This is a genomic window from Acidimicrobiia bacterium (genome assembly GCA_035948415.1).
In the GTDB taxonomy this organism is placed as follows: Bacteria; Actinomycetota; Acidimicrobiia; order IMCC26256; family PALSA-555; genus PALSA-555.
Map to the genome: position 1 here is coordinate 1 of DASZJD010000015.1, position 44,937 is coordinate 44,937.

The window sequence follows — 44,937 nt, forward strand, 5'->3', positions numbered from 1 at the left end:
GGGCGCCTGATGAGCGAGCACGGCTACGACGAGCAGGCGGCGTGGCGGTTCATCCAGACCCGGGCCATGAACGAGCGGGTGAAGATCGCCGAGATCGCCCGCCGGGTGATCGACGGGGAGCTCGCCCCCGACTGACCCGGCCCCGTCGGCCTCCGAAACGTCGGGCCTACGATCGCCGCGGATGCCGAAGCTCCTCCTCGTCGACGGACACTCGGTGGCCTACCGCGCCTTCTACGCCCTGCCCACCGACCTGGCCACGAAGGCGGGGACGGTCACCAACGCGGTCTACGGGTTCACCTCGATGCTCGTGAAGGTCCTCGGCGACGAGCGGCCCGACTACCTGGCCGTGGCCTTCGACGCCGGCCGCCCGACCTTCCGCGACGCCATGGACGCCGAGTACAAGGCCGGGCGGAAGGAGACCCCGGCCGTGTTCTCGGCCCAGCTGCCGCTCGTCCGGGAGGTGCTCGACACCCTGCGGATCCCGGTCCTCACCGTGGAGGGGGTCGAGGCCGACGACGTCATCGCCACCCTCGCCGCCCAGGCCGACGAGGCCGGCCTTGACGTGGTCGTGGTCACCGGCGACCGGGACACGTTCCAGCTCGTGCACGACCCCCACGTGAAGGTCCTCTACAACAAGCGGGGGGTCTCCGAGTACGCCCTCTACGACGAGGCCGGGATCGTCGAGCGCACGGGCGGGGTCACCCCGGCGCAGTACCCCGACTACGCCGCCCTGCGCGGCGACACCAGCGACAACCTGCCCGGCGTGCCGGGGATCGGGGAGAAGACCGCAGCGAAGCTCGTCACCACCTACCGGTCGGTGGAGGGGATCCTCGAGCACCTCGACGAGCTGCCGCCGAAGCAGCGCCAGAGCCTCGACGAGATGCGAGCTCGCATCCTCCTGAACCGGGACATGTCGGTGCTGCGACGGGACGTCGACGTCGAGGTCGGGCCGGCCGACCTTCGCCTCGTCCCCTTCGACCGCGAGCAGGCCCGGGTCCTCTTCGACCAGCTCGAGTTCCGCACCCTCTGGCCCCGGCTACTCGAGGCGGTGGGCGAGGTCGCGGCCGAGCCCGTGGCCGAGACCCTCGAGGCCGACGTCGAGGTGCTCGGCGAGCCCGGCGCCGCCGCGGCGCGGCTCGCGGCCCTGGCGTCGGCGGACCGGGTGGCGGTCGAGCCCCGGTGGGCGGCCGACCCGGGCGGCCCGCTGGCGGGCGTGGCCGTCGCCGCCGACACCCGGGCCGCCTACATCCCGGTCGACGTCCTCCGCCACCCCGACGTGGTCGCCGCCGCCCGCGCCCTCGTGGGCGAGGAGGGGCCGCCGCTCGTCGTGCACCGGGCCAAGGAGCTCATGCACGGCCTCGGCGACCACCTGGCCGCGCTGCGCGACGACACCGCGCTCATGGCCTACCTCCTCGACCCGGCCGAGGGGAAGTACCGGCTCGAGGACCTGGCCCTGCGCTACCTCACCCTCGAGGTCCGCTCGCCCGACGAGGAGGAGGGCCGCCTCGACCTCGACGGCCACGCCGCCGTCGACGAGTGCGGCCGCCGCGCCGTCGTCCTGCTCCGGCTGGCCGACGTGCTGCGCGAGGCCCTCGAGGCCCGGCAGCTCACCGACCTGTACGAGCGCATCGAGCGGCCCCTCGTGCCGGTCCTCGCCAAGATGGAGGCGGCGGGCATCCTCGTGGACCGCCGCTTCCTCGACGAGATCCGGGCCGACCTGGCCACCGAGTGCGACCGGCTCGTCCGCCGGCTGTGGGCGCACGCCGGCGCCGAGTTCAACGTGAACTCGACGCCGCAGCTCCGCACCATCCTCTTCGACCAGCTCGGCCTCACGCCGGTCAAGAAGACGAAGACGGGACCGTCCACCGACGCCGACTCGCTCCAGAAGATGGTCGACGAGCACCCGATCATCGAGGACCTGCTCCGCTACCGGGAGGTCGAGAAGCTGCGGGGCACCTACGCCGAGGCGCTGCCCCCGCTCATCGCCCCCGACGGCCGCATCCACGCCACGTTCAAGCAGACCGACACCACCACCGGCCGCATCTCGAGCGAGGCGCCGAACCTCCAGAACGTCCCCGTCCGCACGGCCGACGGGCGCGAGTTCCGCCGCGTCTTCGTCGCCGCGCCCGGCTGCGGGCTGCTCACCGCCGACTACTCCCAGATCGAGCTGCGGGTGCTCGCGCACCTCGCCGAGGACCCGGGGCTCGCCGACGCCTTCGCGCGCGGCGCCGACATCCACACCGCCACCGCCGCCGCCGTGTTCCACCTGGACGAGGCCGACGTCGACGCCTCCCAGCGCCGATTCGCGAAGGTCGTGAACTACGGGCTCGCCTACGGGATGGAGGCCTACGGGCTCGGGACGCGGCTCGGCATCCCGACCGAGGAGGCCCGCGAGATCCTCGACGCGTACTTCGAGGGCTTCCCGAAGGTGGCCGAGTTCATGCGGCGGACCGTCCGGGAGGCCAAGGAGCGCGGCTACACCACGACGATCTTCGGTCGGCGGCGCCAGATCACCGAGCTGGCCTCCGACAACTTCCGCATCCGCCAGATGGGGGAGCGGATGGCCCAGAACGCGCCCGTGCAGGGCTCCGCCGCCGACATCTTCAAGCTGGCGATGATCGACGTCGACCGGGCGATCACCGCCGCCGGGCTCGCCACCCGCATGCTGCTCACCGTCCACGACGAGCTCGTCTTCGAGGTGCCGGTCGAGGAGCGGGCCGACGTCGAGGCCCTCGTGCGCACCACCATGGAGGCGGTCACGGAGCTCTCGGTGCCGCTCGTCGTCGACCTCGGCTTCGGTCCCAACTGGGCCGAAGCCAAGTGAGCCGGCCCGCCGCGGCCGACCCCGGGTCGGGCGCCGGCCCGGTGCCACCGGTGCCGACGGGGCCGTGGTTCAACGAGGTGGCCGCGTTCCTCGGCGCCGCCTACTGGGCCCCCGGGACGGGCCGGGTGGCGGCCTTCACCCGCGGGACCGACCAGGAGGTCGCGTTCCTGGTCGAGGCCTTGGCGCTGGCGCCGGGCCAGCGCGTGCTCGACGTCGGCTGCGGGCCCGGGCGGCACGCCCTGGCCCTGGCGGCTCGGGGCCTGCGGGTCACCGGCGTCGACGCCTCCCCGGAGTTCGTCGCCCTCGCCGCCGCGGCGGCGGCGAGGGAGGGGCGGTCGGCGCGCTTCGAGGTCCTCGACGTGCGGGGCCTCGCCGCCGACGCCGAGTTCGACGCCGCCGTGTGCCTCTGCCAGGGCGGCTTCGGGCTGCTCGGCGGCCGGGACGACCTCGACGTCTTCGGGCGGATCGTCCGGGCCGTGCGACCCGGTGGCTCCCTCGCGGTGTCGGCGTGCTCGCTCGTGTTCGCCGCCCGTCACCTCGAGCCGGGGGAGACCCTCGACGCCGCCACCGGCGTGGTCCACGAGCGGACGACGTTGCGGAACGAGGCCGGCGACGAGCGGACCGCCGACCTGTGGACGACGTGCTTCACCGCGCGCGAGCTCGAGCTCCTCGCCGAGCGGTGCGGCGTCGAGGTGCTCGCGGTGCACGGCGTGACACCGGGCCGCTACCGCGCCGCGCCGCCCGATCTCGAGCAGCCCGAGCTGCTGCTGCTGGCACGACGACGCGCGTGAACCTGTAGCCTGGGTCGGCGACCTCACCGAGGTCGCGGCGCTCGCGTCCCGGGACGCGGGCAGCCAGGGTCCAGAGGAGTCAGGTTGTCGGAGCAGGAGGCGACGGGCGGCGTCAGCGCCCCCGTCCTCGAGGACGTCCCCGCGGGAAGCGACAGCGCCCGCGACGACACCCCCGTCGTCCTCGACGATCTCGGGGGCCAGTCGTTCTCCGACGCCGTGGACGCCACCATCGTCGAGTTCGACGACGGCGACATTGTCACCGGCAAGGTCGTCAAGATCGACAGCGACGAGGTCCTCCTCGACATCGGCGACAAGTCCGAGGGCGTCATCCCGTCGCGGGAGCTCTCGATCCGCAACGACATCGACCCGAGCGAGGTCGTCTCGCTCGACGAGGAGCTCGAGGCCCTCGTCCTCACCAAGGAGGACAAGGACGGCCGGCTCATCCTCTCGAAGAAGCGGGCCCAGTACGAGCGGGCCTGGGGCACGATCGAGGAGATCAAGGAGAAGGACGGCATCGTCGCCGGCCCCGTCATCGAGGTCGTGAAGGGCGGGCTGATCCTCGACATCGGGCTCCGCGGCTTCCTCCCCGCGTCGCTCGTCGACCTGCGACGGGTCCGCGACCTCCAGCCGTACGTAGGGCGCACCCTCGAGTGCAAGATCATCGAGCTCGACAAGAACCGCAACAACGTCGTGCTGTCCCGCCGCGCCTACCTCGAGGAGACCCAGCGCGAGCAGCGCGACGAGTTCCTCGCCAACCTGAAGCCGGGCGAGATCCGCCAGGGCGTCGTGTCGTCGGTCGTGAACTTCGGGGCCTTCGTCGACCTCGGCGGCATGGACGGCCTCGTCCACGTGTCGGAGCTGTCGTGGAAGCACGTGGACCACCCCAGCTCGGTGGTCCAGGTCGGCGACGAGGTGACGGTCCAGGTCCTCGACGTCGACCTGTCGCGCGAGCGCATCTCGCTGTCGCTGAAGGCCACCCAGCAGGACCCGTGGCAGGAGTTCGCGGACGGCCACCAGGTCGGCGAGCTCGTGTACGGCCGGGTCACGAAGCTCGTCCCCTTCGGCGCCTTCGTGCAGGTCGGCGAGGGCATCGAGGGCCTGGTCCACATCTCCGAGATGGCCGGCCACCACGTCGAGGCGCCCGAGCAGGTCGTCACCCCGGGCGAGGAGCTGTGGGTGAAGATCATCGACATCGACCTCGAGCGGCGCCGCATCTCGCTGTCGATCAAGCAGGCCGCCGAGGGCGGCGTCGTCGCCGCCGAGTACCAGGACCAGTTCGGCGAGCACGCCTACGACGAGCAGGGCAACTACATCGGGCCGGCCGTCGGCGAGCCGGCCGCGGCGGGAACGGCCGAGGGCGAGGGGGCGGGCGACACCGCCGCCAGCCTCGAGACCGCCGCCGACGCCGACGCCCCTGCGGCCGTCACCACCGACGACGCCTGAGCCGCCGCGGGCCCGCCGGCGCGGGCGCTGCCACTTGAGCCTCAAGGTGGGTGAGGCGCGGGCCGACGATGAGGGTCGGGATCACCTTGGGGCGCAAGGGGGGCCCGACTGAGGGAGCGAGCCCGTGGGCAATCGCCGCACCCTGATCGCGGCCGCGGCAGTCATCCTCGCCGCCGTCTCCGGGATCGGCGTCTACTTCTACGTCTCGTCCGCCGACCAGCGCGCCCAGCGCAACGTCGCCGTCGTCGAGGCCTTCGTGGCCTCCGCCGACATCGCCAAGGGCACGACCGGCGACACCGCGGTCGGCAACGGGCTCATCACGACCGCGAAGGTCCTCCGGGGCAGCATCCCCCCCGGGGCCGTCACCGACAGCAGCACCCTGAAGGGCAAGGTCGCCGCGGCCACGATCGCGGCGAAGCAGTTCATCACCGCGGCCAGCTTCGTGTCGCCGGCCCAGGGCGGGGGCGGCTCCCTCGCCGCGGCGCTCGGCAGCAACCCGAACCTCGTCGCGGTCACGGTCTCGGTCGACTCCGCGCACGCGGTCGCCAACACGATCGCCCCCGGTGACCACGTCGACATCGCCGTCGTCAACGACGCCGGCGCCCAGTACCTGCTCCAGGACGTCCGGGTGCTCGCCGTCGGGCAGGAGACCGCCGCCAACGCCGGGTCGAACGGGCAGCCGACCACCTCGGCGGCCTCGAGCGGTCTCATCACCTTCCAGGTCTCGGCGGCCGACGCGCTGCGCGTCGAATCGTCGGCGCACGCCGGGACGCTCTACCTGAGCCTGCGGTCCCTCGGCGCCAGCGGCAGCGGGGGCGCGACCGTCCCGGCCAGCGGGCGGTAGCCGGATGGCCATCGAGCCTGGTGGCGCGCCCAGCGTGCAGTGGAACGCCGGCGCGCCCGCGCCCTACGACATCGCGATCGTCGAGCCCGACGGGCGCTGGCGGCTGCGGCTCGGCACCGCGCTGGCGACGGCGGCGCAGTTCGAGGCCGTCGAGCAGCTCGTGCAGGCCCTCCGCCCCGGCCGGCCGCTCGTCGCCGTCTTCGGCCCGGGGCTCGCCACCGCCTACGGCTTCGAGCAGGTGCACCGGCTCATCACCAACCACCCGGAGCTCGGCGCCATCTTCGCCGTCGACCAGGTCTCGAGCGAGGTCCTCCAGGCCGCGTTCCGGGCCGGCGCCCGCGACACCGTGGCCGCCGCCGACCCCGCCGCCCTCGGCCCGGCCGTCGACCGGGTCGGCGGGCTCCTCGCCGGCGGGCCGAGCCGGGTGCCGGCCGTCGCCGCGACCCGCAGCGTGCCCGGTCGCCTCGTCGTCGTGTACTCGCCGAAGGGCGGGACCGGCAAGAGCACGGTGGCGATCAACGTCGCGGTCGCGCTCGCGCACCGCACCGACCAGAAGGTCGCGCTCGTCGACGCCGACGTGAACTTCGGTGACGTGGCCGTGCTGCTCGGCCTCCCGCCGCAGCAGACCGTGCTCGACGCCGTCGCCGCGGCCCAGTACGGCGACGTCGAGCTCGTGCGCAGCATGCTGAGCCGGCACCGGTCGAGCGGGCTGCTCGTGCTCCCGGCCCCCACCGAGCCGATGCTGGCGGGCGGGGTCCTGCCCGCCGAGCTGGTGGCGGTGTGCGAGGCGCTGCAGAGCTGGTGCGGGTTCGTCATCGCCGACCTCCCGGCGCAGCTCGACGACGTCGCGTCGGCGCTCATCGACGCCGCCGACGAGGTGCTGCTGGTCGGCGGGATGGACATCCCGAGCGTCAAGAACCTGAAGATCGGCATGCAGGTCCTCGACCTCCTCGCGGTCGCGGGCCCGAAGACGCACCTGATCCTGAACCGGGCCAACACCCAGGTGAAGCTCGACGTCAACGAGGTGGAGCAGGTGCTGGGCCTCCCGGCCCAGTTCCCGATCCCCTCCGACATCGCGGTGCCGATCTCGGTGAACGCGGGCGTGCCGGTGGTCGAGCACGCGCCCGGCTCGCCGGCCAGCCGGGCCATCGACCGCATCGCCCTCTCGCTCCTCGGTCCGGAGATGGCCAGCACCGGGGCCAAGGGCCGGCGGGCCCGACGGGCGCTGCGGGCATGACCGTCACCGGCCAGTGGCCGCCGGCCGGGGCGCCGACGCCCGCGACGGCGCCGCGCGTGACCGCGCGCGCCCACGCCCTCGAGGACCTCCGCCACAAGATGCACCAGTTCGTGGTGGCCGAGCTCGGCCCGATCCTCTACGACCGGGGGGTCTCGGAGGCCGAGCTGCGCAAGCAGGTCGGCGACACCCTCCAGCGGGCCCTGGCCCAGGAGCACCTGGCCCTCGGGTCGGCCGAGCGCCAGGCCCTGCTCCAGTCGGTCTTCGACGACATCCTCGGCTACGGACCGATCGACGGGCTCCTCCGCGACCCGAACATCAGCGAGGTCATGGTCAACGGACCCCAGCAGGTGTTCGTGGAGCGCGACGGCAAGATCACCCGCACCGACGTCCGGTTCGTCGACGAGCAGCACCTCCGGCGGATCATCGACAAGATCGTGAGCCAGGTCGGCCGGCGCGTGGACGAGGCCACCCCGATGGTCGACGCCCGCCTGCCCGACGGGTCCCGCGTCAACTGCATCGTCCACCCGCTGGCCATCGGGGGGCCGTTCCTCACCATCCGGCGCTTCCGGGCCGACCCGTTCACCGTCAAGGACCTCATCGCGATCGGCACCATGTCGGAGCAGCTGGCGCACTTCGTCGACTGCTGCGTGCGCGGCCGGCTCAACGTGATCGTGAGCGGCGGCACCGGCACCGGCAAGACGACGCTGCTGAACGTGCTGTCGTCGTTCATCCCGCCCGACGAGCGCATCATCACCATCGAGGACGCGAAGGAGCTCCAGCTCCAGCAGCCGCACGTCCTGTGCACCGAGGCCCGGCCGCCGAACATCGAGGGCAAGGGCGAGATCCGGATCCGTGACCTGGTCCGCAACGCGCTGCGCATGCGGCCCGACCGCATCGTCGTCGGCGAGGCCCGTGGCGCCGAGGCCCTCGACATGCTGCAGGCCATGAACACCGGCCACGACGGGTCGCTGACGACGGTGCACTCGAACGCCCCTCGCGACACGCTCTCGCGGGTCGAGACGATGGCGCTCATGGCCGGCATGGACCTGCCGGTGCGCGTCATCCGGGAGCAGATGGCCTCGGCCCTCGACCTCATCGTCCACCTGTCCCGGCTGCGCGACGGGACCCGTCGGGTCACCCACGTCAGCGAGGTGATGGGGATGGAGGGCGACGTCGTCGTGCTCCAGGACATCTACCTGTTCGACTACTCGATGGGGATCGACGCCAACGGGCAGTTCCTCGGGCACCTGAAGAGCACCGGCATCCGCCCGGGCTTCTCCGAGCGGCTCGCCAACTTCGGCGTCAACCTTGATCAGTCGCTCTTCAGCGGCGAGCAGCTGTCGCGCCGGGGGGGCATGCGACGATGAGCGGCGTCGTCGCGGCGGTCGACTCGACCTGGCGGCTGGCGCTCCCGGCCATCATGGCCGGGGCGGTGCTGGCGTTCGCGATGGCGGTGATGCTGATCACGGGCGACCACCGCGGCGCCCTCGAGCGCCGGCTCACCGGCTACGGCGAGGAGCCCGAGCCGGAGCGCCCCCTGGGCCGCGGGGACGGGGCCCTGGCCGAGACCCGCCTGGTCCAGGACATGGCCGACTTCACCGGGCGGATCGCCGAGCGGGTCGGGCTCCTGAACCGCGTCGAGGAGAAGCTGGAGCAGGCCGACCTGCCGGTGCGCCCGACCGAGGCCATCTTCTTCTACGGCGCGGCCACGTTCGTCGTCGTCGTCGGCGCGCTGCTCCTCCTCGGCCCCCCACCGGCGCTCATCTTGGCGATCGTCGCCGGGATCGGGCCCCCGGTGTACCTCGAGCTGCGCCGCCACCGGCGGCTCCGGAAGTTCGAGGTCCAGCTCCCCGACGTCCTGAACCTCTTCGCGGGCTCGATGCGGGCCGGGTTCTCGTTCGCCCAGGCCCTCGAGGCCGTCGCCGAGGAGGCGCCCGAGCCGTCGCGGCGTGAGCTGCAGCGGTGCTTCACCGAGAGCCGCCTCGGCCGGCCCATCGAGGACGCGCTCGAGGACTCGGCCCAGCGGATGCACAGCGTCGACCTGATGTGGGCGGTCATGGCGATCCGGATCCAGCGCGAGGTCGGCGGCAACCTCGCCGAGCTCCTCGACACGGTCTCGAACACGATGACCGAGCGGGAGCGCCTGAAGCGCGAGATCCTGGCCCTCACGGCCGAGGGAAGGCTCTCGGCGTGGATCCTCGGCGTCTTCCCACCCGGGTTCGCGATCGTCCTCTACGCGATCCAGCCCACCTACATGAAGGTGCTGTTCGAGAACGGCATCGGCGTCATCGCCGTCATCGCGTCGGGGGTGATGGCGGTGATCGGGTTCTTCTGGCTCCGCAAGCTCATGGCGATCGAGGTCTGACGTGTCCCCGCTCGTGATCGCGGCCGCCCTCGCCGGCGCCGTCCTGCTCATCGGGCTGCTGACCACGGGCGTCGTCGTCGAGCGGGCCGAGGTGCGCGAGTCGCTGCGCCGCCTCGAGGGCTACCAGATCCAGGACGTGCGCGACCAGGAGATGCTGGCGCCGATCAGCGAGCGGGTGTTCAACCCGCTGGCGGAGGCGGCGGCGGGCGTCGTCCAGCGGTTCACGCCGCAGGGGTACCGGGACGAGGTGGCCCGCAAGCTCGTGCACGGCGGGCTGGCCTCCCGGATCAGCGTCGACCAGGTGCTGGTCTGGAAGCTGCTCGGGCTCATGAGCGGCCTCGTGTGGCTGCCGCTCTTCCTCTTCGGGCTCCACACCTCCGCGATCGTCACCTTCGCGTTCGTCATCGTGTGCTGGGGCGTCTCGTTCCTCCTGCCGGACGTCTACCTGGCCCGGGCCATCGACCGTCGCCGCCACGACATCGCCGTGCAGCTGCCCGACATCCTCGACCTGCTCGTGATCTCGGTCGAGGCGGGCCTCGGGTTCGACCAGGCCCTCGACCGGACCACGTCGGCGATCCCGGGCCCGCTGTCCGACGAGTTCCGGCGGATGCTGCAGGAGACCCGTTTCGGCTCGAGCCGGGCCGACGCCCTGCGGGCGATGGACCAGCGCTGCGACGTCCCCGAGCTGCGCACCTTCATCCTCGCCATGCTCCAGGCCGACACCTTCGGCGTGTCGATCTCCCGGATCCTGCGCGCGCAGGCCGACGAGATGCGGATCGCTCGTCGCCAGCGGGCCCAGGCGCAGGCCCAGAAGGCGCCCGTGAAGATGCTGTTCCCGATGGTGTTCTGCATCTTCCCCTCGATCTTCGTCGTGATCCTCGGCCCGGCGATGCTCCAGATCGCCCACACGCTGTAAGCGCGACCGGTGTCGCTCGCCACCGCCACCCGCGAGGCGCCCGCGACGCCGACGACGCCCCCCACCGCCGCCCCGACCCGCCGCGGGCCGAGCCTCGACACGCTCTTCACCGCCGTGTTCGGCCTCTTCGGCTGGGCCATCGGCGTCGAGCGGCTCACCGACAACTCGTTCTTCTGGCACCTCCGGGCGGGCCAGCTGATCCTGGACCGCGGCTTCCCCCGGACTGACCCGTTCTCGTTCGCGGCGCACGGCACCCCGTGGGTGCTGCAGTCCTGGCTGGCCGAGCTCGGCTACGCCGCGATCAACCGGGAGGTGGGGGCGTTCGGGATCCGGCTGCTCATCGGCCTGACCGGCGTCGCCATCGCGGTGCTCGCGTTCCGTCTCGCGCTGCGGCTCAGCGGCGACCGGGTCCGCGCCGCGCTCCTCACCGCCGTCGCGCTCGGGAGCCTCGAGACCCTCTGGTCGGAGCGGCCGCTCGTGTTCGGCGTGCTGGCCCTCGTGGTCCTCCTCTGGGTCGTCGAGGTGCCCGAGAGCCGGGTCGGGCGACGGCCGGTCCTCGCGCTCCCGATCCTCCTGTGGTGCTGGGCCAACGTGCACGGCAGCTTCGCCCTCGGGTTCGCCTACCTCGGCCTCCACCTCCTCGGCCGCGGGCTCGACGGGCACCCCCCGTGGCGGGGACGCGAGCGCCAGCTGCTCACCGGCACCGCCATCGGGGCGGCGGCGTGCTTCGTGAACCCGTACGGCGTCGGGCTGGTGACGTTCCCGGTGGCGCTGCTCGCCCGCTCCGACATCCTCCGCCACGTCGTCGAGTGGCAGTCACCCGACTTCCACTCCGCCCGGAGCCTCCCGTTCGCGGTGTGGATCGTCGTGTTCGCGGCGCTGCTCGCCCGCGCCCCGGGACGGACGTCGCGACGGGACCTGCTGGTGTCGCTGCCGTTCCTCCTGCTCGGGCTGTGGGCGCTCCGCAACATCGCCCTGGCCCCGCTCGTGGGCCTGCCGATCGCGGCGCGGGCGGTGGCCCGGCCCGCCGGCCGACGGGCGGTCGACCGCACCGCCGCCGTCGGCTGGGCCCTCGCCGCCGTCCTCGTCGTCGTCGTGGCCGTCTTCACCGCCCGGGCCGCCGAGCAGCCGAGCTTCGCCTTCGACCGCTACCCGGTCCGCGCCCTCCGGACCCTCCAGCGCGACGGGCTCCTCGGGAAGCGGCTCCTCGCCACCGACGCCGACGCCGGCTACGTCATCCTGCGGGACTGGCCCCGCCAGCAGGTCTTCATCGACGACCGCTACGACATGTACCCGCGGGCGGTCATCGACGACTACTTCACGCTCGCCCGCGCCCGCCCGGGGTGGGCGGCGGTGCTGGCGCGCCGGGACATCCAGGTCATCGTGTGGCCGCGCGGCGACCCGCTCGTGAGCCTCGTGGAGGGCAGCGGCCACTGGCGGCGGCTCGCCCAGGACCCCGACCGGGTGGTCCTGGTGCGCGACGACGTGCGCTGAGCGGCGGCGCCGGCCGGGTCAGGACCCGGTGCTGAGGTGGCTGCCGGCCTGGCTGAACGTCGGGCTGATCTGCGAGCCGAGGAAGATGACGGCGGCCATCACGGCGATGGCGATGAGGCCGACCAGCAGGAGGTACTCGACCAGGTTCGCCCCCCGCTCGTCGCGAGCGAGGCGGGCCTGGATCCAGGTCCTGAGCACGAAGAGGTCCATGCGCCGTCCCGTCGTCTCCGCCGCCCCCCCGGTGTCCAGGCCTACCGCGTTATCGGCGAGTTAAGGGCCGGTGCTTGAGCGGCAAAGGCCCGGCCGCCGGCCCCTACCATCCGCCGCGTGCTGGTCGTCGCCCTCACCGGGGGCATGGGGTCGGGCAAGTCGACCGTCGCCGAGCTGCTCGTGCGCCGGGGCGCCGTCCTCGTCGACGCCGACGCCATCGCCCGCGAGGTCGTCGAGCCGGGCCGTCCGGCGCTCGCCGCCCTCGTCGAGCGGTTCGGGCCCGGCATCCTCGACGGCGACGGGCGGCTCGACCGGGCCGCGCTCGCCCGCGTCGCCTTCGCCGACGACGCCGCCCGTGCCGACCTCGAGGCGATCACCCACCCGGCGATCGCCGAGGAGTTCGCGCGCCGCACCCGCGACGCGCCTCCCGACGCCGTCGTGGTCTGCGACGTGCCGCTGCTCGCCGAGTCGCCGGCGGCGCGGGCGCGGGGCTACGAGCGCGTCATCGTGGTCGAGGCGCCGGCGGCGGTGCGGCGGGCCCGCCTCGAGCGGCGGGGCGTGTCCGGGGTCGACGCCGACCGGCGCATGGCCGCCCAGGCCAGCGACGCCGACCGCCGGGCCCTGGCGACCTACGTGATCGACAACTCCGGCGACCTCGACGCGCTCGAGCGGCGCGTGGAGGAGGTGTGGCGGGACCTCGAGGCCCGGCGCGCCGCCGGCGACGCGGCCCCCGACGGGTCGTCGCCCCGAGCCGACCCGTCGTAGGACCCCGGTACGATCGACCGGTGCCGAAGCTCGAGCTGGTCTCGGAGTTCAACGCCGCCGGGGACCAGCCCGCCGCGATCGACGGCCTCGTCGCCGGCCTCGAGCGGGGGGACCGCTACCAGACGCTCCTTGGCATCACCGGCTCCGGGAAGTCCTTCACCGTCGCGGGGATGATCGCCCGGGTCCAGCGCCCCACGCTCGTGCTCGCCCCGAACAAGAGCCTCGCCGCCCAGCTGGCGTCCGAGTACCGGGAGTTCTTCCCGGCCAACCGGGTCGAGTACTTCGTCTCCTACTACGACTACTACCAGCCCGAGGCCTACCTCCCGTCGAGCGACACCTACATCGAGAAGGACTCGTCGATCAACGACGAGATCGACCGGCTCCGGCACTCGGCCACCAGCGCCCTCATGGCCCGGCGCGACGTGATCATCGTGGCCTCGGTGTCCGCCATCTACGGGCTGGGCGCCCCCGACGAGTACGAGCGGCAGAGCCTCATCCTCGACCGGGGCGAGGAGCGCGACCAGCGCGCCGTGCTCCGCCGGCTCGTGGAGCTGCGGTACGAGCGGAACGACTTCGCGTTCGCCCGCAACAAGTTCCGGGTGCGCGGCGACACCATCGAGGTGTTCCCCGCCTACGAGGAGCGGGCGGTCCGGATCCAGCTTTTCGGCGACGAGGTCGAGCGCATCGCGTCGGTGGACCCGCTAACCGGCGAGGTGGTGGAGGACCTGGACCGGCTGGTGCTGTTCCCGGCCACCCACTACGCGACCTCCGACGTGCGGATGCGCACCGCGATCGCCGGCATCGAGGCCGAGCTGAAGGAGCGCCTGGCCTGGCTCGAGGAGCACGACAAGCTGCTCGAGGCCCAGCGGCTCCGGATGCGCACGACCTACGACCTCGAGATGCTCCGCGAGGTGGGCTCGTGCGCCGGCATCGAGAACTACTCGCGGCACCTCGACGGCCGGGCGCCGGGCGAGGCCCCGTACACGCTGCTCGACTACTTCCCCGACGACTTCGTCGTGATCCTCGACGAGTCCCACGTCACCGTCCCCCAGCTGCACGGGCAGTACGAGGGCGACCGCTCCCGGAAGGAGACCCTCGTCGAGCACGGCTTCCGCCTCCCGTCCGCGCTCGACAACCGGCCGCTGCGCTTCGACGAGTTCAACGCCAAGGTCCACCAGGTCGTGTTCCTCTCGGCGACGCCGAGCCCCTACGAGCTCCAGGTGTCGACCCAGGTCGTGGAGCAGATCGTCCGGCCCACCGGGCTCGTGGACCCGGAGGTCATCGTGCGCCCGACGAAGGGCCAGATCGACGACCTCGTGGCCGAGATCCGGGAGCGCGAGGCCCGCGCCCAGCGGGTGCTCGTCACCACGCTGACGAAGAAGATGGCCGAGGACCTGACCGACTACCTCATCGAGCTGGGGGTCCGGGTCCGGTACCTGCACAGCGAGGTCGACACCCTCGAGCGGGTCGAGATCCTGCGGGCGCTGCGCCTCGGCGAGTTCGACGTGCTCGTCGGCATCAACCTGCTCCGCGAGGGCCTCGACCTCCCCGAGGTGTCGCTGGTGTCGATCCTCGACGCCGACAAGGAGGGCTTCCTGCGCTCGGAGACGTCGCTGATCCAGATGATCGGCCGGGCGGCCCGCAACGTCGACGGCGAGGTCGTCATGTACGCGGACCAGGTCACGGACTCGATGCGGAAGGCGATCTCGGAGACGAACCGGCGACGCCAGAAGCAGCTCGTCTACAACACCGAGCACGGCATCGACCCCCAGACCGTGCGCAAGAAGGTCACCGACATCCTGGAGATGGTCCGGGCCCGAGACGACGGCGAGGCCACGCCGGCGCGAGGGCGGGGACGGGGCCGCGCGCCGGCCCGCTCGGCGGTGTTCGACCTCGCCGGCGTGGCCCCCGACGACCTCGGGCGCCTGATCCAGACGCTCCAGGACGAGATGCACGACGCCGCGAAGGACCTCCGGTTCGAGGAGGCGGCCCGCCTGCGCGACGAGATCGCCGAGCTCCGCCGCGAGCTCCGGGCGGTGGGCTAGGGAGGCTCGCGCCTCGGGCTCGGCGGCCCCGCCACTCGGTGGACGGTCGGTCAGGGGTCGGGCGGTCAGGTCGGGCCCCGGACCCGCCGATCTAGGTGGGGATGGTGGCGGCCCCGACGACCCTGTCACCGCGTCGCCGCGTCGACGGGTCGGATCCGCCGCCGCGTGCCGGCCGGCGCCCGTGGCTCGGCCTCGTCGTGGCCGCGGCCCCGCCGGTGATCCTCGGCGTGATGGCGTGGCAGCGACGCTGGATCGCCGACGACGGGTTCATCAACCTCCGGGTCGTCGACCAGCTGCTGCACGGGCACGGGCTCGTGTTCAACGCCGGGGCGCGCGTCGAGGCGTCGACGAGCCCGGCCTGGGTGCTGCTGCTCGCGGCGACGCGAGGCGTCGTTCGGGTCGTCCCGCTCGAGTGGATCGCGGTGGGCTGGGGCCTGCTCCTGTCGGTCGGGGCCCTCGCCATGGGCGAGCGCGGCGCGTGGCTCCTGGCGCGCCGCTCGTCGAGCGGCCCAGAGCGGCCGCGCCGGCTCGTGCCCGTCGGCGCGCTCGTCGTCGCCGCGCTGCCCCCGTTCTGGGAGTTCGCGACGTCGGGGCTCGAGACCGCCCTGGCCCTGGCCTGGCTGGCCGGCTGCTTCTGGGCCCTCGCCGCCCTGCTGGCGCGCGCCCCGCGCCGGCCGTGTCGCGCGGGGGTCGGGGCGGCGGTCCTCGCCGGCGTGGGCCCGCTCATCCGACCCGACCTCGCCATCTTCACCGTCGCGTTCCTCGCCGCCCTCCTCGTCGTCGACCCGACCCGGGGCTGGCGCCGTCGCGCCGCCCTCGTCGCGGCCGGGCTGGCGCTGCCCGTCGCGTACGAGGCGTTCCGGGTCAGCTACTACGCCGCGCTCGTCCCGAATACCGCCATCGCCAAGGAGCCGACGATGGCGGAGTGGGGGAGGGGCGTCCACTACGTGTGGGACACGGTCGGGCCCTACCGGCTGTGGCTGCCGATCGCGGTGGTCGTGACCGTCGGCCTGGCGCCAACGATCCGCGGCTGGTGCCGGGCCCGGTCGTGGGACCGGCTGGCGGTGACCCTCGCACCGGTCGTCGGCGCCGCGCTGTCCACGCTCTACGTGGTGCGACTCGGCGGCGACTTCATGCACGCGCGGTTCCTCCTCGTCCCGCTGTTCGCGCTCGTGCTGCCGGTGGCGGTGGTGCCGATCCGGTCGGGCCCGAGGCGCGACCCGCGCGCCGCGATGGCCGTGATCGTCGCGGGCTGGGCCGTGCTCTGCGCGACGTCCTTCCGGGTCCCGTACGCGGTGAACGGGCCGGGGCCGATCAGCAACGAGCGGGAGGGAACCGTGCTGCTCACCCGGCACCGCAACCCGGTGTCGATCGCCGACTACACCCGGTACGGGTGGGCGCGCTACGGGGCCGAGGCGCGTCGGCTTGCCGCTCGCGGCCGGCGCGTGTTCTGGGTGGTGCCGAGCCGCGGCTACCGCCACGAGCTCCGATTGCCGCTGGGCCGGCGCGTCGGCGCGCCGGTGGTCGTCGCCTACCCCTTCGTCGGCCAGCTCTCGTACGCCGCCGGGCCGGACGTCGACGTGCTCGACCTGCTCGGGCTCGGCGACGCCGAGGGCAGCCACGTCCGGGTCGCTCGCTTCGCCCAGCCCGGGCACAACAAGTTCCTCGACCCCGCCTGGGGCATCGCCCGGTTCGTCGACGCGTCGACCCCGATCCCGGACCGGGGCCTGGCCGCGCGCGCCGCCGACGCCCGCGCCGCCCTCCGCTGCGGGCGCCTCGCCGAGCTCGCCCGCGACACCGGGGGCTCGCCGACCCTGGCCGGGCTCGCCCGTGACGTCGCCGACAGCTGGGCGCTGACCCGCTTCCGCTACGCGCCCGACCCCCACGCGGCGCGGCGCGAGCTCTGCGGCTCGGCGGCCGCCGCCCCGGTCACCCGCCGCGCGACGGCCCCGCACGCCCGCCCCTGATCGGCGGTCGGGGCGCCCCGCGACGCCCGCGCCGGGGGCGAACATCCGTTCGGAACGCGACACCGACCGGTACGCTGGGTCGGTGGCGGAGCGCACCGCGGGCACGCATCTCACGATCCGGGGGGCTCGAGAGCACAACCTGAAGAACGTCGACGTCCGGCTGCCCCGGGACCGGCTCATCGTCTTCACGGGCCTGTCGGGGTCGGGGAAGTCGTCCCTCGCCTTCGACACCATCTACGCCGAGGGTCAGCGCCGCTACGTGGAGTCCCTCTCGGCCTACGCCCGGCAGTTCCTCGGCCAGATGGACAAGCCCGACGTCGACTTCATCGAGGGGCTCTCGCCGGCCATCTCGATCGACCAGAAGTCGGCCGGGCGCAACCCGCGCTCGACCGTCGGCACGATCACCGAGGTCTACGACTACCTGCGGCTGCTGTACGCCCGGATCGGCGTGCCGCACTGCCCGAACTGCGGGCGGGTCATCACCCGGCAGACGCCCCAGCAGATCGTGGACCGGGTCCTCGAGCTCCCGGAGGGCACCCGGTTCCAGGTGCTGGCCCCGGTCGTGCGGGGCCGGAAGGGCGAGTACGACGCCCTCCTGAAGGAGCTGGCCACGCAGGGCTTCACCCGGGCGCGCGTCGACGGCGAGGTCCACGAGCTCGGCCGCGGGGCGCCGGCCCGGCTCGCCCGCTACGAGCAGCACACGATCGAGGTGGTCGTCGACCGGCTCGTCCGCCGCGCCGGCATCGAGCGCCGCCTCACCGACTCCCTCGAGACCGCGCTGCGGCTCGCCGAGGGCGTGGCCGAGGTCGAGGTCGTGCCGCGCGACGACCAGCCGCACGAGGACGTGGAGACGCTTACCTTCTCGGAGCACCTGGCCTGCAGCCACTGCGGCCTGTCCTTCGACGAGCTGGCGCCCCGGAACTTCTCCTTCAACTCGCCCTACGGGGCGTGCGAGCGCTGCGACGGGCTCGGGACCCGGTTCGAGGTGGACCCCGAGCTCGTGGTGCCCGACGACGACCTGAGCCTCTCCGAGGGCGCGATCGCGCCGTGGTCCGGGTTCCGCAGCCGGTACTTCGACCGGGTGCTCGAGGCGGTCGCCGACGAGTACGGCTTCGACGTGGACACCCCGTGGAAGCGGCTCCGCAAGCGCGACCGCAACCCCGTGCTCTACGGGACCGGCAACCGCGAGGTGCACGTCCAGTACCGGAACCGCTACGGGCGTCGCCGCTCGTACCACACGCCGTTCGAGGGCGTGGTCCCGTGGCTGGAGCGCCGCCACTCCGAGGCCGAGTCCGACCGGTCACGGGAGCAGATCGAGGGCTACATGCGACAGGTGCCGTGCCCCCAGTGCGGGGGCGCCCGCCTGCGCCCGGCGTCGCTGGCGGTCACGGTCGGCGGCCAGAACATCTTCGAGCTCGGCGAGCTCTCGATCACGAAGGCGGCGCGGTTCCTCGGCGACCTCGAGCTCTCGGAGCGGGACCGGCTCATCGCCGAGCAGGTGCTGAAGGAGGTCAACGAGCGCCTGCGGTTCCTCCTCGACGTCGGGCTCGACTACCTGTCGCTGAACCGCTCCTCGGGGACCCTCGCCGGGGGTGAGGCCCAGCGGATCCGCCTCGCCTCCCAGATCGGCAGCGGCCTCGTCGGCGTCCTCTACGTGCTCGACGAGCCGTCGGTGGGCCTGCACCAGCGAGACAACCAGCGCCTCGTCGACACGCTGCTCCGGCTGCGGGACCTCGGCAACACCGTGATCGTCGTCGAGCACGACGAGGAGACGATCCGGGTCGCCGACCACGTGGTCGACATCGGCCCCGGGGCGGGCGAGCACGGCGGCGAGATCGTCGTGTCCGGGCCGCTGGCGGCCGTGACGGCCGAGCCCCGCTCGATCACCGGCAAGTACCTGACCGGGGAGCGGTCGATCCCGGTGCCGGAGCGCCGGCGCGAGCCGGGGGACGCCTGGCTCGTGGTGCGCGGCGCCCGGGAGCACAACCTGCACGACATCGACGTCGGGTTCCCGCTCGGCTGCTTCGTCGTGGTCTCGGGGGTGAGCGGCAGCGGCAAGTCGACGCTCGTGAACGACATCCTGTTCCACGCCCTCATGCAGCGCGTCTACCGCTCCCGGATCGCACCCGGCCGTCACAAGACCCTCGAGGGCGCGCAGCACCTCGACAAGGTGATCAACATCGACCAGTCGCCGATCGGTCGCACCCCGCGGTCGAACCCGGCGACGTACACCGGCGTCTTCGACAAGATCCGGGCCCTGTTCGCGGCGACCCAGGAGGCGAAGGTCCGCGGCTACCTGCCGGGCCGGTTCTCGTTCAACGTGAAGGGGGGCCGGTGCGAGGCCTGCGCCGGCGACGGGACGATCAAGATCGAGATGCACTTCCTGCCGGACGTGTACGTGCCGTGCGAGGTCTGCAAGGGCGCCCGCTACAACCGGGACACGCTCGACATCACGTTCAAGGGCAAGAACATCGCCGAGGTCCTGGACCTGTCGATCGAGGACGCGCTCGGGTTCTTCGCCAACCAGCCGACGATCGCCCGCCACCTCCAGACCCTCGTCGACGTCGGCCTCGGGTACGTGCGGCTCGGCCAGCCGGCGCCGACGCTGTCGGGCGGCGAGGCGCAGCGGGTGAAGCTCTCCTCCGAGCTCGGCAAGCGCGCCACCGGGCGCACCATCTACATCCTCGACGAGCCCACCACCGGGCTGCACTTCGAGGACGTCCGGCGGCTGCTCGGCGTGCTCGACCGCCTCGTGCAGGCCGGGAACACGGTGCTCGTCATCGAGCACAACCTCGACGTGGTCAAGTCCGCCGACTGGATCGTCGACCTCGGCCCCGAGGGCGGCGACGCCGGCGGGCAGGTGGTCGCGGAGGGCCCGCCCGAGCACGTGGCGAAGACGCCCGGGAGCCACACCGGTCGCTACCTGGCCCCCCGCCTCGGCCTGACGTAGCGAGCGCGGCGTCCGGCCCGCCTCCCGTCGCCCCGTAGCGTGCCGCCGGTGAGCTGGGAGACGCACGCGGCGTGGTGGCAGGAGCACTTCACCGACGGCGTCGACGCCGAGTACGAGGAGCAGATCCTCCCGCTCGTCGACGAGCACCTCGCCGGCGCGCGGCAGGTGCTCGACGTCGGCTGCGGCGAGGGCCAGGTGGCGCGACGGGTGGCCGCCGCCGGCGTCGTCGTCGTCGGCGTGGACCCCACCGCCGGCCAGCTGGCCACGGCGGCGACCCGCGGCGGCGGCGTTCGTTACGCGCGCGCCGTCGCCGAGCGGCTGCCGTTCGGGGCCGCCCGCTTCGACGCCGTCGTGGTCTGCCTGACCCTCGAGCACCTCGACCCCTTCGAGCCGGCGGTGCACGAGGTCGCCCGGGTCCTGGCGCCGGGCGGGCGGTTCTGCTGCTTCCTGAACCACCCCCTCCTCCAGACGCCGGGCAGCGGCTGGATCGACGACCACATCGTGGGGGAGCAGTACTGGCGGGTCGGCCCCTACCTGCCCGACGACGTGGCCATGGAGGAGGTGGCGCCGGGCGTCAGGTTGCCCTTCATGCACCGTCCGCTGAGCCGATACATCAACGTGATGGCCGACTGCGGGCTCCTGGTCGAGCGCATGGAGGAGCCGCCGCCCCCGCCGGGGTTCCTCGAGCGGGCCCCGGAGTACGCGGCGGCGGCGACGATCCCCCGGCTGCTCCTGTTGCGCGCCCGCAAGCACGGGTGACCGCCACCGTCGCGCCGCCGCGTCCGGCGGCCGCGACGGCCGCCCCTCCCGCCCGCACCAGTTGGTGGCGCCGCCCGCTGCTCGCGGCCGCGCTGCTGCTGGCGATCTACGGCGGGCTCTCCCTCGCCAACGACCCGCGGGCCTTCATGGCCTCCGACGTGGGCGGCAAGGTGGCGACCCTCCGGGCTATGGACGCCCGTGGCGACCTCCACCCCGACCTCGGCTACTGGGCGCACGCGCTCGACCCCCGCGGGGCGCTCTACCCGATCGTGAAGACCGACCACCGCGGGAGCCAGTGGGTCAACGTCACCACGCTCCCGATGCTCTACGCCGCCTACCCGCTCTACGAGCTCGGCGGCGTCCGCGCCATCCTCGTCCTGCCGATGCTCGGCGGTGTGCTCACCGCCCTCGGCGCCCGCGCGCTGGCGCGCCGCCTCGGCGGCCGCGGCGACCTGGCGTTCTGGCTCGTGGGGCTGGCCACGCCCGTCGTCGTGTACTCGCTCGACTTCTGGGAGCACACGCTCGGCCTCGCCGCGACGATCTGGGCCGTCGTCCTCCTCCTCGACGTGGCCGACCGCACGGCGGGCTGGCGCGCCGCCGCGGCCGCCGGGGCCCTGTTCGGCGTCGCCGCCACGATGCGGACCGAGGCCCTCGTCTACGCCGCGGTCGCGGTCGTCGTCGTCGTGTGGGCGGGTCGGCCGTGGCCGCGTCGGGACCTCGTCCGCGACGGCGCCGCCGCCGCCGGCGCGCTGCTCCTCCCGCTCCTCGCCAACACCGGCCTCGAGGTGCTCGCCTTCGGTTCGCCGTACCGCGCCTCGCGCACCTCCACGGCCGCGTCGGGCGCCGCGTCCTCGCTGGCCCTCCGGGCCAACGAGGCGGTCAGCACCACGATCGGGCTCAACGGCTTCGACACCGCGCTCGACTGGCTCCTCGGGGCCATGATCGTGCTCGGCTTGGCCGTGGCCGCGCTGCGCCTGCTGGCCCCGCGCCGCGACGGCCGCCTCGTCGGCTGGCTCGCGCTCGGGGTCGCGGCCCTCGGCTACGGCCTGCGGCTCCGGGCCGGGCTCAGCTTCCTCCCCGGGCTCCTCGTCTGCTCGCCGCTCGTCGTCGTCGGGCTCGTCGTCGCCAACCGCCGGCCCGCCTTCCGCCGACCGGTCGCGATCGCGCTCCTCGCGCTGCCGCTGGTGTGGCTGGCCCAGTTCGGCGGCGGCGCCGGCCCGCAGTGGGGCGGCCGGTACGAGCTGACCTCCGGGCTCCTGCTGGCGGTCGTCGCCGCGGTCGCGCTCGAGCGGGTCCCGTGGCGCGGCGCGGTGGCGATGATCGCGGTCTCCGCCGCCGCGACGGGCGTCGGGCTGGCGTGGCTGGCGGTGCGCACCCACGACTACGGCCGGACCACGAGCGCCGTCGCCGCCGAGCCGGGCCCCGTCGTCACGACCTCGGGGGCGCTCTACCACTTCTGGCGCGAGGGCGGCGCCTCCTACACCCCGACCCGCCCGTGGCTCACGGCGCCGCGACGGGCCGACCTGGCGGCGGCGGTCCGCCTCCTCGACCGGCTCGGCGCCACCTCCTTCACCCTCGTGAGCCAGAACCGGGCCCAGGCCCCGCCCGCGCTCGGCCCCTACCGCCGCCGCACCGGCCGCAGCCGGGCCCTCGTCGAGACGATCCGGATCGAGGTCACCCGGTACGCCCGGTAAGGGGCGGGCGGGGAGATCCAGGCTCAGCAGCGCCGCCCGCCCGGTCGATAGAGGACCATGCGGCGGCTCGCGCGGCTGGCGGTCAACGTCGGGACCGGCGTCTGCGTGCTCGGGCTCGGCGAGGCCCACGCGGTCGCGCACGGCTACGCCATGACCGGCACGTCGCGCTTCGCCTGGTCGCTCGGCTTCGTCCTGGCCCTGCTCGTCGCCGCCTACGGGTTCGGGCTCCCGGACGTGCCCCGCAGCCGGCGGCGGGCGGTCACCGCCGCCGTCGGCGCCATCGCCGCCGCGACCGCGTCGATCTCGGTGCCCGAGCTCTTCGTCGGCGACGCCCTCCTGCCCCGCGCCGTCGTCTTCGGGTCGGCGCTGGTGCTCGTCCCCTGGTACGTGCTCTGCGCCCGGCTGGCCGGTGACGCCCGGTCGCGCGCCGAGGAGCGCGACCGGGTGGTCCTGATCGGCGACGCGGAGGAGGGGGAGACGCTGCGCGCCGAGCTCGACCGGGCGCCCGAGCGCCACGCCGTCGTCGTGGCCACCGTCGCCCCCGACGACGCCGCGCTCGTCGACCCGCCCCGCCTCCCGCTGGTCGAGGTGGCGCGCGCCACCCACGCCACCGTGATGGTCCTGAGCCGCCGGGCCCAGAGCGACGACGACGTCGTCCTCCAGGTGGCGAGGCTGCACGAGGCGGGCGTCCGGGTGCGGACGCTGTCCCTCTTCTACGAGCAGTGGCTCGGGAAGCTGCCGGTCGGCGAGCTCGAGCGGGTCTCGCTGCTCTTCGACGTCGGCGAGGTGCACGCGCCGCGCTACGCGCGGGTGAAGCGCCTCTTCGACCTCGCGCTCGCCGGGGCCGGCACCGTCGTCCTCGCGCTCGTGACGCCCGTCGTCGTCCTCGCCAACCTCGTCGCCAACCGGGGCCCGCTCCTGTACCGCCAGCCCCGGGTCGGGCGCGACGGCCGCCCGTTCTCGATCCTGAAGTTCCGCACCATGCGGACGGTGGCGCCGGTGGGGGAGCCGACCGCCGAGCGGGACCCGCGCGTGACCCGCTTCGGCCGGCTGCTGCGCGGCACCCACCTCGACGAGCTGCCCCAGATGGTCAACATCCTGCGCGGCGAGCTGTCGATCGTCGGCCCCCGACCGGAGCAGCCCCACCTCGTGACCGAGCTCTCCGAGAAGCTGCCCTTCTACCGGCTGCGGCACCTCGTGCGTCCGGGCCTCACCGGGTGGGCCCAGGTGAAGTACCGGTACGCCGGCACCGAGATCGAGGCGCTCGAGAAGCTGCAGTACGAGTTCTTCTACCTGCGCCGCCAGAGCCTCGCCCTCGACGTGCGGATCGTCGGGCGGACGCTGCGGTCCGTCATGGGGCGCGACGGCCGGTGAGCGGGCCGACCGGAGCGACGGCGACGACCTCGGGCGACGCGTCGGCGGCGGCCCGCGGCTCGCTCGCGCTCACCGCGCTCCAGACCCTCGGGCGGCTCCTGGCGGTCGGGTTCGTGCTCGTGGCCACCCGTCACCTGGCGCCGGCCGCCTTCGGTCGCTACTCGACCGCGTCGGCGTTCGTCGTCATCGGCGGCATCCTCGCCGACTTCGGGACCACGATGGTGATCGTCCGGCGGGTGAGCCGCGACCCGGCGGGCTCGGACGCGCTGCTCACGCGCACCCTGCCCGCCTGCCTCGGCCTCGGCGTGGCGTCGATGCTCGTGGTGGCCGCCGTCGCCGTCGCCGCCGGGTACCCGAGCGCGACGCGTGGCGACGTCCTGCTCGCGGCGCTGGCCCTGCCCCCGTCGGCCTGCGTGACGTCGCTGCTCGGCGGGTTCGACGGCCGCGGCCTCATCGCCCGGCGCGCCCTCCTCACCTTCCTCCAGCTCGCGGTCGTCGCCGGCGGCGGCGTCGTCGGGCTGCTGGCGGCGGGGGCGCGGGGGGCGGTCGTCGCGCTGCCGGCGGCGCCGGTCCTCGCCCTCGTCGTCGGGGCGGTGATGGCCCGACGCGCCGGCGTGTGGTCGCTGCGGGTCCGACCCGACGCCGACGCGTCGTGGGCGCTGCTGCGCGACGCGCTGCCGTTCGGGCTGCTCGGCGGCATCGCCGCCCTCCAGCTGCGCTTCGACGTCGTGCTGCTCTCGATCGTCGGCACCGCCGCCGACACGGCGCGCTACGACCTCGCGGTCCGGGCCCTCGAGGCCCTCGCCTACCTCGGCACCGTCGTCGCCGCGCCCGCCATCTTCATCCTGAGCCGACGGCTCGGCCGTCGGGACGTGCCCGGGGCGCAGCGCGCCCTCGACCAGGCCGGGCGGTTCCTCGCCCTCATCGGCGTCCCGGTGTCGGCCCTCCTGGTCGGGCTGCACGGGCCGCTCACCACCGCCGCGTTCGGGGCCCGGTACGGGGGCGCGGCGGTGCCGCTGGCGATCGCCGGCGGGCAGCTCTGGCTCGCCTTCCTCGCCGCGCTCCAGTCGGCGGCGATCGTGGCCGGGGACCGGGTTTGGCCCGCGGTGCCGGTGGCGGCGGCGGCGATGGCGGTCATGGTCGGGCTCGACCTGGCCCTGGTCCCGCCCTTCGGCGCCGTCGGGGCGGCGGCGGCCACCGTCGCCGGCACGGTGGTCATGGTCGGGGCCTTCGGCCGGTTCCTCGCCCGGAGGGCCGGGCTCCGGACCCCGCGCCCGGCCGTCGGGGTGCTGGCCGCCGGGGTGCTCGCGGCCGTCGTCTCGGCCGTGCTCGCCCCGACCGGGCTCGTGCCCGCCGCCGCCGGGGGGCTCCTCGCGTACGCCGCCGCCGTCCTCGCCAGCGGCGCGGTGCGGCGCGCCGACGTGGCCCGCCTCTGGGGCCTCGCCCGCGGCTCCGCCGCGCTGACGTGACCGCGCCCGCCGTGGCCGCCGTCGACGTCGTGATCCTCACCTGGAACGACGAGCCCGCCGCCCTGCACGCCGCCGTCGAGTCGGCGAGCGGCCAGTCGGGCGTCGAGGTCGCCGTGACCGTCGTCGACAACGGCTCCGAGCCGCCGGCCGCCGTCGTGGCCCCGGGCGTGCGGGTCATCCGGAGCGCCACGAACCTCGGCGTGGGCGGGGGCCGGAACCTCGGCACCCGCGCCGGGCGGGCCCCGTACGTGTGCGTGCTCGACAGCGACGCCCGGCTGCGGCCCGGCGCGCTCGCGCGCCTCGCCGCCGCGCTCGACGCCGACCCGAGGATCGGGCTCGCCGCGCCCGTCTTCACCGGGCAGCCGCCCGAGGCCAGCGCCGGGCGGGCGCCGACGCTGCGCCGCAAGCTGGCTCGGGCCCTGAACCGGACCGACCGCTACGAGCCGACCCGCGGGCAGGGCGACGGCGAGGCGTGGGACGTCGAGTTCGCCATCGGCGCCTGCCAGCTGTTCCGCCGCGACGTGTTCGACGCCCTCGGTGGGATCGACGAGTCGGCCCGGTTCGGGCCCGAGGACGTGGACTTCTGCCTCCGGGCGCGACGCGCGGGCTGGCGGGTGGCCCAGGTCGGCGCGGCGGCGTGCGACCACCCGCCCCGCCGCGCCTTCCGCGCCCTCTGGAGCCGCCGAGGCCGGGAGCACGCCGCCGCGTTCGCGCGGCACTGGTGGCGTCACCACGGGGCGCTCGCTCGCCGATGACCGCCACCCTCGACGTGGTCATCGTCGCCTACGACAGCAGAGCGACGATCGGGTCGTGCGTCCGCGCCGCTCGGGCGCTGCCCGGTGTGGGGGAGGTGCTCGTCGTCGACCACGGCCGGGACGGGAGCGCAGCCGAGGCGCAAGACGCCGGCGCCGGGGTCGTGCGCGACACCTCAAACCCCGGGTTCGGGGCGGGCCAGAACCATGGCGTGCGCGAGACGACCGCGCCGTTCGTGCTGCTGTGCAACCCCGACGCGGTGGTCGACGCCGTCGGCGTGGCCGCCGGCGCGCGGCTGCTCGCGGACGACCCGTCCGTCGCGGCCGTCCAGGGCGTCATCGTCCACCGGGGCTCGGGGAGCCCCGAGCGCAGCCAGGGCCGCGAGCTCGGCCCCGTGCACCTCCTCGGGCGGGCGGTCGGCGCCCGGCGGCTCCTGCGCCACGACCCGGCGCGACGGCTGGCGCGGCGGATCCGAGGCGTCGCCGACCACGTCGACCGGGTGCCGACGACGCCGACCGCGGTCGAATCGCTGGCGGCGACGGCGCTGCTCGTCCGCCGGCGGGCGTTCGACCAGGTGCGCGGCTTCGACTCCGGCTACTTCCTCTACGGCGAGGACCTCGATCTCTGCCGTCGCCTTCGCGCCGACGGGTGGCGGCTCGTCGCGCTGCCGGAGCGCTTCGCGGTGCACGACGGTGGCGGCTCGTCGGTGACGCCGGTCGGGCGGGAGCTGGCGTGGTGGCGGGGGACCCTGCGGTTCGCGGCGCGGTGGTGGTCGCGCCCGGCGTGGTGCGCGGCGGTCGCGGCCGCCGCCCTCGCCTGGCTGCGGCTGAGCGTCCGCCACCCCGCCCGGGCCGGCGACGCCGCCCGCGCCCTGTTCATCGGCCCCGGTCGCGACCGCCGGGAGCGGCGGGTCGCAGCGACGCGCGCCGCGCGGCCGGGTCCGGAGATGGGCCCGGCCGGCGCCTGAACCGCGGCCGCCCGGCGTCCGGGAGGGGGAGCGAGGGCGATCCTTCCGCAAAGGCGGGTTTTCGGAACGATAAGATGTGATCGTTCCGAAAAAGGGGTCGGCCATGCGCACGGCGCCGTGCGGAGCCGAGGTTCCGATCGTCTGGCGGGGCCGGCAGGCTCGGGCCTTCGTCCCGCTGCCGCTCGCGGAGCGGGAGCTCAGGCTCTCGCCGGCGACGGCGGCCCGCGCCGCCGCCGCCAGCGCCGAGGTGGAGGCCGGCGCCGCGTCGCTCGGTGCGGGCTACGAGGGCCTGGCCCGGCTGCTGCTCCGCGCCGAGGGTCTGGCCTCCTCGTCCATCGAGGGCGTCCTCGCCGGGGTGCTCGACGTCGTCGTCGCCGAAGGCGCGCCGGAGGCGGCGCGCTCCCCGGCGACCTGGGTCGCCGCCAACCTGGCCGCGGTGACGGACGCGCTGACGGCCGCACCCGAGCCGCTCAGCGTGACCCGGCTCCGCGACTGGCACCGCACGCTCATGGCCGGCAGTCCGCTGCCCGGCCGCTTCGTCGGCGTCGTGCGGGACGAGCAGGGCTGGATCGGCGGCACGAGCCCCCTCGACGCCGCGCTGGTCACGCCGCCTCCGGACCGGCTCGGCGAGCTGCTCGACGACCTCGTCGCCTACGCCAACCGCCGTGACGTCGACCCGGTGGCGCAGGCGGCGATCGCCCACGCCCAGTTCGAGATCATCCACCCGTTCACCGACGGGAACGGGCGGATCGGGCGGGTGCTCGTGTCGTGGCTGCTCAGCCGCCGGCTGGCGTTGGTCGTCCCGCCACCGGTGAGCACCGGCCTCGCCGCCGACCGTGACGGCTACCTGGCCGGCCTCAGCCTCTTCCGCCTCGGGCAGCACGACCGTTGGGTGTCATGGTTCGCCTACGTGGCCGGCGGTGCCGGCGCGGCCGAGGTCGCGCTCGTGCGCGCCGTCGACGAGCTGCAGGCGCGCTGGCGCCGTCGGCTCGCCCGGCCTCGAGACGGACGCGCGTTGCGCCGCGACGCCCTGGCCTGGCGGGTGCTCGATCTCCTCCCGCGCCACCTCGTCCTGACCGCGGGCCTCGTCGCCCAGGAGCTCGGGGGCACCGCCCGCGCCGCTGCCAACGCGCTCGCCGAGCTCGTGGACGCCGGCGTCCTCGAGGAGCACCCGGTTGACGTCCCGGCCGTCCGGGGCCGGCCGCCGCGCCGGTACGTGAGCCCGGAGCTGCTCGCGGTGGCCCGGGCCGGCCCGGCGCCGTGAGCGGTCGCGTCAGTCGACGGGCGCGCCGGCCGGGACGCCGGGCAGCTCGAGCATCCGCTCGAGCGCGACACGGGCGCCGGCCGCGGTCTCGTCGTCGACGACGATCTGGTTCACGACCTCGCCGCGGGCCAGCGCCTCGAGGCACCAGGCCAGGTGCGGCCCGTCGATTCGGAACATCGTCGAGCAGGGGCACACGAGCGGGTCGAGCGACACCACCGTCCGGTCGGGGTGATCGGCGGCCAGGCGCTGCACCATGTGGATCTCGGTGCCGACCCCGAGCACGGCGCCGGGCGGCGCCGAGTCGACCCACTCGAGGATCCGCTCGGTCGACCCGACCCGGTCGGCGAGCAGCACCACGTCGTGGCTGCACTCGGGGTGCACGATCACCTCGCCGCTCGGGTGCTCGGCGCGGAAGGCCTCGACGTGCTCGGGGCGGAATCGCTGGTGCACGGTGCAGTGGCCCTTCCACAGCAGGAAGGTGGCCTCCTTCACCGCCCGCTCGTCGAGGCCGCCGACGTCGCGGCGCGGGTCCCAGACCCGCATCTGGGCCTCGTGATAGCCGAGGTCGTGGGCGGTGTTCCGGCCGAGGTGCTGGTCGGGGAAGAACAGCACCTTGTCGCCGCGGGCCAGCGCCCACTCCAGCACGATGCGCGCGTTCGAGGAGGTGCACACGGCCCCGCCGTGCTCGCCGACGAAGGCCTTCAGCGCCGCCGACGAGTTCATGTACGTGATCGGCACCAGCCGCTCGACGTCGGTGACGGCGGCGAGCTCGTCCCAGGCCTCGAGGACCTGGTCGAGGTCGGCCATGTCGGCCATCGAGCACCCGGCGTTGAGGTCGGGCAGCACCACCCGCTGGTGGTCGCCGGTGAGGATGTCCGCCGACTCGGCCATGAAGTGCACGCCGCAGAACACGATGTCGGTGGCGGCCGTGGTGGCGGCGGCGTCCTGGGCCAGCTTGAACGAGTCGCCCCGCACGTCGGCCCAGCGGATCACCTCGGGGCGCTGGTAGTGGTGGCCGAGGATCAGGAGCCGGGACCCGAGCTCGGCCTTCGCCGCGCCGATCCAGGCGTCGAGGTCCTCGGGGGTGGCGAGGGTGTAGCGGTCCGGCAGCGGGGCCTGAAGTCGGAGCATGTTGTCGTTCCTTCCTCGCCCGCAGGCGAGGCTCACGATCTACGGCTCCGGTCGGGCCGGCGGGGACAGCCTGGTCGCCCACCGCGGGGGTGTCGGCCCCGGAGCCGAACCTTGGCGCGGAGTACCAGGCCGGCCTACGCGCGAGCATAGTGCGCCTCGGGGGGCGTCCCCCTCGAGCCCGGCGAGCAGAAGTGCGGGCATGCGCCAGGCTGACCACATCCACGCGCCCAGCGGCGCCCGTCCCGGAACGGGGCGCTGGTGGTGGCTGCTCGTGTTCGTCCTCGTCGCCGGGCGCATCGCGGCGGTGCCGATCACCCTGGATCAGCGCGCCGCCCAGGGCAACCACAAGGTCCTGACCGGCGACATCCGCCGCTTCTACACCATCGCCACCCACCGGGGGACCCCCTACCGGGACTTCGAGGTGGAGTACCCGCCGCTCATGCTCGGCGCGATCAAGGCCCTCGACAGCTCGACGATCGGCGGCGCCACGGCGGCGACGATGTGGTCGCAGCTCGCGCTCGACTTCGCCGTGGCCGCGCTGCTGCTCTGGGGCTGGGGGCGGCGGGCCGCGGTCGCCTACCTGATCATCGGCGCGCCGTTCATCCTCTACCCGTTCCTGTACCTGCGGCTCGACCTGCTCTCGGTGGCCCTCGCGGTCGGGGGCCTGGCGCTGGTCCGGCACCGCAAGCCGGCGTTGGGCGGCGTGGCGCTGGCGCTGGCCTGCTTCGCGAAGGTGTGGCCGGTGCTGCTGGTCCCGAGCCTCCTGATCCGGCGCTCCTGGCGGGCGCTCGCCGCCTTCTGCGCCGTCGGCGCCGTCGGCGTGGCGGCCTGGGTGGGGTGGGTCGGCACGAAGGGCCTGCACCAGGTCCTGTCGATGCGCGGCGCGAGGGGCTGGGAGATCGAGAGCACGGTCGGCGCGGTGCTCCGCACCTGGTCGCCCGACAAGATCCGCCTCAACCGCGGCGCCTGGCGGTTCGGGGTCGTCCCGCACTGGGCCAACCTGACCCTCACCAGCCTGGTCATCGTCACCGTGGCGGCGGCGTGGCTGCTCGCCAACCGGCGGCGTCCCCACGGCGCCGCCGTCCTCGACGGGACCGCGGCCATCGCCGCCATCGCCGCCTTCCTCGTCTTCTCGCCCCTGCTCTCGCCCCAGTTCATGATCTGGATGGTCCCGTTCGCGGCGATCGCCGCCGCCCGCGGCGACCGGCTCGTCGCCGGCCTCGTGTTCGCGGTGGTGGCGCTGAGCGTCCTCGACTTCAACCTCATCTGGGAGCTCGTCCACACCAACCAGAACCTGCCCCAGGAGATCGTGCTCCTCCGCAACGCGCTGCTCCTGGTCCTGGTCGGGGTGTGCCTGGCTCGCCTGTTCCGGCGCGCCCGGGGCGCCGCCCTGGACGTCCCGTCGCCCCGGTCGGTGGAAGCGGCGGCCTAGCCCCGCCGGGCCGCCACAATGGGACGGTGGTGAAGCGTCCCGAACCCGGCTCGATCCCCGACACCCCCGGCTCCTACCAGTTCCGGGACGCCGAGGGCCGGGTCCTCTACGTCGGGAAGGCCAAGAGCCTCCGGAGCCGCCTGGCCAGCTACTTCGCCGACCCGGACACCCTCGCCCCCCGCACCCGCCAGCTCGTCGCCACCGCGGCGACGGTCGAGTGGATCGAGGTGCGGAACGAGGTCGAGGCCGTCTTCCTCGAGTACAACCTCATCAAGCGGCACCGGCCCCGCTTCAACATCCGGTACAAGGACGACAAGTCCTACCCGTACCTCGCCGTCACCCTCGACGAGGAGTGGCCGCGGGCGATGGTCCTGCGGGGCGCCAAGCGCGACGGGGTCCGCTACTTCGGGCCGTACGCGCACGCGTACGCCATCCGCGAGACCCTCGACCTGCTGCTCCGGACCTTCCCGATCCGGACCTGCACCCGGGCCAAGTTCGACCGTCACCACCGGCTCGGCCGCCCCTGCCTCTACGCGCACATCGAGAAGTGCGCGGCGCCGTGCGTCGGGGCCATCGAGGAGCCCGAGTACGCGCAGCTCACCGCCGACCTCGTCGCGTTCCTCGACGGCGAGACCGCGCCGATCCTCGACCGGCTCGACAAGCAGATGCACGAGGCCGCCGACGAGCTCGAGTTCGAGCGCGCGGCGCGTCTCCGGGACCAGATCACCTCGGTCCGCAAGGCCATCGAGCGCCAGCAGATGGTGGCGGCACGCGAGGAGGACCTCGACGTGCTCGGCGTCGCCGAGGACGCGCTCGAGGCGTCGGTGCAGGTGTTCTTCGTTCGCCGGGGCCGGGTCGTGGGCCGCAAGGGGATCGTTGTCGACAAGGTCGAGGACGTCGACCGGCCCGCGCTGATCAGCGGCCTGCTCGAGCAGCTCTACGCGGGCGCGCCGCCGACCGACGTCCCCCGCGAGGTGCTCGTCCCCGCCGCGCCCGAGGACGTCGCGCTCAGCACCGAGGTGCTGAGCCGGGTCCGCGGCGGCCGGGTGCGGATCCGTGTCCCGCAGCGGGGGGCGAAGCGGGAGCTGCTGGCGACCGTCACCCGCAACGCCGAGGAGGCGTTCGCGCAGCACAAGCTGCGGCGGGCGTCGGACCACAACGCCCGGGCCCGGGCGCTGACCGCGCTGCAGGACGCGCTCGGCCTGCCCGAGGCGCCCCTGCGGATCGAGGCCTTCGACATCTCGAACCTCCAGGGCCGGGAGATCGTGGCCTCGATGGTCGTGCTCGAGGACGGCCTGGCCAAGCGCTCCGACTACCGACGGTTCAAGCTCCGGCACCAGGAGGGCCAGGACGACGTCGGGGCCATGGAGGAGGTCCTCACCCGCCGGTTCCGCCGCTACCTGGTCGAGCGGGAGGAGGGGGCGAGGGCCGGGAAGCGCTTCGCGTACCCGCCGAACCTGCTGCTCGTCGACGGCGGGCGGGGCCAGCTGAACGCGGCGGTGCGGGTCCTCGAGGAGCTGGGCCTCGAGGAGATCTCGGTCGCCGCCCTCGCCAAGCGGTTCGAGGAGGTGTACCGGCCCGGCCGCGAGGAGCCGGTGCGCATCCCGCGCGACTCCGAGGCCCTGTACCTGCTCCAGACCGCCCGCGACGAGGCCCACCGCTTCGCCATCGGGTACCACCGCCGCCTGCGCGAGCGGCACGCCACCCGCTCGGTCCTCGACGACGTCCCCGGCCTCGGCCCCACCCGCCGGGCCCGGCTCCTGCGCGAGTTCGGGTCGGTGAAGCGCCTCCGCGAGCTCGAGGCCGACGAGCTCGTGGCGCTGCCGTGGCTGCCCGAGCGCGTCGCCCAGGCCGTCTACGCCCGTCTCCACGAGCCGAGCCCATGACCGCCGGCCCGCTCGAGCTCACGATCATCACCGGGCTGTCGGGCGCCGGCCGCTCCTCGGCCGCCGACGTGCTCGAGGACCTCGGCTTCTTCGTGATCGACAACCTGCCGCCGGCGCTGATCCCGAAGGTCGCCGAGCTGGCCCGCGACCGGGAGCGGGATTCGCGCTTCGCGCTCGTCGTCGACGTCCGCTCCGGGTCGTTCATGGACGAGCTCGACGCCGCCCTGCGCGAGGTGCGCGCCGCCGGGGTCCGCACCAGCACCCTGTTCCTCGACGCCAGCGACGAGGCGCTGGTCCGCCGCTTCGAGGCCTCCCGCCGGCCGCACCCCCGCGCCGCCGGCAGCCGAGTCTCCGACGGGATCGCCGAGGAGCGCAGCCTGCTCGAGGAGCTGAAGGGCGAGGCCGACGTCGTGGTCGACACGTCGAACCTGAACGTGCACGAGCTGCGCGAGCGCCTCCACGAGCTGTTCCGCGACGAGTCCGCCGCCGGGTCGCTGCAGACCACCATCGTCTCGTTCGGCTACAAGCACGGCGTGCCGCTCGACGTCGACCTCGTGTTCGACTGCCGCTTCCTCCCGAACCCCCACTGGGTCGACGCGCTCCGCCCCCTGCCGGGCACCGACGAGCGGGTGCGCCGCTACGTGCTCGACCAGCCCGAGGCGGCGCCGTTCCTCGAGCAGCTCCGCTCCCTCTTCGCGCTGCTGCTCCCGGCGTTCGCCCGCGAGGGCAAGTCGTACCTGTCGATCGGGATCGGCTGCACCGGCGGCCGGCACCGCAGCGTCGTGATCGCCGCCGAGCTGGCGACCCTGCTGGCCGGGCTCGGCTACCCGGCGCGCGTCCACCACCGGGACCTCGAGCGTGAGTGACGCCGCGAGCGGGCCCCGCGTCGTCGCCCTCGGCGGCGGGCACGGGCTGGCGGCCGCGCTCCGCGCCGCCCGGCGGTACGCCGGGGACATCACCGCCGTCGTCAGCGTCGCCGACGACGGCGGCTCCTCGGGCCGGCTGCGGCGCGACCTCGACGTGCTGCCCCCGGGCGACCTGCGGAAGTGCCTGGTGGCGCTGGCGGCGGGGGACGGGGTGTGGCCGGCCGCGTTCGAGCACCGCTTCGCCGCCGGCGACCTCGTCGGCCATCCCCTCGGCAACCTCGTGCTCGCCGGGCTCGGCGAGGCCCTCGGCGACCCGGTGGCGGCCATCGACGAGGCGGCCCGACTCCTCGGCGTCGTCGGCCGCGTCCGCCCCGCCACCGCCGGGCCGGTGGTGCTGAAGGCCGACGTCGAGGGCGAGACCGTGCAGGGCCAGGTGGCGGTGATGAACGTCGTCGGGCGCATCCGCCGGGTCGAGCTGGTGCCCGGCGACGCGCCCGCGCACCCCGACGCCGTCGCCGCCATCGCCGCCGCCGACCAGGTCGTGCTGGCCCCCGGCTCCCTCTACACCAGCGTCCTGCCGGTGCTCTGCGTGGCCGGCGTGCGGGCCGCGGTCGCCGCCACCCCCGCCCAGGTGGTGCAGGTCTGCAACCTCCGGCCCCAGCCGCCCGAGACCACTGGGCTCGACGCCGCCGACCACCTCCGGGCCGCGCTCGACCACGGCGCCCGGGTCGACGCCTTCCTCTACGAGGAGGGCGGCGGGCTCCCCGTCGACGCCGCCCGGATCCGGGCCTGGGGGGTCCGCCCGGTGGCCGGGCACATCGCCAGGCGCTCCGGCCTCGCCCACGACCCGGCCAGACTGGCGCCTGCGCTGACCGATCTGCTGGAGTCGCCATCCGAGGAGAGGGGTCCGACATGACCGTCCGCGTGGGGATCAACGGCTTCGGGCGGATCGGCCGCTCGTTCTACCGGGCCCTCCTGGCCCGGGGCACCGACTCCGGCGTCGACCTGGTGGCGGTCAACGACCCCATGGGCGACAGCGCCACGATGGCGTTCCTCCTGAAGCACGACTCGGTGGGCGGGACGCTCCGCCACGAGGTGAAGGCCAACGACGCCGGGTTCTCGGTCGACGGCCGCGAGGTCCGCAAGCTCGAGGTGATGGACCCGGCCGAGATCCCGTGGGGCGACCACGGCGTCGACGTCGTCATCGAGTCGACCGGCCTCTTCACCGCCCGGGACCAGGCCGCCGGCCACCTGCACGGCGGCGTCCAGCGGGTCATCATCTCGGCCCCGAGCGGCGACGCCGACGCCACCATCTGCCTCGGCGTCAACGACCGGGTCTACGACCCCGCCGTCCACACCGTCATCTCGAACGCCTCGTGCACGACGAACTGCCTGGCGCCGCTGGCGAAGGTCCTCGACGACCGGTTCGGGATCGAGCGGGGCCTCATGACGACGGTCCACGCCTACACGAGCGACCAGTCGCTCCAGGACCTCGCCCACCCGAGCCGCAAAGGCACCCCGGACCTGCGCCGCATGCGGGCCGCGGCGCTGTCGATCGTCCCGGCCAGCACCGGGGCGGCCCGGGCCATCGGGCTCGTCCTGCCCCAGCTGAAGGGCCGGCTCAACGGCACCGCGCTCCGGGTCCCGACCCCGACCGGGTCGATCACCGACCTCAGCGCCGAGGTGCGCCGCGAGGCGTCGCCCGAGGACGTGAACGTCGCCTTCGCCGAGGCCGCCAACGACCCCTCCTACCGGGGCGTGCTCGAGTACAGCGACGAGCCGCTGGTCTCGGCCGACATCGTCGGCAACCCGGCGTCGTGCGTCTTCTCGGCGCTCGACACCATGACCACCGGGAACCTCGTGAAGGTGCTCGGCTGGTACGACAACGAGTGGGGCTACTCGAACCGCCTCGTCGACCTGGTCGCGTTCGTCGGCGACCAGTGAGCGGGTGAGGCTCCCGCAGCTGGAGGACCTGCCCCTCGACGAGGGGGCCGTCGCGCTCGTCCGCGTCGACTTCAACGTGCCGCTGCGCGACGGGGAGATCGAGGACGACCTCCGGATCACCACCGCGCTGCCGACCCTGGGCTGGCTGGCCGACCGCGGGGCCCGGATCGTCGCCTGCGGTCACCTCGGACGCCCCCGGGGCGCGCCCGACCCCGCCGCCACGATGGCGCCGGTGGCCCGCCGCCTCGGCCAGCTGCTCGACGCCGACGTGCCCCTGGTCCCGATCGCCGGCCCCGGGCGCGACGACGCCGCCGCCGCCCTCGAGCCGGGTGGCGTTGTTGTCCTCGAGAACCTGCGGTTCGATCCCGGCGAGACCGCGAACGACCCCGCCTTCGCGGCCCGGCTCACCGACGGCGCCGAGGTCTACGTGAACGAGGCCTTCGGCGCCTCGCACCGGGCGCACGCGTCGATCGTCGGGCCGCCCCGGCTCGTCCCGAGCGCGGCCGGCCGCCTCCTCGAGCGCGAGGTGCGGGTGCTGTCGAGCCTCCTCGAGGCGCCGGCGCGTCCGTTCGTGGCCATCCTCGGCGGGGCCAAGGTCAGCGACAAGCTCGGCGTCCTCGACGCGCTCCTCGCCCGCTGCGACGCCGTGCTCGTCGGCGGGGCCATGGCCTTCACCTTCCTCGCCGCCGCCGGCCTCCCGGTGGGGGACAGCCTCGTCGAGCCCGACCGGGTCGACGACTGCCGCCACCTGCTCGACACCGGACGCCTGCACGTCCCGACCGACTTCGTGGTCGCCACGACCCCCGCCGCCGACGCCGACACCAAGGTCGTCGACCGCGACGCCATCCCCGCCGGCTGGCAGGGCCTCGACATCGGCCCCGCCACCGCGGCCGCGTTCGCCGCGGTCATCGCCACCGCCGCCACCGTGGTCTGGAACGGCCCCATGGGCGTGTTCGAGCTGGCGCCGTTCGCGGCCGGGACGCGCGCGGTCGCGGAGGCGGTCGCCGCCTGCCCCGGGTTCACCGTGGTCGGCGGCGGCGACAGCGCCGCCGCCCTCCGCGGCTTCGGGCTGGCCGGCGCGGTCGACCACGTGAGCACCGGCGGCGGCGCCGCCCTGGAGCTGCTCGAGCGCGGCGACCTGCCCGGCCTGGCCGCGCTCCGGGAGGGACGACCGTGACCCGCCGGCCCGTCATCGCCGGCAACTGGAAGATGCACCACGACCACCTCGTCGCGATCCAGGTCGTGCAGAAGCTCTCGTACCGGCTGGACCCGGCCGACTACGAGGGCTGCGACGTGGTCGTGTGCCCGCCGTTCACCGACCTGCGCACCCTCCAGACCCTCACCGAGGCCGACCGGATCCCCATCCAGCTCGGCGCCCAGAACTGCCACTGGCAGCCCCAGGGCGCGTTCACCGGGGAGGTGAGCCCGCCGATGCTGGCCCGCCTCGGCGTGCGCTACGTCATCGTCGGCCACTCGGAGCGCCGCCAGCTGTTCGGCGAGACCGACGAGGACGTGAACCGCAAGTGCAAGGCCGTCCTCAAGCACGAGATGGCCCCCATCGTCTGCGTCGGCGAGACCCTCGAGGAGCGCGAGCGCGGCGACACCGAGCCGCGGGTCGTCGGCCAGATCGCGGGCGCCTTCGCCGGCGTCCGGGCCGCCGACGCCGAGCGCGCCGTCGTCGCCTACGAGCCCATCTGGGCCATCGGCACCGGGCGCACCGCCACCCCCGACGACGCCAACGCCACCATCGGCGTCATCCGGCGGGCGCTCCGCGACCTCTACGCCGACACCGCCGACGCCATGCGCATCCAGTACGGCGGCAGCGTGAAGCCCGGCAACATCGCCGACCTCATGAGCCGACCCGAGATCGACGGGGCGCTGGTCGGGGGCGCCTCGCTCGACCCCGACGACTTCGCCCGCATCGTCCAGTACCGACGCTGAGCCGGGCCGCGGAGCCGGCGTCGGGCCGCCCCGACGGTAGGCTCACGCGGTGCTCAACGCGGTCCTCCTCTTCTTCGACGTCGCCACCGGCCTCGGCCTCGTCTTCCTGATCCTCCTGCACTCGGGTCGCGGCGGCGGCCTCTCCGACATGTTCGGCGGCGGGCAGCTCGGCGGGTCCATGGCCGGCTCGACCGTCGTCGAACGGAACCTCGACCGCCTGACGATCATCACCGCGGTGATCTTCACCTTCGCCACCGTCATCCTCGCCCTGCGCCTCCAGCCCTAGACGGTCGCCGCGGCGCGCGTCACGCCGGGCCGGCGCCGGGGTCCCTCGATTCCGAGAAGCGCTGTGGTAGCACGGTCGCGCGACCCGACCGACAAGGGGGACCACCGAGGTGCACTCGCGCCGCTGGTATCGGCGCGCGAGCGTGGCGTTGGGCGGGCTCGCGATCTCGCTCGTCGCGGTGTCACCCGTCGCCGCCGTCCCCGCCGCTCGCGCGCGCGCCGGCCCCCGCGGCGAGATCGTGATCGGCGCCGAGCAGGAGCCCGACTGCGCCGACTGGGTGTCCTCCTGCGCCGGGGCCAGCTGGGGCGTCTTCACGATGCAGGAGGAGACGATGCCCCGCGTCTTCGACATCCTCCAGCGCGGCGGGCAGTGGGCCTACGTGCCGAGCCCGCTGATGGCGGCGCCCCCGACGCTCAGCACCGCCGCCGGGGCCCAGGTCGTCACGTACCGGATCAACCCGAGCGCGGTCTGGTCGGACGGGGCGCCGATCACCGCCAGCGACTTCCGGTACACGTGGGACCAGGTCGCCCACGGCGCCGCCATCTTCGACCGCACCGGCTACGACCGGATCGCGTCGGTCGACGACCGCGACCCCCACACCGCGATCGTCACCTTCCAGCAGCCGTACGCGGGCTGGCGGCAGCTCTTCGGCGGCGGGTACGGGATCTACCCGAGCCACCTGCTCGCCGGCCGGAACCGCGACAACGCCATGAAGGACGGCTACTCGTGGTCCGGGGGGCCGTTCAAGATCCAGGCGTGGGACAAGGGCATCGACGTCGTGCTGGTCCCGAACCCGGCCTACTGGGGCCCGAAGCCGAGGGTGGGCAAGGTCACGTTCAAGTTCCTCACCGACACCGCGGCCGAGTTCCAGGCCTTCCAGGGCGGCGAGATCAACGCCATGTACCCCGACCCGCAGCCCGACGCCATCCGGTCCCTCCGGGCCGGCCTCACCGACGCCGCGTCGGTCGTCACGCCGACCACCGGGAACCTCGAGGCGCTCTGGATGAACAACGCCGTCTTCCCGCTCGACTCGGTCGCGGTCCGCCAATCCATCGCCTACTCGATCGACCGCGCCGCCATCGTTCGCCTCCTCTTCGGTCCCGTCGGCGTGACCAGCCCCGCGAACTCGCTGAACCCGCCGATCCTCGCCGCCTACAGCGACCAGCGGGCCTTCGCCGGCTACCACCTCGACCTCGCCGCGGTGAACCGGCTCATGACCGGGGACGGCTGGCAGCGGTCCGGCGGCGTCTGGCAGAAGAACGGACGGTCGGCGCAGCTCACGATCGTGACGACCGCGGCCAACAAGCGCCGCGAGCTCACCGAGCAGGTGCTCCAAGCCCAGCTCCGGCGGGCCGGCTTCGCGCTCACCATCCAGAACCGCGACGCGAACACCCTCTTCGGGCAGGTGCTCCCGGCCGGCACCTTCCAGCTCGGCCTCTACGCCGACGTCGTGACCGACCCCGACCCCGGGCTCTGCACCGTGTTCTGCGCCCGCAACATCCCGACGCCGGCCAACGGCCAGTCCGGCTCGAACTTCACGCGCACCAGCATCCCGACCCTCGACCCGCTCCTCGAGCAGGTCGACGCCGCCACCGACGACGCCGCCCGGGTCCAGGCCTCGAAGGCCGCCGACCGGATCCTCGCCGCCCAGCAGGTCACGCTGCCCCTCGACCCGCTTCCGAACATCGCCATCTGGAGCCGGCGGGTGCGCGGAGTCCAGGGCGACAACCCGGTCTACGGCATGTTCTGGAACCTGAGCCGATGGCAGCTCCAGTAGCGGGGGAGGGCGCCCCGCCGCGACGCCCCTCGGCGGCCTCGCGGGCGACGCGATGCTGACCTACCTCGGCCGGCGCGCCCTCTACGCCATCCCGATCATCCTCGTCGCCTCGTTCCTGACCTTCGCGTTCGTTCGGGCCACGTTCGACCCGACCGCCAAGTTGCGCCAGTCCCGGGAGGCGGCGTCGGCGATCCGCGCCGAGCGGGCGCGGCTCGGCCTGAACCAGCCCCTCGTCGAGCAGTACGGCACCTGGCTCGGCCGCTTCCTGCGCGGCGACTGGGGGACGAGCGAGCGCACCCGCGAACCGGTGTCGAGCCAGATCGGGCGCGCCCTCGGCAACACCGCCCAGCTCGTGGTGTGGGGCGTGCTCGTCGCCGCGGTCGCCGCCGTCGCCATCGGCGTCTACTCGGCGCTGCGGCAGTACTCGGTGTTCGACTACACGTTCACCGGCCTCTCCTTCATCGGCCTCGCGCTCCCGCCGTTCTGGTTCGGGCTCCTCGCCATCGAGTTCCTCGCCGTCGGCCCGAAGCAGTGGTTCCATCTCTCCGAGCCGCCGCTGTTCTTCATCAACCTGCACTCGAGCAGCGGCGGCGCCCTCGACTACGCCCGGCACCTGGTCCTGCCCGTGCTCACCCTGACCGTGCAGATCATCGCCGGCTGGAGCCGGTTCCAGCGCGCCTCAATGCTCGACGTCATGTCGTCCAGCTACATCCGCACCGCCCGCGCCAAGGGCGTGCCTCGACGTCGGGTGGTGCTGCGGCACGGGCTCCGCAACGCGCTCATCCCCCTCGTCACCGTCATGGCCCTCGACATCGGCGCCCTCTTCGGCGGGCTCATCGTCACCGAGAAGATCTTCTCCATCCCCGGCATGGGCAAGCTGTTCCTCGACTCGCTCCTCGCCGGTGACGCCACCACGCTCACGGCCTGGCTCGTCGTCACCGCCGCGTTCATCGTCGCCTTCAACCTCCTCGCCGACGTCGCCTACGGCTGGCTCGACCCCCGGATCCGGCTGGCGTGAGGCCGCCCCCGCCCGCGACGCCCGCGGTCCCCGAGCCCGAGCCGATCGGGCCGTCGGAGCTGCTCCCCGCCGCGCTGTCCCCGGTGGCGGTCGACGGCCGGCCCCGCCCGCCGGCCGGGCGCTTCTGGCCGCGCCTGGCCCGCCACCGGCTGGCGGCGGCGTCGGTCGTCGTCCTCGCGGCCCTGGTCGTGGTGTGCTTCGGCGCCTCGCTCTTCGCCCCGTACGGCCCGAACGACCAGCACCTCGCCCTCGGCGCGGTCGGGCCGTCCTGGCACCACTGGTTCGGCACCGACGAGCTCGGCCGCGACCAGCTGTCGCGGCTCCTTGCCGCCGGTCAGATCTCCCTCGAGATCGGCCTGGCGGTGGCGGTCCTCTCGACCGTGGTCGGCACCGCCGTCGGGGCCGCGGCCGGGTTCGTCGGCCGGGCCACCGACCAGGCCCTGATGCGACTCACCGACCTGTTCCTCATCGTCCCCGCCGTCGCGGTCCTCGCCATCGCCCTCGAGCGGTTCGGCCACGACCGCCTCACGATCATCTGGGTGCTGGCGGCGCTGTTCTGGATGTACGTGGCCCGCGTCGTCCGTGCCGAGGTCCTCTCGATCAAGGAGCGGGAGTTCGTCGAGGCGGCCCGGGCCTCCGGCGCCACCGGGCCCTGGATCGTGCTGCGCCACGTCCTCCCGAACTGCGTGGGACCCGTCGTCGTGAACGCCACCCTCTCGGTGGCGGCGGCCATCGTCGCCGAGTCGACGCTCTCGTTCCTCGGCTTCGGGATCCAGCTGCCCGGCACGTCGTGGGGGCGCATGCTCGCCGACGCCGAGGGGACCGTCGGGACGTCCCGGTCGTACCTCCTCTACTTCCCGGGTCTGGCCATCCTCCTCACCGTGCTGGCGGTCAACTTCCTCGGCGACGGGCTGCGGGACGCGTTCGACCCGGAGGGCGGCGCGGCGTGACGCGCGGGGCGCCGCTCCTCTCGGTCGAAGGCCTCACCGTCGACTTCCCGACCGACGACGGGCCGCTCCACGCCGTCGACGACCTGAGCTTCGGGCTCGACGAGCACGAGGTCGTCGGCGTGGTCGGCGAATCCGGCTCCGGCAAGACCGTGACCGCCCTGGCGATGCTCGGCCTGCTCCCGCGCCGAGCCCGGGTCCGGGGATCGGTCCGCTTCCGCGGGGAGGAGCTCCTCGGTCGGCGGGAGCGCGACCTCGAGCGGCTGCGCGGGAACGCGGTGGCGATGGTGTTCCAAGACGCGCTCGCCGCCTTCAACCCGGTCATGACCGTCGGCGACCAGGTCGCCGAAGCCGTGGCCGTGCACCAGCCCGACCTCGGCGGGCCGTCGCGCCGCGAGCGCGTCGTCGCCCTCCTCGAGCTCGTCGGCGTCCCCGACCCGGCCTGCCGAGCCGGGCAGTACCCGCACCAGTTCTCGGGGGGGATGCGGCAGCGGGCCATGCTGGCGATGGCGCTCGCCAACGACCCCGCGCTCCTCATCGCCGACGAGCCGACGACGGCCCTCGACGTCACGCTCCAGGCCCAGGTGCTCGACGTGCTCGAGCGCATCCGCGACCGCACCGGCACCGCGATCCTCCTCATCACCCACGACCTCGGCGTGGTCGCCGGATTAGCCGAGCGCGTCCTCGTCCTGTACGCGGGACGGGCGGTCGAGGAGGCGCCCGTCGACGCGCTCTTCGCGGCTCCCCGGCACCCGTACACGCTCGGGCTGCTGGCGTCGCTCCCGCGCCTCGACCGCGGGTCGCGCGGCACCACCCTCTTCCGGATCCCGGGTCAGCCCCCGTCGCTCGTCCACCGGCCCGCGGGCTGCGCCTTCCACCCCCGGTGCGCGTTCCGGGTCCTGCCGGCGCCGTGCGCCACCGAAGTCCCCGACGCCGTCGAGGTCGGCGCCGGGCACCGGTCGGCGTGCCACCGGGTGGCCGAACTCGACGGCGTCACCCCCGATCAGCCGCGGGCGGGGGCGGGGGTGAGCACGCCGGCACCGCTGGAGCCGGCGCTCGACGACCGCGCGCGAGGGCGCGTGCTCGAGGTCCGCGACCTCACGAAGGACTTCCCCGTCCGGGGCGGGTTCTGGCGGCGGCCGGTCGGCCACGTCAGCGCGGTGGCGGGGGTGAGCTTCGACGTGCTCCGCGGCCAGACCTTCGCCCTCGTCGGCGAGTCCGGCTGCGGGAAGACCACGACCGCCCGCCTGATCCTGCGGCTCCTGCCCGCGACGGCCGGCACGGTCCGCTTCGACGGCACCGACCTCCTCGGCGTCGCCAGCGGCACCATGCGCCGGGCGCGCCGTCGGCTCCAGATCGTGTATCAGGACCCGTACGCGTCCCTGAACCCGCGGCTCACCGTCGGCGGCATCGTCGCCGACCCCCTCCGCGTGCACGGGCTGTGGTCCGACCACGGCCGCGACCGCGTCCGCACCCTGCTCGAGCAGGTCGGCCTCGACGCCGGCGACGCCCGGCGGTACCCGCTCGAGCTCTCGGGCGGGCAGCGGCAGCGGGTGGGGATCGCGCGGGCGCTGGCCTTGGAGCCGGAGCTGCTGGTCCTCGACGAGCCCGTCAGCGCCCTCGACGTGTCCATCCAGGCCGGCATCGTGAACCTGCTCGACGAGCTGCAGCGGCGACTCGGCCTCACCTATGTCTTCATCGCCCACGACCTGGCCGTCGTGCGCCACGTCGCCGACGTCGTCGGCGTCATGTACCTCGGGAAGCTGGTCGAGCGCGGGCCCGCGAGCCTCGTCTACGACGAGCCCCAGCACCCGTACACCCAGGCCTTGCTCTCCGCGGTGCCGGTGCCGGACCCGGCGACCGAGCGGCGACGACGCCGGATCCTGCTCCAGGGCGACGTCCCGAGCGCGGCCGACCCGCCGAGCGGGTGCCGCTTCCGCACCCGTTGCTGGCGCGCCCAGGCGGTCTGCGCGGAGCAGGAGCCCCGGCTCGAGTCCAACGGTCGCGACCATGCGGTCGCGTGCTTCTTCCCGGGGCCGGAGACCGGCTCGTGAACGGCCGTCGGTACACTGCACACCTCGTCGGAGTGGCGGAATCGGCAGACGCGCTAGCTTGAGGGGCTAGTGCCCGCAAGGGCGTGGGGGTTCAAGTCCCCCCTCCGACACCCCGGCTGACCAGCGTGACCGAGTGAGGACCAACGCGCTAAAAGTGACCACTAAGGCGAGCGGGGAGTCAGCCGTGCGCAGAGTGCTCATCATCGCGAACACGCGATGAGGCGTGGCGGCAACCTAGGTCGGGCTCACGATCGGCGGGAAGGTGCATGGCGGCGTCGGATGAGCGCGCGGCGAGCGCTCGTTTGTGGTGGCGTGAGTCTTGTGTTGCTGGCCCCGACCGGGTCGGCGTATGGCAGCACCGTGACGATTGGACAGACCAGCGCAGCGCACGTGCTGTGTCAGACCAATTTTGACGTGGTGCAGCTCCGTACCGGACCGGGTGTCCCCAGTTACGTCGTTCCGCTGAGCGGTGGACGGATCGTGTCGTGGAGTACCCAAGGCGGACCGGACAAAGGGCTGATGGCGGTGGAGATCTGGCGACGGACGGCTTCACCGGACCGGTTCATCCTGGTGGGTATCAGCCCCGAGGAACAGATCGCACCCAACGTGCTCAACACTTTCAGTCTGGCGTCGCCGATCGTGGTGCAGGCGGGCGATCTGCTGGGCGACCATTTCGAGTTCGCTGACTGTCTCGCGATTGGTGGTACGCAAGCCGACGATGTTGGACAATCCCCGCTGGGTGGAGGCCCGCTTCCCACTCCAGGGCAGACGGAGACGCTGAGGAGTATCGGCGGCGGTGTCGAACTGAACATCGCCGCCCAGGTGGCTCCGCCCGCCCCTACCTCGAAGGACCAGTGCAAACAAGGCGGATGGCAAACCCTGACCGACCGACAGGGCCGAGCCTTCGTCAATCAGGGACAGTGCATCGCATTCGTCGAACGCCAACAACACACAACCTCCGCCCAGGCAGGGGAACGAAGCGGTGGGCATCACTCCCCTCGATAACAGCACGGCACACGCCACCTTTTGACTCACGCTCGCCTGCTCGGAACGGTCTTTGAGCGCCCCGGGCGCTGGCTCGACGGGACGCCCACAAACCGATCGGTCGTCTAAGAGTCCATCTAAGAGACTGCGCGGTACGGCGCGCGATTAGGCGGAAGAGCGGGCTGGCGTCGCCGGAGCGCACTGCGCTTGGCCTGGAGCTTCGCGACTGGCGGATACGGGCTGAGACTGATCGGCGGATTTGAGGGGCTAGTGCCCGCAAGGGCGTGGGGGTTCAAGTCGCCCCTCCGACACCGGCTGACGTGCGCAACTTCGTCGCCGCTGCGCTGCCCTGAACGCATTTCATGGGCGCGTCCACCGAACGTCTACCGGGGACTCAGCAGCGCAACGGCCCGCGGAATCAGTGTTGCTGCGAGTGCGAACTAGAGCGCTGAGCGGGCCCAGCCTTATCCCATCCGGCTGGTGAACTGGTCCATGTCGAAATAGTCGCGCCAGGCGTTGATCTTGCCGTCACTGACCTCG

35 protein-coding genes and 1 tRNA gene are annotated in these 44,937 nt (G+C 74.0%); 34 read left to right on the top strand and 2 right to left on the bottom strand.

What is annotated here, in order from left to right; translation table 11 throughout:
- The first annotated feature begins 181 nt into the window (after positions 1 to 181).
- The 9 genes from polA to VG869_01665 all read left to right on the top strand — a co-directional run bounded on the left by polA (position 182) and on the right by VG869_01665 (position 11,914).
- Positions 182 to 2,824, top strand: a complete 2,643-nt coding sequence (polA, locus tag VG869_01625; GenBank protein ID HEV3449880.1) for a DNA polymerase I — start codon at positions 182 to 184, stop codon at positions 2,822 to 2,824.
- The gene (locus tag VG869_01630; protein ID HEV3449881.1) at positions 2,821 to 3,615 is read left to right on the top strand and encodes a class I SAM-dependent methyltransferase; all 795 of its coding nucleotides are present in this window, start codon (positions 2,821 to 2,823) and stop codon (positions 3,613 to 3,615) included. The genes polA and VG869_01630 overlap by 4 nt, the downstream gene beginning before the upstream one ends.
- Before the next feature lie 84 nt (positions 3,616 to 3,699).
- Positions 3,700 to 5,058 (top strand): 30S ribosomal protein S1, encoded by a 1,359-nt coding sequence (rpsA, locus tag VG869_01635; GenBank protein ID HEV3449882.1) that lies wholly within the window; start codon positions 3,700 to 3,702, stop codon positions 5,056 to 5,058.
- Positions 5,059 to 5,182: 124 nt separating this feature from the next.
- Positions 5,183 to 5,902 carry a Flp pilus assembly protein CpaB gene (gene cpaB, locus VG869_01640; GenBank protein ID HEV3449883.1) on the top strand — a complete coding sequence of 240 codons (720 nt, stop codon included), beginning with the start codon at positions 5,183 to 5,185 and terminating at the stop codon, positions 5,900 to 5,902.
- Positions 5,903 to 5,906: 4 nt separating this feature from the next.
- Complete coding sequence (locus tag VG869_01645) at positions 5,907 to 7,139, top strand: P-loop NTPase (GenBank protein ID HEV3449884.1); 1,233 nt, start codon at positions 5,907 to 5,909, stop codon at positions 7,137 to 7,139.
- Complete coding sequence (locus VG869_01650) at positions 7,136 to 8,506, top strand: CpaF family protein (protein ID HEV3449885.1); 1,371 nt, start codon at positions 7,136 to 7,138, stop codon at positions 8,504 to 8,506. Before VG869_01645 ends, VG869_01650 begins: the two co-directional genes overlap by 4 nt.
- On the top strand, positions 8,503 to 9,504 hold the full coding sequence (locus VG869_01655) for a type II secretion system F family protein (GenBank protein ID HEV3449886.1): 1,002 nt from the start codon (positions 8,503 to 8,505) through the stop codon (positions 9,502 to 9,504). The genes VG869_01650 and VG869_01655 overlap by 4 nt, the downstream gene beginning before the upstream one ends.
- A gap of 1 nt (position 9,505) precedes the next feature.
- Positions 9,506 to 10,420 (top strand): type II secretion system F family protein, encoded by a 915-nt coding sequence (locus tag VG869_01660; protein HEV3449887.1) that lies wholly within the window; start codon positions 9,506 to 9,508, stop codon positions 10,418 to 10,420.
- A gap of 9 nt (positions 10,421 to 10,429) precedes the next feature.
- The gene (locus VG869_01665) at positions 10,430 to 11,914 is read left to right on the top strand and encodes a hypothetical protein (GenBank protein ID HEV3449888.1); all 1,485 of its coding nucleotides are present in this window, start codon (positions 10,430 to 10,432) and stop codon (positions 11,912 to 11,914) included.
- An 18-nt stretch (positions 11,915 to 11,932) separates the two neighbouring features.
- On the opposite strand, the gene VG869_01670 is transcribed toward VG869_01665, so the two are convergent.
- The gene (locus tag VG869_01670; protein ID HEV3449889.1) at positions 11,933 to 12,124 is read right to left on the bottom strand and encodes a Flp family type IVb pilin; all 192 of its coding nucleotides are present in this window, start codon (positions 12,122 to 12,124) and stop codon (positions 11,933 to 11,935) included.
- A 117-nt stretch (positions 12,125 to 12,241) separates the two neighbouring features.
- Here VG869_01670 and coaE point away from each other — a divergent pair, with 117 nt between their 5' ends.
- From coaE to VG869_01725, 11 genes are all read left to right on the top strand, one after another.
- Positions 12,242 to 12,889 (top strand): dephospho-CoA kinase, encoded by a 648-nt coding sequence (gene coaE, locus VG869_01675; protein ID HEV3449890.1) that lies wholly within the window; start codon positions 12,242 to 12,244, stop codon positions 12,887 to 12,889.
- 20 nt (positions 12,890 to 12,909) lie between these two features.
- Complete coding sequence (uvrB, locus tag VG869_01680) at positions 12,910 to 14,934, top strand: excinuclease ABC subunit UvrB (protein HEV3449891.1); 2,025 nt, start codon at positions 12,910 to 12,912, stop codon at positions 14,932 to 14,934.
- Positions 14,935 to 15,038: 104 nt separating this feature from the next.
- Complete coding sequence (locus VG869_01685) at positions 15,039 to 16,901, top strand: hypothetical protein (GenBank protein ID HEV3449892.1); 1,863 nt, start codon at positions 15,039 to 15,041, stop codon at positions 16,899 to 16,901.
- An 82-nt stretch (positions 16,902 to 16,983) separates the two neighbouring features.
- A complete protein-coding gene (gene uvrA, locus VG869_01690; protein ID HEV3449893.1) occupies positions 16,984 to 19,851 on the top strand; it encodes an excinuclease ABC subunit UvrA in 2,868 nt (955 codons plus the stop codon).
- A 48-nt stretch (positions 19,852 to 19,899) separates the two neighbouring features.
- Positions 19,900 to 20,610, top strand: coding sequence for a class I SAM-dependent methyltransferase (locus VG869_01695; GenBank protein HEV3449894.1), 711 nt, complete (start codon positions 19,900 to 19,902; stop codon positions 20,608 to 20,610).
- On the top strand, positions 20,607 to 22,304 hold the full coding sequence (locus VG869_01700; protein ID HEV3449895.1) for a hypothetical protein: 1,698 nt from the start codon (positions 20,607 to 20,609) through the stop codon (positions 22,302 to 22,304). Before VG869_01695 ends, VG869_01700 begins: the two co-directional genes overlap by 4 nt.
- Positions 22,305 to 22,361: 57 nt before the next feature.
- Positions 22,362 to 23,678 carry a sugar transferase gene (locus VG869_01705; protein HEV3449896.1) on the top strand — a complete coding sequence of 439 codons (1,317 nt, stop codon included), beginning with the start codon at positions 22,362 to 22,364 and terminating at the stop codon, positions 23,676 to 23,678.
- Positions 23,675 to 25,147 carry an oligosaccharide flippase family protein gene (locus VG869_01710; GenBank protein HEV3449897.1) on the top strand — a complete coding sequence of 491 codons (1,473 nt, stop codon included), beginning with the start codon at positions 23,675 to 23,677 and terminating at the stop codon, positions 25,145 to 25,147. The genes VG869_01705 and VG869_01710 overlap by 4 nt, the downstream gene beginning before the upstream one ends.
- Positions 25,144 to 25,902 (top strand): glycosyltransferase, encoded by a 759-nt coding sequence (locus VG869_01715; GenBank protein HEV3449898.1) that lies wholly within the window; start codon positions 25,144 to 25,146, stop codon positions 25,900 to 25,902. Before VG869_01710 ends, VG869_01715 begins: the two co-directional genes overlap by 4 nt.
- Positions 25,899 to 26,867: a glycosyltransferase family 2 protein gene (locus VG869_01720; GenBank protein ID HEV3449899.1), complete on the top strand. Its 969-nt coding sequence runs from the start codon at positions 25,899 to 25,901 to the stop codon at positions 26,865 to 26,867. Before VG869_01715 ends, VG869_01720 begins: the two co-directional genes overlap by 4 nt.
- A 103-nt stretch (positions 26,868 to 26,970) precedes the next feature.
- Positions 26,971 to 28,131 carry a Fic family protein gene (locus VG869_01725; protein ID HEV3449900.1) on the top strand — a complete coding sequence of 387 codons (1,161 nt, stop codon included), beginning with the start codon at positions 26,971 to 26,973 and terminating at the stop codon, positions 28,129 to 28,131.
- 9 nt (positions 28,132 to 28,140) lie between these two features.
- On the opposite strand, the gene nadA is transcribed toward VG869_01725, so the two are convergent.
- Positions 28,141 to 29,262: a quinolinate synthase NadA gene (nadA, locus tag VG869_01730; GenBank protein HEV3449901.1), complete on the bottom strand. Its 1,122-nt coding sequence runs from the start codon at positions 29,260 to 29,262 to the stop codon at positions 28,141 to 28,143.
- 199 nt (positions 29,263 to 29,461) lie between these two features.
- Here nadA and VG869_01735 point away from each other — a divergent pair, with 199 nt between their 5' ends.
- From VG869_01735 to VG869_01800, 14 genes are all read left to right on the top strand, one after another.
- Positions 29,462 to 30,694: a glycosyltransferase family 87 protein gene (locus VG869_01735; GenBank protein HEV3449902.1), complete on the top strand. Its 1,233-nt coding sequence runs from the start codon at positions 29,462 to 29,464 to the stop codon at positions 30,692 to 30,694.
- A 26-nt stretch (positions 30,695 to 30,720) separates the two neighbouring features.
- Positions 30,721 to 32,580, top strand: coding sequence for an excinuclease ABC subunit UvrC (gene uvrC, locus VG869_01740; protein HEV3449903.1), 1,860 nt, complete (start codon positions 30,721 to 30,723; stop codon positions 32,578 to 32,580).
- A complete protein-coding gene (rapZ, locus tag VG869_01745; GenBank protein HEV3449904.1) occupies positions 32,577 to 33,446 on the top strand; it encodes an RNase adapter RapZ in 870 nt (289 codons plus the stop codon). The genes uvrC and rapZ overlap by 4 nt, the downstream gene beginning before the upstream one ends.
- Positions 33,439 to 34,362, top strand: a complete 924-nt coding sequence (gene yvcK / locus VG869_01750) for a uridine diphosphate-N-acetylglucosamine-binding protein YvcK (GenBank protein HEV3449905.1) — start codon at positions 33,439 to 33,441, stop codon at positions 34,360 to 34,362. The genes rapZ and yvcK overlap by 8 nt, the downstream gene beginning before the upstream one ends.
- Complete coding sequence (gene gap / locus VG869_01755) at positions 34,359 to 35,390, top strand: type I glyceraldehyde-3-phosphate dehydrogenase (GenBank protein ID HEV3449906.1); 1,032 nt, start codon at positions 34,359 to 34,361, stop codon at positions 35,388 to 35,390. Before yvcK ends, gap begins: the two co-directional genes overlap by 4 nt.
- A 4-nt stretch (positions 35,391 to 35,394) precedes the next feature.
- A complete protein-coding gene (locus VG869_01760) occupies positions 35,395 to 36,567 on the top strand; it encodes a phosphoglycerate kinase (protein ID HEV3449907.1) in 1,173 nt (390 codons plus the stop codon).
- Entirely contained in the window at positions 36,564 to 37,331 is a 768-nt protein-coding gene (gene tpiA / locus VG869_01765) for a triose-phosphate isomerase (protein HEV3449908.1), read from the top strand. Before VG869_01760 ends, tpiA begins: the two co-directional genes overlap by 4 nt.
- A 49-nt stretch (positions 37,332 to 37,380) precedes the next feature.
- Positions 37,381 to 37,617 carry a preprotein translocase subunit SecG gene (gene secG, locus VG869_01770; GenBank protein HEV3449909.1) on the top strand — a complete coding sequence of 79 codons (237 nt, stop codon included), beginning with the start codon at positions 37,381 to 37,383 and terminating at the stop codon, positions 37,615 to 37,617.
- A 142-nt stretch (positions 37,618 to 37,759) separates the two neighbouring features.
- On the top strand, positions 37,760 to 39,394 hold the full coding sequence (locus VG869_01775) for an ABC transporter substrate-binding protein (protein ID HEV3449910.1): 1,635 nt from the start codon (positions 37,760 to 37,762) through the stop codon (positions 39,392 to 39,394).
- 52 nt (positions 39,395 to 39,446) lie between these two features.
- Positions 39,447 to 40,412, top strand: coding sequence for an ABC transporter permease (locus tag VG869_01780; protein HEV3449911.1), 966 nt, complete (start codon positions 39,447 to 39,449; stop codon positions 40,410 to 40,412).
- On the top strand, positions 40,409 to 41,362 hold the full coding sequence (locus VG869_01785; GenBank protein ID HEV3449912.1) for an ABC transporter permease: 954 nt from the start codon (positions 40,409 to 40,411) through the stop codon (positions 41,360 to 41,362). Before VG869_01780 ends, VG869_01785 begins: the two co-directional genes overlap by 4 nt.
- Entirely contained in the window at positions 41,359 to 43,413 is a 2,055-nt protein-coding gene (locus VG869_01790) for an ABC transporter ATP-binding protein (GenBank protein ID HEV3449913.1), read from the top strand. Before VG869_01785 ends, VG869_01790 begins: the two co-directional genes overlap by 4 nt.
- Positions 43,414 to 43,439: 26 nt before the next feature.
- Positions 43,440 to 43,523, top strand: a tRNA-Leu gene (locus VG869_01795).
- Between the two features lie 214 nt (positions 43,524 to 43,737).
- Positions 43,738 to 44,418, top strand: coding sequence for a hypothetical protein (locus VG869_01800; protein ID HEV3449914.1), 681 nt, complete (start codon positions 43,738 to 43,740; stop codon positions 44,416 to 44,418).
- Positions 44,419 to 44,937: the final 519 nt, after the last annotated feature.

Bases quoted from the DNA above. Each gene is read 5' to 3' on its own strand.
- VG869_01705 (HEV3449896.1), top strand. From the start codon at position 22,362: ATGCGGCGGCTCGCGCGGCTGGCGGTCAACGTCGGGACCGGCGTCTGC.
- VG869_01650 (HEV3449885.1), top strand. From the start codon at position 7,136: ATGACCGTCACCGGCCAGTGGCCGCCGGCCGGGGCGCCGACGCCCGCG.
- VG869_01725 (HEV3449900.1), top strand. From the start codon at position 26,971: ATGCGCACGGCGCCGTGCGGAGCCGAGGTTCCGATCGTCTGGCGGGGC.
- VG869_01645 (HEV3449884.1), top strand. From the start codon at position 5,907: ATGGCCATCGAGCCTGGTGGCGCGCCCAGCGTGCAGTGGAACGCCGGC.
- polA (HEV3449880.1), top strand. From the start codon at position 182: ATGCCGAAGCTCCTCCTCGTCGACGGACACTCGGTGGCCTACCGCGCC.
- gap (HEV3449906.1), top strand. From the start codon at position 34,359: ATGACCGTCCGCGTGGGGATCAACGGCTTCGGGCGGATCGGCCGCTCG.
- VG869_01780 (HEV3449911.1), top strand. From the start codon at position 39,447: ATGCTGACCTACCTCGGCCGGCGCGCCCTCTACGCCATCCCGATCATC.
- VG869_01735 (HEV3449902.1), top strand. From the start codon at position 29,462: ATGCGCCAGGCTGACCACATCCACGCGCCCAGCGGCGCCCGTCCCGGA.
- VG869_01655 (HEV3449886.1), top strand. From the start codon at position 8,503: ATGAGCGGCGTCGTCGCGGCGGTCGACTCGACCTGGCGGCTGGCGCTC.
- VG869_01670 (HEV3449889.1), bottom strand. From the start codon at position 12,124: ATGGACCTCTTCGTGCTCAGGACCTGGATCCAGGCCCGCCTCGCTCGC.
- VG869_01720 (HEV3449899.1), top strand. From the start codon at position 25,899: ATGACCGCCACCCTCGACGTGGTCATCGTCGCCTACGACAGCAGAGCG.
- rapZ (HEV3449904.1), top strand. From the start codon at position 32,577: ATGACCGCCGGCCCGCTCGAGCTCACGATCATCACCGGGCTGTCGGGC.
- nadA (HEV3449901.1), bottom strand. From the start codon at position 29,262: ATGCTCCGACTTCAGGCCCCGCTGCCGGACCGCTACACCCTCGCCACC.